The 57,671-nt window shown below is 41.1% G+C and carries 46 protein-coding genes and 1 tRNA gene (1 of these 47 running past the window's edge); 21 read left to right on the plus strand and 26 right to left on the minus strand.

What is annotated here, in order from left to right; translation table 11 throughout:
* Nucleotides 1–28: 28 nt before the first annotated feature.
* The 15 genes from AB5935_RS09295 to prmC form a co-directional block, all read right to left on the minus strand.
* Nucleotides 29–2,419, minus strand: a complete 2,391-nt coding sequence (locus AB5935_RS09295) for a glycoside hydrolase family 3 N-terminal domain-containing protein (RefSeq protein ID WP_368327407.1) — start codon at nucleotides 2,417–2,419, stop codon at nucleotides 29–31.
* A 34-nt stretch (nucleotides 2,420–2,453) separates the two neighbouring features.
* The gene (locus tag AB5935_RS09300) at nucleotides 2,454–4,928 is read right to left on the minus strand and encodes a glycosyl hydrolase family 95 catalytic domain-containing protein (protein ID WP_038611926.1); all 2,475 of its coding nucleotides are present in this window, start codon (nucleotides 4,926–4,928) and stop codon (nucleotides 2,454–2,456) included.
* 32 nt (nucleotides 4,929–4,960) lie between these two features.
* Nucleotides 4,961–5,890 carry an alpha/beta hydrolase gene (locus AB5935_RS09305; RefSeq protein ID WP_007855490.1) on the minus strand — a complete coding sequence of 310 codons (930 nt, stop codon included), beginning with the start codon at nucleotides 5,888–5,890 and terminating at the stop codon, nucleotides 4,961–4,963.
* 4 nt (nucleotides 5,891–5,894) lie between these two features.
* Entirely contained in the window at nucleotides 5,895–7,286 is a 1,392-nt protein-coding gene (locus AB5935_RS09310; protein ID WP_007841279.1) for a glycoside hydrolase family 28 protein, read from the minus strand.
* A gap of 79 nt (nucleotides 7,287–7,365) precedes the next feature.
* Complete coding sequence (locus AB5935_RS09315; protein ID WP_288259450.1) at nucleotides 7,366–11,694, minus strand: two-component regulator propeller domain-containing protein; 4,329 nt, start codon at nucleotides 11,692–11,694, stop codon at nucleotides 7,366–7,368.
* 251 nt (nucleotides 11,695–11,945) lie between these two features.
* Nucleotides 11,946–13,673, minus strand: coding sequence for a RagB/SusD family nutrient uptake outer membrane protein (locus AB5935_RS09320; RefSeq protein ID WP_368327408.1), 1,728 nt, complete (start codon nucleotides 13,671–13,673; stop codon nucleotides 11,946–11,948).
* A 28-nt stretch (nucleotides 13,674–13,701) separates the two neighbouring features.
* The gene (locus AB5935_RS09325) at nucleotides 13,702–16,878 is read right to left on the minus strand and encodes a SusC/RagA family TonB-linked outer membrane protein (protein ID WP_038611936.1); all 3,177 of its coding nucleotides are present in this window, start codon (nucleotides 16,876–16,878) and stop codon (nucleotides 13,702–13,704) included.
* A gap of 181 nt (nucleotides 16,879–17,059) precedes the next feature.
* A tRNA-Gly gene (locus AB5935_RS09330) sits at nucleotides 17,060–17,132 on the minus strand.
* Nucleotides 17,133–17,202: 70 nt separating this feature from the next.
* Complete coding sequence (locus tag AB5935_RS09335) at nucleotides 17,203–18,195, minus strand: aldo/keto reductase (protein WP_007841291.1); 993 nt, start codon at nucleotides 18,193–18,195, stop codon at nucleotides 17,203–17,205.
* Between the two features lie 23 nt (nucleotides 18,196–18,218).
* Nucleotides 18,219–19,559, minus strand: coding sequence for an argininosuccinate lyase (gene argH / locus AB5935_RS09340; RefSeq protein WP_007839091.1), 1,341 nt, complete (start codon nucleotides 19,557–19,559; stop codon nucleotides 18,219–18,221).
* 15 nt (nucleotides 19,560–19,574) lie between these two features.
* A complete protein-coding gene (locus AB5935_RS09345; RefSeq protein ID WP_007839093.1) occupies nucleotides 19,575–19,979 on the minus strand; it encodes a hypothetical protein in 405 nt (134 codons plus the stop codon).
* A 97-nt stretch (nucleotides 19,980–20,076) separates the two neighbouring features.
* Complete coding sequence (gene pyrE, locus AB5935_RS09350; RefSeq protein ID WP_007839094.1) at nucleotides 20,077–20,715, minus strand: orotate phosphoribosyltransferase; 639 nt, start codon at nucleotides 20,713–20,715, stop codon at nucleotides 20,077–20,079.
* A gap of 99 nt (nucleotides 20,716–20,814) precedes the next feature.
* Nucleotides 20,815–21,510, minus strand: a complete 696-nt coding sequence (locus AB5935_RS09355) for a ComF family protein (RefSeq protein ID WP_007841292.1) — start codon at nucleotides 21,508–21,510, stop codon at nucleotides 20,815–20,817.
* The gene (locus tag AB5935_RS09360; protein WP_007839108.1) at nucleotides 21,491–21,976 is read right to left on the minus strand and encodes a regulatory protein RecX; all 486 of its coding nucleotides are present in this window, start codon (nucleotides 21,974–21,976) and stop codon (nucleotides 21,491–21,493) included. The genes AB5935_RS09355 and AB5935_RS09360 overlap by 20 nt, the downstream gene beginning before the upstream one ends.
* 1 nt (nucleotide 21,977) lies before the next feature.
* Nucleotides 21,978–22,814: a peptide chain release factor N(5)-glutamine methyltransferase gene (prmC, locus tag AB5935_RS09365; protein ID WP_007841294.1), complete on the minus strand. Its 837-nt coding sequence runs from the start codon at nucleotides 22,812–22,814 to the stop codon at nucleotides 21,978–21,980.
* A 44-nt stretch (nucleotides 22,815–22,858) separates the two neighbouring features.
* Here prmC and ribD point away from each other — a divergent pair, with 44 nt between their 5' ends.
* The 8 genes from ribD to AB5935_RS09405 all read left to right on the plus strand — a co-directional run bounded on the left by ribD (nucleotide 22,859) and on the right by AB5935_RS09405 (nucleotide 31,826).
* A complete protein-coding gene (ribD, locus tag AB5935_RS09370) occupies nucleotides 22,859–23,926 on the plus strand; it encodes a bifunctional diaminohydroxyphosphoribosylaminopyrimidine deaminase/5-amino-6-(5-phosphoribosylamino)uracil reductase RibD (protein ID WP_368327409.1) in 1,068 nt (355 codons plus the stop codon).
* Between the two features lie 112 nt (nucleotides 23,927–24,038).
* Nucleotides 24,039–25,436 (plus strand): DUF6242 domain-containing protein, encoded by a 1,398-nt coding sequence (locus AB5935_RS09375; RefSeq protein WP_007839114.1) that lies wholly within the window; start codon nucleotides 24,039–24,041, stop codon nucleotides 25,434–25,436.
* Nucleotides 25,437–25,469: 33 nt separating this feature from the next.
* Nucleotides 25,470–26,201, plus strand: a complete 732-nt coding sequence (locus tag AB5935_RS09380; RefSeq protein WP_368327410.1) for an isoprenyl transferase — start codon at nucleotides 25,470–25,472, stop codon at nucleotides 26,199–26,201.
* Nucleotides 26,202–26,212: 11 nt separating this feature from the next.
* Complete coding sequence (bamA, locus tag AB5935_RS09385; protein WP_007839118.1) at nucleotides 26,213–28,852, plus strand: outer membrane protein assembly factor BamA; 2,640 nt, start codon at nucleotides 26,213–26,215, stop codon at nucleotides 28,850–28,852.
* A gap of 20 nt (nucleotides 28,853–28,872) precedes the next feature.
* On the plus strand, nucleotides 28,873–29,388 hold the full coding sequence (locus AB5935_RS09390; RefSeq protein WP_007839119.1) for an OmpH family outer membrane protein: 516 nt from the start codon (nucleotides 28,873–28,875) through the stop codon (nucleotides 29,386–29,388).
* Nucleotides 29,389–29,445: 57 nt separating this feature from the next.
* Nucleotides 29,446–29,949, plus strand: a complete 504-nt coding sequence (locus AB5935_RS09395) for an OmpH family outer membrane protein (RefSeq protein ID WP_007839120.1) — start codon at nucleotides 29,446–29,448, stop codon at nucleotides 29,947–29,949.
* 102 nt (nucleotides 29,950–30,051) lie between these two features.
* Nucleotides 30,052–30,897, plus strand: a complete 846-nt coding sequence (murI, locus tag AB5935_RS09400; protein WP_007839121.1) for a glutamate racemase — start codon at nucleotides 30,052–30,054, stop codon at nucleotides 30,895–30,897.
* A 56-nt stretch (nucleotides 30,898–30,953) separates the two neighbouring features.
* Nucleotides 30,954–31,826, plus strand: a complete 873-nt coding sequence (locus AB5935_RS09405) for a pyridoxamine kinase (protein ID WP_008654376.1) — start codon at nucleotides 30,954–30,956, stop codon at nucleotides 31,824–31,826.
* 384 nt (nucleotides 31,827–32,210) lie between these two features.
* Here AB5935_RS09405 and AB5935_RS09410 read toward each other — a convergent pair whose 3' ends face one another.
* From AB5935_RS09410 to aroQ, 5 genes are all read right to left on the minus strand, one after another.
* The gene (locus AB5935_RS09410) at nucleotides 32,211–33,449 is read right to left on the minus strand and encodes an FtsX-like permease family protein (RefSeq protein ID WP_038611942.1); all 1,239 of its coding nucleotides are present in this window, start codon (nucleotides 33,447–33,449) and stop codon (nucleotides 32,211–32,213) included.
* Nucleotides 33,450–33,458: 9 nt separating this feature from the next.
* Entirely contained in the window at nucleotides 33,459–33,794 is a 336-nt protein-coding gene (rbfA, locus tag AB5935_RS09415; RefSeq protein ID WP_005844486.1) for a 30S ribosome-binding factor RbfA, read from the minus strand.
* A 73-nt stretch (nucleotides 33,795–33,867) separates the two neighbouring features.
* Nucleotides 33,868–34,506 (minus strand): O-methyltransferase, encoded by a 639-nt coding sequence (locus tag AB5935_RS09420; protein WP_038611945.1) that lies wholly within the window; start codon nucleotides 34,504–34,506, stop codon nucleotides 33,868–33,870.
* A gap of 15 nt (nucleotides 34,507–34,521) precedes the next feature.
* Nucleotides 34,522–35,985 carry a pyruvate kinase gene (pyk, locus tag AB5935_RS09425; RefSeq protein ID WP_005850571.1) on the minus strand — a complete coding sequence of 488 codons (1,464 nt, stop codon included), beginning with the start codon at nucleotides 35,983–35,985 and terminating at the stop codon, nucleotides 34,522–34,524.
* Between the two features lie 32 nt (nucleotides 35,986–36,017).
* Nucleotides 36,018–36,440, minus strand: a complete 423-nt coding sequence (gene aroQ / locus AB5935_RS09430) for a type II 3-dehydroquinate dehydratase (protein ID WP_007841313.1) — start codon at nucleotides 36,438–36,440, stop codon at nucleotides 36,018–36,020.
* A gap of 66 nt (nucleotides 36,441–36,506) precedes the next feature.
* Between aroQ and xerD the strand changes: the two genes are divergently transcribed.
* The 4 genes from xerD (at nucleotide 36,507) to AB5935_RS09450 (ending at nucleotide 42,031) form a co-directional block, all read left to right on the plus strand.
* Nucleotides 36,507–37,433: a site-specific tyrosine recombinase XerD gene (gene xerD, locus AB5935_RS09435; RefSeq protein WP_007841315.1), complete on the plus strand. Its 927-nt coding sequence runs from the start codon at nucleotides 36,507–36,509 to the stop codon at nucleotides 37,431–37,433.
* A 158-nt stretch (nucleotides 37,434–37,591) separates the two neighbouring features.
* Entirely contained in the window at nucleotides 37,592–39,268 is a 1,677-nt protein-coding gene (locus tag AB5935_RS09440) for a tetratricopeptide repeat protein (RefSeq protein ID WP_038611948.1), read from the plus strand.
* Between the two features lie 152 nt (nucleotides 39,269–39,420).
* Nucleotides 39,421–40,488, plus strand: a complete 1,068-nt coding sequence (locus AB5935_RS09445; protein ID WP_038611951.1) for a thioredoxin-like domain-containing protein — start codon at nucleotides 39,421–39,423, stop codon at nucleotides 40,486–40,488.
* A gap of 4 nt (nucleotides 40,489–40,492) precedes the next feature.
* Nucleotides 40,493–42,031: a YifB family Mg chelatase-like AAA ATPase gene (locus AB5935_RS09450; RefSeq protein WP_038611954.1), complete on the plus strand. Its 1,539-nt coding sequence runs from the start codon at nucleotides 40,493–40,495 to the stop codon at nucleotides 42,029–42,031.
* 1 nt (nucleotide 42,032) lies between these two features.
* On the opposite strand, the gene AB5935_RS09455 is transcribed toward AB5935_RS09450, so the two are convergent.
* From AB5935_RS09455 to AB5935_RS09470, 4 genes are read right to left on the minus strand one after another with little or no spacing between them, the layout of a single operon-like run.
* Complete coding sequence (locus AB5935_RS09455; protein ID WP_007839139.1) at nucleotides 42,033–42,200, minus strand: hypothetical protein; 168 nt, start codon at nucleotides 42,198–42,200, stop codon at nucleotides 42,033–42,035.
* Between the two features lie 54 nt (nucleotides 42,201–42,254).
* The gene (locus AB5935_RS09460; RefSeq protein WP_008654369.1) at nucleotides 42,255–42,737 is read right to left on the minus strand and encodes a radical SAM-associated putative lipoprotein; all 483 of its coding nucleotides are present in this window, start codon (nucleotides 42,735–42,737) and stop codon (nucleotides 42,255–42,257) included.
* A gap of 37 nt (nucleotides 42,738–42,774) precedes the next feature.
* Complete coding sequence (locus AB5935_RS09465) at nucleotides 42,775–43,254, minus strand: radical SAM-associated putative lipoprotein (RefSeq protein WP_038611957.1); 480 nt, start codon at nucleotides 43,252–43,254, stop codon at nucleotides 42,775–42,777.
* Between the two features lie 11 nt (nucleotides 43,255–43,265).
* Entirely contained in the window at nucleotides 43,266–44,348 is a 1,083-nt protein-coding gene (locus AB5935_RS09470) for a TIGR04133 family radical SAM/SPASM protein (protein WP_007841322.1), read from the minus strand.
* A gap of 232 nt (nucleotides 44,349–44,580) precedes the next feature.
* On the opposite strand from AB5935_RS09470, the gene metG reads away from it, so the two are divergent.
* From metG to AB5935_RS09485, 3 genes are all read left to right on the plus strand, one after another.
* The gene (gene metG, locus AB5935_RS09475) at nucleotides 44,581–46,623 is read left to right on the plus strand and encodes a methionine--tRNA ligase (RefSeq protein WP_008672518.1); all 2,043 of its coding nucleotides are present in this window, start codon (nucleotides 44,581–44,583) and stop codon (nucleotides 46,621–46,623) included.
* A gap of 81 nt (nucleotides 46,624–46,704) precedes the next feature.
* Nucleotides 46,705–48,141, plus strand: a complete 1,437-nt coding sequence (locus AB5935_RS09480; protein ID WP_038611960.1) for a lipopolysaccharide biosynthesis protein — start codon at nucleotides 46,705–46,707, stop codon at nucleotides 48,139–48,141.
* Nucleotides 48,141–49,166 carry an acyltransferase gene (locus AB5935_RS09485; protein ID WP_007839148.1) on the plus strand — a complete coding sequence of 342 codons (1,026 nt, stop codon included), beginning with the start codon at nucleotides 48,141–48,143 and terminating at the stop codon, nucleotides 49,164–49,166. Before AB5935_RS09480 ends, AB5935_RS09485 begins: the two co-directional genes overlap by 1 nt.
* A gap of 22 nt (nucleotides 49,167–49,188) precedes the next feature.
* Here the strand turns inward: AB5935_RS09485 and AB5935_RS09490 are convergent, their stop codons facing one another.
* Nucleotides 49,189–50,019, minus strand: a complete 831-nt coding sequence (locus tag AB5935_RS09490; protein ID WP_022185671.1) for a glycosyltransferase family 23 protein — start codon at nucleotides 50,017–50,019, stop codon at nucleotides 49,189–49,191.
* A 91-nt stretch (nucleotides 50,020–50,110) separates the two neighbouring features.
* Between AB5935_RS09490 and AB5935_RS09495 the strand changes: the two genes are divergently transcribed.
* From AB5935_RS09495 to AB5935_RS09520, 6 genes are read left to right on the plus strand one after another with little or no spacing between them, the layout of a single operon-like run.
* The gene (locus AB5935_RS09495) at nucleotides 50,111–51,478 is read left to right on the plus strand and encodes a bifunctional cytidylyltransferase/SDR family oxidoreductase (protein WP_007839150.1); all 1,368 of its coding nucleotides are present in this window, start codon (nucleotides 50,111–50,113) and stop codon (nucleotides 51,476–51,478) included.
* A complete protein-coding gene (locus tag AB5935_RS09500; protein ID WP_368327411.1) occupies nucleotides 51,475–52,290 on the plus strand; it encodes a phosphorylcholine transferase LicD in 816 nt (271 codons plus the stop codon). Before AB5935_RS09495 ends, AB5935_RS09500 begins: the two co-directional genes overlap by 4 nt.
* The gene (locus AB5935_RS09505; protein WP_007848181.1) at nucleotides 52,287–53,303 is read left to right on the plus strand and encodes a hypothetical protein; all 1,017 of its coding nucleotides are present in this window, start codon (nucleotides 52,287–52,289) and stop codon (nucleotides 53,301–53,303) included. The genes AB5935_RS09500 and AB5935_RS09505 overlap by 4 nt, the downstream gene beginning before the upstream one ends.
* The gene (locus AB5935_RS09510) at nucleotides 53,276–54,391 is read left to right on the plus strand and encodes a glycosyltransferase family 4 protein (protein WP_007839155.1); all 1,116 of its coding nucleotides are present in this window, start codon (nucleotides 53,276–53,278) and stop codon (nucleotides 54,389–54,391) included. Before AB5935_RS09505 ends, AB5935_RS09510 begins: the two co-directional genes overlap by 28 nt.
* A 12-nt stretch (nucleotides 54,392–54,403) precedes the next feature.
* A complete protein-coding gene (locus AB5935_RS09515; protein WP_007841327.1) occupies nucleotides 54,404–55,666 on the plus strand; it encodes a glycosyltransferase family 4 protein in 1,263 nt (420 codons plus the stop codon).
* A complete protein-coding gene (locus AB5935_RS09520; RefSeq protein ID WP_038611968.1) occupies nucleotides 55,659–56,405 on the plus strand; it encodes a glycosyltransferase family 2 protein in 747 nt (248 codons plus the stop codon). The genes AB5935_RS09515 and AB5935_RS09520 overlap by 8 nt, the downstream gene beginning before the upstream one ends.
* 26 nt (nucleotides 56,406–56,431) lie before the next feature.
* Here AB5935_RS09520 and AB5935_RS09525 read toward each other — a convergent pair whose 3' ends face one another.
* Nucleotides 56,432–57,671 carry the 3' end of a YfhO family protein gene (locus AB5935_RS09525; protein ID WP_038611972.1) on the minus strand. It continues 1,253 nt past the right edge of the window, so 1,240 of the gene's 2,493 nt are visible here — the last part of the coding sequence; its start codon lies beyond the right edge, outside the window — the gene reads right to left on this strand; it ends in the stop codon at nucleotides 56,432–56,434.

Genomic DNA, 57,671 nt, shown 5'->3' on the forward strand with positions numbered 1-57,671 from the left:
GGCAAAATCCTGAGCAACTTTTTGTTGCTCAGGTACTTAAAAAGTTTAATTTATAATAGTGTTGCGGAATTAAGGTTATAGAAAAAAGAGTATTTCTACGCTCCATCCGCACATTTTCTCCAGTTAGCTGACATGATGATTCCAAACGGATATCAGAAGATGACGCACCTATTTTAAATGTATATTGACCACCGGCTATAGTCCATCCATTATTTGCATAATAAGCCATTTGCTGAAGAGAAACCTTAAAACTTATTATTTTCGATTCGCCGGGGTTCAAATTCACACGGGCAAACCCTTTTAGCTGTATAGGCTTGAGAAATTCCGAGGAAGTAGGAGACAGATAAAGTTGCACAACTTCAGTACCTGCACATTTTCCTGTATTTTTCACCTTACAGCTAACCTCAATCAAATCATCAGTTGTTTGTGCAGTAGACGGAACTTTTATATCGCTATATTCAAAGGAAGTATATGAAAGCCCAAAACCAAACGGATAAGCTATTCTTTCTTGGAATTCACCATTGTTATAACAATAAAGTTCTTTATCTTCAGTCTTAGGATAGCTAACGCATAATTTTCCGGACGGATTGACATTGCCTAACAAAATATCAACAACAGCATTTCCTCCTTCTTCGCCCGGATACCACGCTTGCAGAATAGCTGAACAACCTGCTTCTACTTCGTCAATCACTTGTGGACGTCCACCAAACATAACCAGAACAACCGGTTTACCTGTAGCAATCAGTTCTTTTAAAAACTGTTCCTGATCTCCCGGCAAACAGATACCTTTACGTTGCCGAGCCTCTCCGCATAAGGTAGGATTCTCTCCTAATGCAGCAATAATCACATCACTTTCCGAAGCTACATTTATGGCAGCCTGCCAGTTAGTAGAATCGGATGATTCCATTAACATCATATTCAAGCGTTCAGTTCTAGGATCTCCTTCACGGATAATGGAAGTCTCATTTTTTGCACTCCAATCACATCCGCGTTCATAGTCCACAGTGAATCTACCATTCGCCTTGTGCTTAAAAGCATCATATACAGAAACAATTTTAGGACTGTCAGGGTCTATTTTTCCTCCCCACCAGAATGCCTGCATAGACTGATATGTATAATCTCCTAACATACACCAATATGTATTTGCATTCGGACCGACCAAAGCTATTTTTCTATATTTGCCAGAAAGGGGCAATACATTGTTGTTTTTTAACAAGACAATGGATTGACATGCCAAGTCATAAGAAGTTTTACGATATTCGGGGCAATCCAAATCCAAATTTCCTGTTGCATAAAGCTTCCGGTCTGTAGATAATAAGCCCAGACGTGCTTTCAACATTAATGCACGTTTTACCGCAATCTCAAAATATTTCTCATTAACCAAACTGTCTCCTATTAATTCGGGCAGATATTTATAACAGTTATTTGATGGTAATTCAATGTCATTACCTGCGGTTAGAGCCTCAACAGCCCGTTGTTTCAAGATATCAGGATTTCCTTTTTGACTAGCATATCCTACTGCCCCATAGTCACTGACCACTACTCCGTCAAATCCAAGATATCCACGTAATATTTTATTCAGAAGAGTATCGCTGGATACGGCTTGTTCACTACGGAACCGGCCATAGGATGTCATCAAAACCTTACATCCCGCCTGTCGTATCATAGCTTCATGTGGCAAAAGCACTTCCTCATAAATTTCTTTCCAACTCAAAGAAGAGCCTCCACCATATCCCAAAAAATGCTTGGTGCACGCAGCAACTCCATTTTTCAATCCTTTCTTCTGCAGACCTTCCACAAAAGCGACTCCCATAGCTGCACTAAGATACCCATCTTCACCATAGGATTCTTCTATACGTGGCCAATGAGCGGTACGTATGAGATCGACCATGGGTGACAAAGCAAGAGTAGCGCCAACAGAGCGCATGACTTCTGCCGTTTGTTCCGTTTTTACTGTAGCCAGTTCCGGATTCCATGTGCAGGCTATACCCAATTGTTGGGGATAAACGGTCGCTCCTTTGGCAGCCAGTCCGGTAATGGCCTCTTCGTGAAATATGGCTGGTATACCTGAGGGAGTCTCATGTATCAGATAATTTTGAAGATCACGCACAAAATCACGCAGTTCATTTGGTTCCATATCTAAAGCGCAAGCATATTGACAAATATGCCCTATACCGTCAGGTATCTTCTCTCTACACTTTTCTAATGACAGTTTTCCATCCTCCATTATTTCTTTCGGACGAATACCATACAATTGTGCAACTCTTTCGGCTTGTGTCATTCTACTATAAAGCGTATCTACTTGCAGGCTCATTTCCCGAATGTCGAAATCCTCAATTGTTTTTTCATGGGTTTTAGAAGTACAACCGATAAATCCTAAAGATATTAGTATAAAACAGTAAATTGATATTTTTTTCATATTTGAATTTATATCAGAAAATATTCTTGTAAAATCAAAGACAACTTGAAATAAAAGTATAAATCTGTCCTGCTTCAGTAGCTACATCATATAAATAAGAATCTTTCAATTCCACTCCTTTCAATGGAGCTTTCTCACTAACCAGCGGACGACTAATTTCTTGCTTTTCAAACAATGGATTAGGATTATCTCCTTCCGCTTTAACCAATGTCATACCATCCATCGCCAAAGTATTGTGCACACGTAAGCGAAGATTACCACCGATAGTAGATTTGATAATTGCCGACTCTACCTTGCCGTCTTTCCATTTCAGAGAAACGATTTCGAAACCACCACGTGCACGAAGCCCCCTAATCTCTCCATTTTTCCAGGTATCAGGTAAAGCAGGAAGTAAATGAACAGCCCCATCATGGCTCTGCATCAACATTTCAGCAATTCCGGCTGCACAACCAAAATTTCCATCAATCTGGAAAGGCGGATGAGCATCGAATAAATTTGGATAAGTACCTCCTCCCTGACCTTTCTGTACTTCAGGAGAAACAAAATTCAACTGATTGGTAATCAACTTAAATGCATGATTCCCATCCAAACATCTTGCCCAAAAACAAACTTTCCATCCCATAGACCAACCAGTAGAAGGATCACCACGCTGTATCAATGTATTACGGGCAGCTTCAAAAAGTATAGGTGATGAATAAGGAGAAATTTGATAACCGGGGAAAAGTCCCCATAAATGAGAGATATGACGATGATGGTCATTAGGGTTATCCCAGTCTTCGAACCACTCTTGCAACTGTCCGTATTGCCCTACTTGCATGGGAGGAAGTTGCCTTTTTAATGACAGAATGGTATCACAGAATTGCTTGTCCAGATTCAAAATCTGTGCTGCTGAACGAGTATTTGAAAATAAATCGGATACCAACTGATTGTCCATCGTGATACCTGCAAACAGATTGGCTTTCCCTTTCCAAATACTAGGCGAATTCTCTGGAGAGTTACTAGGAGTGACTACCAGATAACCGGTATTGGGATCTCTTACTAAAAAATCAACAAAAAATTCTGAAGCACTCTTCAGAATAGGATACACGGAAGCCAGGTATTCCTTATCACCCGAATAGAGGTAACGGTCCCACAAATGTTGACATAACCACGCATTACAGGTAGGCCACGGTCCACAATAAGCCCTATCTACAGCACCATTCATACGCCACAAATCCGTATTGTGATGCAATACCCATCCCCGGCAACCATACATCTCCCGGGCAGCCTCCTGACCGTTCTCATACAATTCTTTCACCATTTGTAGGAAAGGCTCATGCATCTCACGCAAATTGGTAACTTCGGCAGGCCAATAATTCATTTCCGCATTGATATTGGTGGTATAACGGCATTTCCAAGCAGGATTTAGTTTCTGATTCCAAATACCTTGTAAATTAGCAGGTTGTCCTCCCGGCTGAGAACTGGAAATAAGCAAATAACGACCGAACTGAAAATAAAGAGCAACCAGATGGGGATCATCGGAAATAGCGAATTCTTTTATCCGGACATCAGTAGGTTTATCAGCCTGCGAAGTGCGTCCCAAATTCAGAGATACACGGTTATAGTATTTTTGATATGCACTGATATGAGCCTGTAAAGCTCGGGCATAATTCTTTCCGGCATTCTTCATGGATACCTTATTACGCCCGGATGGATTTCCGGATATATCCTTATAATTCACAAAATTAGTGGCCATGGCGATATAAATAGTAGCACTATTAGCATTAGTCACGGATAATAATGTATCTCCTGCCACACTCTTTCCACCCTGTAAATCTAACTTCAAATCTGCACGGAAACAAATAGAACCTTTTGTGAAATCGTCTCCTTTAGTTGTGCCTTCCAAAATCAAGGCATTCTTTCCAGAAACGGTAACATCCACCTTCTGAGGACAAGTCAGGGAAGCGGAAAAAGTAAGTTTTCCCGGTTGAGAAGCAGTAAGGCGGACAATGACCAGCTGGTCGACAAAAGAGGTAAAGACCTCACGCTTATAATCTACTCCATTTACAGTATAAGCAGTCGTGGCTACAGCTTTTTCCAAATCCAATTCACGACGGAAGTTTGTATAATTTTCATGACTAGGAAAGTCCAGACGCAAGCTGCCCACTGTCTGATATGGCATCCCGAAACCGTTCTTGGAGAGGATTTTTTCACCTGCCAACGCTTGAGCTTCAGGATATCTACCAGCAAAAATTAACTGACGGATGGTCGCCAACGCTCCTTTAGCCTCAGGATTATAATTTTTATAAGGAGAACCTGCCGATACTGTTTCCTCATTCAATTGAATCTCTTCGGTTACAGGATTACCATATACCATGGCTCCCAATCGTCCATTTCCCAAAGGTAATGCCTCTTCCCAATATCTGGCAGGCTTATCATACCATAATACAGGTTTTTCCTGAGCATCTATGCTGATGCTGACTACAGATAGCAAAACTACAAGTGCTATTTTTAATAACTTACGTGTCATTTTATAATTAAATTAATAAATATCATCGACTTTTATAATGGAGAAAGAAATCCATTCTCTATCAACCAAGCTTCAGCCAACTCCGGCCACATGACCGTGCTTCCCCTTTGTGCACGCAAAGAGATGGCATGCCCGCCGACAGGAAACAGATGCAACGAAGATTTCTCTATTCCCGCTTTATACAAGGCTGTATAATAAGCGATGCTGTTCAAAGGAGAAACAGCCTTGTCATTAGAAGCATGAAACAAGATAGCCGGTGCCGTGTTACCATCCACTTGTTTTTCCAAAGAAAACAAGTTTCTGAGAGCGATATCCTGTTCCCGCTTTCCCAACAGATTTGTCCGGCTCCCTTTATGAACAATAGCGTCATCCATAGAAATAACCGGAGATATCAATACAGCAAAAGAAGGTTTACAACTATATGCATCCAGTGCATCGCCCACTTTTGACCAGTCTTCATCAATAGCACACAATGAAGCGGCCAGATGACCGCCGGCAGAACAACCCATCACTCCCACTTTATGAATATCTATTCCATATTCCTCCGCATGAGCACGTATATAGCGAAGAGCACGTTGTCCATCCTGCAAAGGAGCTTTGTAAGATTCTATTACATCCGGTGATTGCGGGAAACGATGTATCAGGACAAAAGCCGTTACTCCCAAGGTATTATACCATTTTGCCAATGCGATACCGCTGATTTCATGCGCCAGTTTCACATATCCGCCACCAGGAATGATCAATACCGCCGTACCGGTACGCTCGGCTTTTGACGGTTCATAAACATGAACAGCAGGAATTCCGACTTGTACCACACGTTCCCTGACTACAGAATCTTTAAGAACTATACCTTTGCTATTGGGCATATTATTCTGCCACAAAGGAATTATTTTCTGAGCCTGAAGAGTAACCGTCATCAATGCCATCAAAAGAAAACCTAATAAAAATACGAATCTGTTCATTACTTTATACTCCTTTAAAATCCTGTCCATTTACTGTTACATTCTCAAAGTGAATGTTTTCAACACCAGTCACCTTATTTATTTCCGGTTTCATCACTCCATCAAAAGTGCAATCTTTCACAAAAATATCTCGCGCCTGTATTTTATCCTCAAAACCATCCAGATGCAAAACATACTGACTTTTCTTACTTGTGATATTTTCCAAATGAATATTGTGAAAATAAGGAAGATACGGTCCGTCATCCACATGCCAATATTTCAATTCAAAGCCTAAAATAGACTCCTTACATTCACCTACCCTAATATTCCGGATAAATATATTTTCTACTTCGCCTCCTCGCATGGCATTTGATTTTATACGGATAATACGGTCGAGTTCAGGACTGTCCATGGTACAATTTTCCACCCATACGTTACGGCATCCTCCGGTCACTTCACTGCCAATAGCTACTCCGGCATGACCATCCTTCATTCTACAATGACGGACTATAATATTCTCACTGGGGATATTCCAGTAACGGCCATCTTCATCACGTCCCGATTTGATGGCGATACAATCATCACCTGTATCAAAATCACAATCCTCAATCAATACATTCCTGCATGATTCCGGATCACAACCATCATTATTATAGCCATGACTCTGCATTTTGACTTTCCTGACAGTGATATTCTCGGACAACAACGGATGAATAAGCCAGAACGGAGAACGGTTGAGAGTAAATCCTTCCAATAGAATATTCTTACATTTATAGAGGTTGATAAACTGGGGGCGTATACCATTCTCTCTCATAAAGACACGTTCTTTAAAAGGAATAGAATCCTCTTTCATTTCATACAACAAAGTTTTCTCATTTATTTTCTTACCATCTTCCTGTACAATACCACGAATTCTGTTTTCACTGAACCAATTACTGCTATCAGCCTGGCCATCCATCACCCCGTTACCAGTGATGGCAATATTAGTTTCTCCATAGGCATAAATCAACGGAGAGATATTGTAACAATCTATTCCTTCTATGCGAGTCTGCACAAGGTCGAAGAAGAAGGGATCTGTAGTAAACTTCAGTACCGTACTGTCAGATAAATGAAGGTTTACATTGGATTTCAAACGGATGGGGGCTGTGAGAAACTCTCCATCGGGAATAATAACTTTCCCACCTCCCTGCTCAGAACAAATAGTTATGGCCCTATTAATGGCATTCGTATAAAGCGTGTCTTTTACGTCATGATAATCCGTAATCACGAAACTTCTCTCAGGGAAGACAGGAGGTACAATTTGATTATTAACCTCGGTCATTTGATTCCACGGAGATACTTCTTTTTTATCACATGAAGATATGGCTGTTGTCAGAAACAGCAAAGATACCAAAATTTGAGCGGTTCTTGTCTGCATAGTATTGTATTATGTTTATAATTCTATGCAAAAATAGGACAAGATACCTATACAGCCATTGCAGTATTTGGGGCATTAATTATACATTTTGTTCAACAATCGTTTTATGCTTTAATCTGTACTCTTTTGGTGTACATCCCATTGCTTCTTTGAATACTCTGCTGAAATATTGCGGAGTAGTGAATCCACTCATATATCCTACTTCAGATACAGTAAATTCATCTTGTTCCAAAAGTTGGACAGCCCGTTTAATCCGCATCGTCTTTACAAAATCTACAGGAGAAACTCCCATCAAAGATTTCACCTTCCGGTAGAATACAGTCCGGCTCATGCTCATAGCTTCTGCCAAATCGTCAATTTTAAATTCAGAATTCTGAATGTTTTCCTCCACACTCTGAAGAATATTCCGGATGAAATCATTATCAAAATGAGTAACTTGAGGAGTAGAAGGAGTAAGTTGTTCCATAAGACTAGTATCTTTCTCGCCTTCTCTCATCTTTGAAATGTAATAATCATACAATATTTGCCGTTGTTTGAGTAAGGAATCTACTCTGGCTTTCAAATAAGCAGAACTAAAAGGTTTCGTTACATATTCATCTGCCCCGTATTCCAGTCCTTGGATTTGGTCATTCAAAGAAGACTTGGCAGATAACAAAATAATAGGAATATGACAAATATCATTGTTTCCTTTAACCCGTTTCAGATATTCTATTCCATCCATTTCGGGCATCATAATATCACTGATCACGATATCGGGTAATTCTCTCAACGTCATTTCAAGTCCTTGACAACCATTACCCGCTTCAAGAACCACATACTCCCTAGCAAGCACACCACAGATAAAATGGCGAAGTTCTTCATTATCCTCAATAATGAGAATCCGTGTTTCCTTATCTTCTTCCTCTTCTGTAAGCTTATCGGGTATTGCCACCTCCTGTCCGGAATTCTTGCTGTCCGCTAGAATAAATTCAATATTGGCATCGGCATCGAAAACATCACGGTTACCCGGCAGTCTGATAAAGAAACTGCTACCTTCACCCAGTTTGCTGTCTACTCTGACAGTACCATGAAGCAGATTCAGTAATTCTTTGACCAATGAAAGTCCTATACCGGTAGACATATTGGGATCAATCTCATCCAAAGTATCAAAACGGGTAAACAGACGATTGAGCTTTTGGGCATTAATACCTCTACCCTCATCTTTCACCTGCAAACACAAAATCTGTTTCTCGCAAGTAACAGATAGGGAGATACTTTTCTCATCAGGAGTATATTTAAAGGCATTGGACAATAAATTAAAAAGAATCTTCTCCAATTTGTCCACATCCGTATACATAACAAAGGAATCGAGAGGACAAAACAACCTGAAATCAATACGATGCGTATGAGCCATAGGAACAAAATTACCGTAGATTTTTAGAATTAAAGGGATTATATCTACTTGTTCCACCAATACTTTCATCTTGTCATTCTGTATCTTGCGAAAATCCAATATTTGATTGATGAGCCGCAACATTCTGTCTGTGTTTCTTTTGGCCACTTGCATATTCTCCATGCCTGCATCAGATAATTTCTCATTACTAATGACTTCGTCAATGGGACTGGCTATAAGCGTCAACGGTGTACGAAGCTCATGGGATATATCAGTAAAGAAACGCAGTTTTAAGTTGGAAATCTGTTGTTCAAAATCTATCCTTCTTTGCAGGTTAGTAATGCGTAACACAATGCAGATCACTACCAACATAATCACCACGGCCATGGTGATATAGAGCAATACCGCCCAAACAGTTTCACCGAACACAGGATCAATATGTATGGACAAAGATGCCACATTATCAACCCATACCCCATCGGCATTAGTGGATTTGACTTGAAACAGATAATCGCCGGCAGGTACATTCACCAAACTGGCAGAACGATTATTTCCAAGCTCTATCCATTGGTCATTCAGTCCCTTAATTCGATATACGTATTTTATAGCCGGAGAGTTAACATAGTCCAAGGCAGCAAAAGTTATAGTGAAATTACGTTCATCCGGCTGCAGGTACTGAGCCTCATCGTTACTATATATGTCCTGCCTGCGAGAAGTATTATTCTGATAAATGTCAAGATGGGAAAAAACGATAGGAGGAACGAAATCACTCTTATGCAACTCATCGGGAATTATACATAACGCACCATATAGTGACCCTAAAAGCAATTTACCAGAAGATAGCAAAACAGGCCTAGTCTCTGCCATCTGTATCTGATCTTTATACTCTTCGAGCAGATTCAGGCCAGCATCAAATTTGGAAATCTTGTTTTCTGAAACTATCCATATATTTCCTTCTTGATCCTCTATGCTGGACAGTGACAAATCCGGTAATCGGTCATTAGTGGCATTGTAATGTTTAAAGTTCAATCTTTCAGATAAACTGCTACCATCATCCAAAATATTAATACCACCACTCAAAGTAGTTACCAGCAGTTTACCACCCTTAGTTTGGGTTATATCCAATATATCATTATTGCTCAAACTGGAATAACGCTCATCACAAACATTATGAAAAAAACGAATCTCTTCCGGACGGGAAAAATCTGTAGAACAGGACAGCAATCCGCCAGTAGTACCTATCAAAATCACTCCATCAGCCACCTCATATAAACAACGCACTTTCTCACATACATGAATGGGATAATTATTGAGAATATTACCGTAATGAACAAACTTCAAATCTCCTCCTGCGGAAGCAGACTCAACCAAATTGATACCTCCACCGAAAGTGCCAATCCATATTCTTCCAGACGAATCTTGCAAAATAGAGAATATAGACTTGGAAGAAATGCTGTAAGGATTATCTTTATCAGGCAGGTAACAAGTTACCTGATAGTTGTCCTCCCCTTGAAAACGGAATAAAAACAAACCGTCTTCTCTAGTCCCCATCCAGATGTTATGATCCTTATCTTCGTAAATACAGTACACGTCAGCATTAAATGAGACAGACTGATCCGCCACTATTTTTCCTTTTTGCGAAATATTTCCTATCCACTGTCCTAACGAATCATAAAGACAGATGTTTCCCGGTTGAGTTTTATGATTCCGTTTCCAACCAATCCATACACGTTTGCGATGATCTTCCATCAACGAACGAGCAGACTCTTTATGTCTGTTGATTATATAATCCAACCCACTTTGATGAAAAGAAAGATATCCTAATTCACTTCCTGGAGTGGTATACCACAGATTTTTATGATGATCAATAAAATAGCTGAAAGCCTGAAATGAGATTGGTACTCTCACTCCTTTTTCATAAACATAAGCCTGTTCCAAAGATCTAGTCATCGGATCATAAAAGTATAACTCACCTTCTACAGGATTCACCCAAATACAACCATACTCGTCCTCATGTATAAAAGTACAGGGCTTGGTAAAAGGAACTTCCTTTAACTTAGGATAACTTAACAAGATAATATCCTCAGTAGTACAATCTAAACGAATAACCCCGCCCGTGACCCCCAGCAACCAAAAAATACCTTTTCTATCTTGATATATATCAGGACTGATCTCTACAGGCATTTTATAAAGAGTAAACTTGCCTGTTTTCGGATTATAAAACCGAATCTCTTTTCTCTGTAAAATAGCGATTTTATGATCAGATAAAGATTTCAGTCCGATAATCTCAGACATAGGTTCATTGGGGACACATGGAACAACATTTTGACTCTGATAGTCATATCGGGCAAAAAAGCCTTTTGAAGTAGCAAGATAGATATCATCTGCATTCTCTACCATAAACTTAAAAGGCATAAGATTTGCCATACTCTTCTTTCCTACAATCGTAGCTCCTTTATTTGTCAGAATCCATTCATCTCCATCCTTGTCCTGCATCACAATATAGATACTGTCTCCTATGTTATTTTCTATTTTTCCAGTATATAATTGCACTGACTCCGTAGCAGGAAATCTATTTTCATCCAAACGGAATAACTCATTTTGTACACCTACGGCCCATGTTATCCCTTTACGCAATACATACAGTTTTTCAACTGAGTTTATCACCCCTTTGTTGAAAAGAAAGGGATCTTCATACTGACAAGTACGGGTATTAAACAGATAACAATGTTTATCATACGTCTGACACCAAATATTATTCAGAGAACTTTTTTCAATATTGGTAAAACGATGATTTGTTATACGTACATCACTTTCAGGATAAGTTTTATAATTAGTAAAAGAATATCCATCAAAACGCTCTAGTCCGTTCCACGTAGCCATCCATATATAACCATTATCATCTTGAATGAAATTCTGAATATTTTTCTGTGATAACCCATCCTGAACTGAATAATATTTAATATCAATCAAACTCTGACCAAACAAAGGCAAGGCAGAAAAATACAACCATATAAGAAGAATCTGTTTCAACATAGTATTTACCTTTTTCAACCACACAAATATCGGAAAAAGATGTCACAAACCAATAGCCTGAATAGTTATTACAATGATTAGACCTGTTTTTATAAGAAATTCTACCATAAGTAGCAATATCACACCATAACCTCCCCTTTCAAAAGAACTCTGCCGAAGTATAGCTTCGGCAGAGAAAAGAACAAGATGAACGTCTATCCAGACATTCACAATGCTAAACCATAAACTGATCTTTAAAAATTAACAATTCATTATTCTGTCCAGTCCTCCACTATAGCCGAAGGATCCGGATTCAATATAATAGCTTGGTTATTAATAGATTCAAACTTACTAAAAAATAAATTGAACCATGGACAGCAATATCCTTCTTTAGAGTTCATACGATACCCCACCGGACAATTGGTACCTAGATACCCCCGTGTAACAGGCAATTCTAAACGCTTATAATCCCAATAAATAATACCCTCTCCCCAAAATTCTATCCTTTTTTGCAAAATCAATTCCTTACGAAAATCCTCCATAGTAGATGCCGTACATTGATAGGAACTGTAACGATAAGTTTTCATAAAATTCTCTAAAGCAGAAATTCCAGCACTTACCCCCTGACTAGCGGCTATTGCCTCAGCATCAATAAAATACATTTCTTCAACACGCATTAAAAGATTATCTATCGGTGCACCTACATTGGCGTCAATCATATTGCCTTCTTTCGGCTTGAATTTTAAATGAACATATGCAGGCACCTTTTTAAAATTCTCATCGGTGAACAATGTATGATATTTAGTACCTGGAGCCTTTCCAGCATCTTCAGGAGCAATCCAAGTTTCTTTGCGCCAATCATCATCCGAGATTTGCTCAAATAAAACCTTACTGATCATTCTGTGTGCCCCATAGGAAATTCCTCCTACCCCAAATGGCTGTTCTGTACACAAGTGCCCTGCCAAATTAAGCCATACACTGTGAATATTCTCTTTATTCATGATTCCTCCCCACATCCATGCACTTGTCTGAATAGAGTTAAAGGCCGTAAAATAGTCTTTTCCACCATACCATTCCAATTCTGTCAATGGAGCAGCACCACTTTTAACTATAGCCTGTCTTGCACAATCGGCAGCTTTAATATAACAATCCTTATCCGAATCTATATCTAAATCCACATTCTGGATCAGTGCTGCCAAATCATTAGAATACTTTTCAAATCGCGTACCCAATTCTAGCCAAAAACGAGCTTTTAATGCAAATATAATGGACAAATCAGGCATATTCTTAGTAGGCCTCAAGTAATCAGCTAATAGAACTTCTGCATTCTCCAAATCATCCAAGATATATCTGTAAATAGTATAAAAAGGAACCCGCGGATTATTACGTGCTTCTGCTTCCGTTATATTCTCACCAATGATAGGGACTGTTAATCCATATACCCCATTGGTAGCAGCCTCGTCATCCAGCTTAGAAAATCCAGTCTTCTTAAACTCAAACAGACGAGCCATATCCATGTAAATCATCGCACGAAAGGCTTTGGCTATTCCTACATATTGCCTATTTGTTTCTGTAGTATTATCAAGATCCACAATACGGATTAAATTATTGACATTATTCAAAAATTTATAGTAGTAATAATAAATAGAATTCACCTCTGAATTATCAGCCAAGCTACGGCACAATCCGAAAGAATTATAATAATCATAACCAGATTTATATATATAAAAATCCTCACACATAACTTCTCTTATAATACCGTATGAGGTATAGCCCAAGTCCCAAGTATAACCTTGTCCATAAGTATTATATGCATTAACAAAGCCTACCACGGCATTTAACATAGCATTCATAGCAGCTGGTGATTCTGCAATCTGCTCGGAAATAGCGGTAGAGCTTTTGGGAAAGGTCTGTTCGATACAACTGCTCATATTTATACCTGTACCGAAAAGCAGACAGGCAACTACCGCTGTTTGAAATAATATATTTTTCTTTTTCATCGTCTTAAAATTTTTGATTATAACTAAGTTAGAATTGAAGACTGATACCTCCGGAATAAGTACGGAACGGAGCTATCTTTCCTGATGTACCTACTCCTGAAATGGAACGGCGAGGATCCAAGCCTTTTCTTTTTGACCAATAGTATACATTATCGCAAACAAAATATAAACGTAAATTTTTAATTTTCAAATGAGAAGTCCAACTATCAGGTAATGTATACCCCACTTGAATATTTTGTAGATTCAAATAGCTTCCATCAATCAGAAAGCGGTCTGACGAACCAGTCGTATTCAGATCATTGAAATACCAACGTGGAATGGTTGATGAGGGATTTTCTGGAGACCATGCCTTTAGCACATCTTTATGCCAACGGTTACCTACAGATGTTGCAGTTGGGTTACCCATCATACCTGCATAACCGTAATCATAAGTCAAACCACCAACCAAATAGGAAAATTGAGTAGAGAGATCAAAACCATGGAAAGTAATGGAAGTGCCAAAACCACCATACAAATCCGGATTAGGATCTCCACACAAATAAAAGTCGCCTGTAGAATAAGTGGTCGTTGTTTTTTCCTCATTGGTTTCTTTATCCGTATAATACCACAGTGAAAGTCCGTCCTCAGACAAACCGGCAAAACGTTTCATATACCATGTATTGATAGGCAGATCCTCACCATAATATCTGCTTCCATTCATATATCCTCCATGACCATCCATAACAGTAGTCTTTTTCTCATCTGGCAAATAAGTAATCTTATTCTTATAGTGTGTCAGATTCAGATTTATTTTCCATGTAAAATTCTTTTTATTAACAGGAATATAGTTCAGTTCCAGTTCAACACCCTTATTCGCCATATCGCCGATATTATCATAGTACCCAGGATAACCCAAAGAAAGAGGAACATTGAACCAATTTAACATATCAGTAGTCTTACGATAAAACAATTCAACACCACCATTCAGTTTTCCTTTAAGCAGTTCAAACTCAACTCCCAAATTCATGTTAGTATTCGTTTCCCAAGTTATATCTTTTTTCCCCTTACTATTAAAAGACAATGAAAGTTCATCATTACTATTCACTATATTATATCTGTCTGTATAATTATATGAACCTATATTATCATTACCTTGCTGTCCTATGGAGAACTTTATTTTGAGCATATCAATCCATTTCACATCAAACCAGTCCTCTTTAGACATTAGATAAGCACCGCCTACAGAATAAAAATTACCCCACCAATGATCAGGATGAAAACGCGAAGAAGCATCACGACGATAAGAAGCCGAAAAATAATATTTTGCATCGTAATCATATAAAGCACGGAAAAAATATCCCTCCGTATTATAATCATTCGAATAAGAAGCAGCACTTGAACCATCTATAACAGCCCCATTCAATTCATGGTTTCCCCAATATGAAAACATATTTTTCTTGGATGCGGATAATTCTGCATAATTATATTTATAACTCTCATGTCCCAACATTACCGAAATATTATGTTTACCAAAATTATGGCTATAATTCAATATCTGCTGTAAGTTTAATGTAGTAGTACGATAATGATACATTGTCACTGTGCCATTCTGTTCTGCACCAAAACCATAATATGGATTTGTTGTAGTATAATATCTGATTTCATTAACTGTGGTTCCCACATTAAATGTAAACTTAAAATCTTTCAAAAAAGTAATATCTACAAATGCATTACCATTAAATGTATTACCATTCCTATTTTCTTGGTTAAGCATAGATGACTGAATAGAAGAATTAGGATGGTTAGGACGTGCCAATCCCAGTTGTGCCGTCGCTGTTCCATAATCATATACTTTCCCATTTAAATCCGTCAGAATATTTCCATCAGCATTCCTCACATATACAGGATAGATTGGTGCCATGCCCTCTGTAAAGCTGGATAAATCCGTATCATACTTTTCTGTCAAGGAAGCACTATTACTATGTGTATAACTGATGTTAGCACCATATTTCATCCATTTTTTTGCTTGGTACAAGCCTTTAAAACGAGCGGAATATCGTTCATAATTTGAACTAGGAACAATTCCATCATCTTTTAAATAACCAAAAGAACCATATGATTGCATCTTATCGGTTCCTCCAGCAATATTCACATTATATTCTTGACGCAAGGCAGAACTATAAGCTTCATCAACCCAATCATCCGGATAAAGCATATATCCATTAACCACCCTGCCCAAAGTTGCATTGGGATTCAGCTTTCCGTTCATACCAATAAGATTTTCGTTTTCAGGATAACTATACACATTATAAGTCAAACCACCATTTTCCTTCGTATTACCCACCATATTTTTATTAGCTTGAGCATAAGCCTCTCCTTCTGAAAGCCCCTTTACATACCTCAATTGATTATATAATGCCTTATAATGTGCTTCATAATATTCACCCGGATCTTTGATATAGTCATAATCAATTGTACCACGAGTATTCACTCCCCATTTTGCACTAGCCGTAACAACAGCTTCACCAGCTTTTGCCTGCTTGGTAGTAATAATAATAACACCATTGGCACCACGTGCACCATATAACGCATTTGATGCTGCATCTTTTAAAACGGACACTGATTCAACATCAGATGGGTTGATATTGTTCCATCCTCCCTCATAGGGCATACCATCTACAATAATAAGTGGATCATTATCCGCATTGATAGAACCAATACCACGAATTATCAATGTTGGAGCATCTCCTCCCGGCTGCCCAGATCCACTTGTCATTTGTAAGCCTGCCACTTGTCCAGCAAGTGCCTGAACGACGTTCGTTGTCTGTCTTTTAGAAAGTTTCTCAGCATTTACAACTGAAGCCGATCCAGTAAATGCCGACCTTTTGGCTGTACCATAAGCAACAACCATCACTTCATCCATCATTTCAGACTCTGTAACCAATACTACCTTGACAAAAGATTTAACATCAACCACTTGGGTCTTCATACCAATAAATGAAACCATTACTTTCTTATCAGTTGGTTTAATATTATCCAACACAAATTTACCATCCACATCTGTTATCGTACCATGTGTAGTTCCCTGTATCAACACAGAAGCTCCTACTACCGGCAATCCATCATCCTTGGAAAGAACAATTCCCGACATTTTGGTTACTTGAGCCGATAAATGGCCTATTACAACTAATAAGCACATTAAAAACAGAACAATGCGTTTTCCCATACCATTTAGATTTTTTTTAATAGGTTTAATATGATGGAAACAAATATATTAAATATAATCGATGAATAAAAACTTTATTCACTTTTTTTCTTTATATTTTTTAAAACGATAAGTGTTTTGTGCAAAAATTAAGTCCCTCGTGTCTACCGATTCCACCATTCGAGCATCCTCGACGAGAGAGAGCGGAAAACGAGACTCGAACTCGCGACCCTAACCTTGGCAAGGTTATGCTCTACCAACTGAGCTATTTCCGCCTTTTGTTTTAACGGATGCAAAGATAAGTCATTTTATAATACCAACCAAACTTTGCACCCATTTTTTTATTTACAATCGTAAAATTCCCTCTATTTCGGCCAATTCTTCATTAGTAAAGTTCAAATTATCCAATGCATGAAGATTATCTGCCAACTGTTTCACAGAACTTGTCCCCACAATAACAGAAGTCATTCGTTCGTCTTTCAAGACCCATGCCAATGCCATCTCAGCCAAAGTCTGGCCACGACGAGCGGCTATTTCATCCAACCGACGTGCTTTTCCTACTTTATCTTCTGTCACTTGATCTACTTTCAAAAATCCGGTAGAACGGGCCGCACGAGAATGTTCCGGAATACCATGCAGATATTTTTTAGTCAGCAAGCCTTGCGCCAAAGGCGAAAATGCAATAAAACCGGAGCCTTGTTCTGCAGCCAATGGCAATGATTTCTCCTCTACAGTACGGTCAAACATACTATAACGATATTGGCTAATGAGACACGGCACACCGGCAGCCCTCAACATTTCATAAGCTATTTTAGCTTGTGCTGGAGGGTATTTTGAAATACCCACATACAATGCCTTTCCTTGTTTCACTATATCAATCAATGCCTGCATTGTTTCCTCAACAGGAGTCACCCCATCATAACGGTGACTATAGAATATATCAAAGTAATCCAAACCGGTACGACGCAAACTTTGATCAATGCTGGCCATTAAATTCTTACGCGAACTGTTTCCTCCATAAGGTCCATCCCACATTTCATGCCCTGCTTTTGAGGAAATAATCAATTCATCACGATAACCTTGAAAATTTTCCTTTAAGATTTTACCAAAATTAATCTCAGCACTTCCCGGAATGGGGCCATAATTATTAGCCAAGTCAAAATGCGTAACCCCATTATCGAAAGCGTATTTAATCATATCGGTTGCCACACCGAAATCGTCCACACTGCCAAAATTATGCCACAAGCCTAAAGAGATACGAGGCAAAAGTAATCCGCTATTCCCACAGTATTTATACTGCATCTTGTCATAGCGCTCTGCTGAAGGTTGATATTTCATGATCATGCGATTTATAATTGTTTCTATCTACCCAAAAGGGATTGTTCTGCCTGCTCCATGACTGAGAAGTTAAAACCATCTACTACCTGTTGCATCAGATTTTCAATTCTGTCATTACACAAATTACCTATACTACCCTCATGAGTATGATGTACCTTCTTGTTGTGAGTAAATTTTCCGGCTTCTATATCCAAGCCCACCTTCTTATAAGCATCACGGAATGGCATGCCCTCAGAAGCCAGACGGTTAACCTCTTCCACACTAAATATATAAAGGTAACGATCATCATCCAGAATATGCTCGTTGATTTTAATCTTGTCCATAATATAGGCAGCCATTTGCAAACACTCCTTCAGCTCCTGAAAAGCAGGCAGGAATACTTCTTTTATAATCTGCAAATCACGGAAGTAACCCGAAGGCAGATTGTTCATTATCATCATAATTTGTTGGGGGAGAACCTGTATCTTGTTACACTTAGCCCGTGTCAGTTCGAACACATCGGGATTCTTCTTATGGGGCATAATACTGGAACCAGTTGTACACTCGTCCGGAAGTTTCACGAAGCCAAAATTCTGACTACTAAACATACAAGCATCAAAAGCCATCTTAGAAACGGTTCCGGCAATAGAAGCCAAGGCAAAAGCTACATTACGTTCCATTTTGCCACGTCCCATCTGCGCATATACCACATTATAGTTCATCGAATCAAAACCCAGCAGACTAGTAGTCATCTCACGGTTTAGCGGGAAAGAAGAACCATAACCGGCAGCAGACCCCAACGGATTACGGTTGCACATTTTGAATGCGGCCTGCAGAAACATCATATCGTCCACCAAACTCTCTGCATATGCACCAAACCACAAGCCAAATGAAGAAGGCATCGCTATCTGCAAATGGGTATATCCCGGCATCAGCACATCTTTATATTGATTGCTTTGAGAAATCAGCACATGGAAAAGCCGCTCTACTGCTTCGGCCACTTCTTTTAATTCCGCACGAGTAAACAGCTTCAAATCCACCAGCACCTGGTCATTGCGTGAACGTCCACTATGAATTTTCTTCCCGACATCTCCCAACTTACGCGTCAACATCAATTCTACTTGCGAGTGTACATCCTCTATACCATCCTCTATTACAAACTCTCCCTTTTCGGCAGAAGCATAGATATTCTTTAATTCCGCTAACAGCATTTCCAATTCTCCGGCCGTAAGCAAACCAATACTTTCCAACATGGTGATATGTGCCATTGAGCCCAATACATCGTGTTTAGCCAGATAAAGGTCCATTTCACGGTCACGTCCTACTGTAAAACGATCTATCTCCTCATTTACTCGGACATTTTTTTCCCAAAGTTTCTGTGCCATATTTTTCTTTATTTTTTAATAAGGAATCATCGATAACATCTCAGCCAGTTTATCCACCCCATCCTGTAAAGGTTTAGTAACCATCGCCTTCATAAACATATTCACTTCTGCACGAATAGTTACTTTCAGTTTTGCCTGCCCAGCCTCTACAGGCAAAATCTGAATCCACAAATTCATAGGGACCGGAGATTTTTCACTTTCGAATTTAACACATTTACAAGGTTCACGTTCTATAATACGCAAAGTAATGCTTATGCCTTGTACCGTAAAACTTAAAGAATCACAGTCGAACTCCATACCTTGTACCTTGTCAGCCAATTTATCACGTACAGATTCCAAGTTACTTAAATCCGACAACTTATTAAACACCTGCTCCTGACTATAAGGAACATATTTCACACTACTCTCAAATTGTGCCATAATACCTGCTCTCTAAAAACACGAAAAGAACAATCCGGAAATCCATAAAAATTTCCGAACGGTTCTCTTCATATTATATTTGTTTTAAAACTATAACTTATTTGCCTGCCTCCCAATGAGCCGGATCCTTTCTCCAGTTATCTAAAACAGAAACATCCTCTTCATTAATATATCCGGTTTTCAAGGCCGAATCCAATACAGCTTCATAATTAGTCAGAGTAACCAAGTTCACTTTTGCTTCCTTGAACGCTTCAATTGCCACCGGGAAACCATAAGTAAATGCAGCGACCATACCAATCACTTCACATCCGTCACGACGGATAGCTTCAACAGCTTTCAAGCTACTGCCGCCAGTTGAAATCAAGTCCTCAATAACTACGACTTTCATACCAGGACGAAGTTCACCTTCAATCAGGTTTTCCAAGCCATGGTCTTTCGGAGTAGAACGAACATACACAAACGGCAGATTCAATTCTTCAGCCACCAAAGCTCCTTGAGGGATAGCCCCTGTCGCCACACCGGCAATAGCATCTACCTGACCGAACTTCTCCAGGACAATACGGCTAATCTCAAGTTTCACAAAATTACGAAGAGAAGGATACGAAAGAGTTTTGCGGTTATCACAATAAAAAGGCGACTTCCAACCGGATGCCCAAGTAAAAGGATTAGCCGGCTGCAACTTGATAGCCTTAATCTTCAGTAATTTCTCTGCGAATAATTTTTCTAAAGTCTTCATAACTCAACTATATCTGATAAATATTGTGCAAAAATATAGAAATACATCGAGATAATGAAAAATCGGACAAGGTATTTTTCTAAAAAATAGTTGTTGTTATCAAGATTCCCCTGCCAATGCCAAAGTAAGTACACTGATACGTAATCCGGGTATGCCACGAAAGGCATCAGCGCAAGAAACAACCGTAGCCCCTGTTGTCAGCACATCATCCACCAACAATAGATGCTTTCCTTCCAAGCCATCGGGGAAAATACAGGCAAACAAATTTCGCACGTTTTCCCATCTTGCATATTGTCCTTTATGCGTCTGCGTATCAGTATATCTGCTTCTTATCACAACTTTAGTGTTCATAGGAATACCTGTCACCACCGAAACTCCCCGTGCCAAACATTCACTCTGATTATACCCCCTTAAACGTTTTTTACGTTGATGTAACGGGACAGGAACAATCAAATCTATCCCATCAAAAAAATGAGAACACATAAGTTCAGATGCCATCATCCGCCCCATCACTTCACCCACTTCTTGATTACCATGATATTTCAGTTCATACAACAACTGTCGGACATTCCCTCCCTTTGCATAATAAAGAAAAGAGGTGGCATGCTCCACCGGTATTTTTCCCCAGAAGTTACATTCTACAATATTATCTTTCCGTAAATGAAATTGAGTACGCGGAAGCCTTGACAAGCATTTCAAGCAAAGCACTCTCTCCCCTGATATAAGCTGCCGCCCACAAAGCAGACAACTATGTGGGAAAAATAAATTCCAAAGATCAGTCCAAATAGACATCATCTTCTCCGGTTTGTTTCACACAACGGCAAACAGCCTCTATTTCAAATCCTCTACCAACAGCAAAACGAATCAATTTCCCATTCCGTTCGTATTCCGTACATGCTTTCACTCTACTTCTTTTCTGCTCGATCAAGCCAGACAGAATCTCCACATACTCCCGTTCATCTATCTCCTCCAACCCTTCGGCTATAACATCCGCAGGGATCTTCTTCATGCGCAAAGCCTGACTGATTTTCACTCTGCCCCATTGGTTAAAGCGATATTTATCACGAACAAAAGCCGAGCAAAAACGCTTCTGGTCAATGTATCTCTCATCCTGCAAATGCCGAACGATTTTCTCCATCACTTCCGGAGTTGCCCCCCATTGTGATAATTTAGCCTCTACATCCGTTACACAACGTTCCATTGAAGAACAATAAGCTTCTGCCTTATACCTCAACTCATTCTCACTTAATTCTCCTTTCATCTCATTTTTCCGCTTTTATCATTCTATCATTTTGAAAGAGATCTTTCCTCAATTCTATATTTTTGTATCCCAAACCAGCTAGCATATCCACCGTCTCCCGGCCATATTCCTGATTAATTTCAAAATAAAGCCTTCCACCAGACACTAACATATCCCTACCCAATTCTGCTATTTTCCGATAAAACAGCAATGGACTATCATCCGGCACAAACAAAGCCAATTCCGGCTCCCACTCCAAGACATTAGCACTCATATTCGCTTTCTCCTTTTCTGTAATATAAGGTGGATTGCTGACAATGACATCAAACTGCTCACCGGCAGGAGAAGCAAGCAGCACATCCCTTTGCTCAAGAGTTACACGAACGCCGTTCCGCCTGCAATTACGTTCTGCAACTTGCAACGCCTTTTCTGAGACATCCCATGAAACGACCTCCGCCTCTTCCAGATTCTTGGTCAAAGAGACAGCGATACAACCACTCCCCGTACCAATATCCAATATTTTAACCCGACCATACTTATGTTCCCGTATAATCCAATCTACCAACTCCCCCGTTTCCGGACGTGGAATCAATACATGTTTATTCACTTCAAAAGTAAGACCATAAAACTCTTCAGTGCCTATTATATATTGAATAGGTTCTAGTTTTTGCAGACGGACCAGAATATCATCCAACCGTTTCTGCTCATTCACTGAAAAAGTAGTATCTTTGCCTGCATACAATTCAACAACAGACATACCGAAGACTTGTGTAAGCAGCAATTTAGCCATAGGTACAAGTTCTGTATCGGGGTAATACCCCTGCAAGGTTTGTTTTATGTAAGATACAACAGGATTCATAGTGTCATTTTATATGCAAAAGTAAGAATTTAAACAAGACTGTTATGACAAAAGATGAAAAATATATTTCCCGTTGTCTGCAACTGGCACACAACGGACTCTGTAACACAGCTCCTAATCCGATGGTAGGTGCTGTCATCGTATATCACGATACCATTATTGGAGAGGGCTACCACATCCGTTGCGGAGAGGCACATGCCGAAGTAAACGCCATACGTTCCGTTAAAGACGAAAATCTGTTGAAGGAATCAACCATTTACGTAAGTCTGGAACCATGCTCCCATTATGGGAAGACCCCTCCCTGCGCCGATCTGATTATAGAGAAGAAAATCCCTAAAGTCGTGATAGGCTGCATGGACCCGTTTTCTCTGGTAGCCGGCAGAGGTATCGAAAAACTGCGCAAAGCCGGTATTGAAGTAACTGTAGGTGTATTAGAGGAGGAATGCCGGCACCTGATAAGACGCTTCATTACATTCAACACACTCAAACGCCCATACATAACCTTAAAGTGGGCAGAATCTACCGATGGTTTCATCGATATAAACCGCACAGGAGGAAAACCGATCAAACTATCCAATCCACTGACCAGCATGCTGGTACACAAAAAACGCGCCGAACATGACGCTATATTAGTAGGACGACGCACGGCATTACTTGACAATCCCTCCTTATCCACCCGGAATTGGTACGGCAAGCATCCCGTACGCCTGGTAATAGACAAAGAATTGACATTACCGCGAGACCTGGAACTTTTCAGTGGCAGGATAAAGACATTCGTGTTCACCCGAAAATCCCCCCATCAGCCAAACACATTAACAGAATACATATCTTTGGATTTTAGCAAAGACATCCTGCCGCAAATAATGGAAGTATTATATCAGAAAAAAATACAATCACTTCTAGTAGAAGGAGGAAGTATTTTATTACAGTCTTTCATAGATCCCAGTCTATGGGATGAAGCCTTCATAGAAAAGGTTCCACTGTGTTTGAAGAATGGGATAGAGGCACCTTCTATTCAAAAAAAATACTTTAAATTGAATAAAATATACTTTGGAAGAGAAATAATGCATGCCGTCCATCCACAAAACCAAAGACAAAATGTGGCTGATTGACAGAGAAAAAGGGCTAGTTTATCTATAAATTAATATAAAACTTGCCCTAAAACTTCTGTATAGAAAAAAATCTTCCTACTTTTGCGACTTGTAACAATAGACTCATTTGCAAATGAAAATAAAGTTTTTGACTGTCATCACAAGTCTGCTTACTGCAGCTTTTATGATTACATCTTGCTTGGACGACAACGAAGTAGAAACAGAATATAGTTCAGAATCAAGCATTACCGCTTTTGCTATAAAAGATAAAATTGAAACTCAATATACCGAAAAGGTTAATGGCAAAGATACAACGCTGACATTCACCGTTGATGGTACCAAATACCCTTTTGCCATCGACCAAGGCACAAGACATATCTACAATGTAGACTCCCTGCCAGTCGGTACAGACATCAGCAAAGTTGTAGTCAGCATAACATCAGATGGTATCGGAGTTTTTATTGTTGCAGAGGACAAAGATTCGTTGTGGAATGAAACCGACTCCTTGAATTTCGAAAAGCCTATCCAATTTAAAGTTATGGCAATGAGCGGAGTCTATGGGCCTATTTATAAAGCTGAGATTAATGTACATAAACAAGTTCCCGACTCATTGCAGTGGAGCCATAGAGGAAGTAGTTTCGACAACACCATCCAGGCACAAAAAGCAGTCACATTAGGAGATTATATTTATGTTTTCGCACAGCAAGACAATGGTGCCGCTGTTACAAGCACCCACATCAATGATGGAGGAACCTGGACACCCTTACAGGCTTTACCTGAAAATATGCTAAATGCGGACTATTCTTCTGCCATGGCATGGGGAGACAAATTATACATACTTGCCGACAATGACCTGTACTGTTCCTCTGATGGAAAAAGCTGGAGCAAGATTGGCACTAACACCAAATTCGAGAAGCTGATTGCCGGCGTTCATTCAGAATATAACCGCAAATTGTACGCCATAGACACCAACAATCATTTTATGGAAAGTACGGATGCTATGGCGTGGGATACTAATGGAGAGGTTCCGGCCAATTTCCCGAAAAATCAGATATCATACACAGCTTACCCGTTGGTAACCAATAAATCCATAGACCGTATGGTACTAATGGGGGAAAATCCCATTGCGACCGACACGACCTCTACTGTATGGACCAGACTGACCACAGAAGACAGTTGGGCAGATTATCCTACAGCCGCATACGATAGTTTTTATTGTCCCAAGCTGGCTAATATAGCCATGATTCATTACAACGACCAATTATACGCTTTCGGTGGTCCGGGCAAAAGTTTCGGTAAGGACATTCCCGCCTTCAGCCAATTCTATGAATCAACAGATCAAGGCGTTACATGGAAACCTGTTTCTAGATATGTATTTTTCCCAACAGAATTCCCCGATCTATACCATCAGGCAGACGGCAACTATTCTTATGTTATAGACAAAAATAACTTTTTGTGGATTATATGGAGCCGAAGTGGAGAAGTATGGAGGGGAAGAATCAATAAGTTGGGATTCGATTCCAAGGAATAAAGTCAAAGAGAGTCATATAAAATAGATTGCGACATGCCATATAGAGAGCAAATAGACAAAAGCCGTATACCTGCCCATGTAGCCATTATAATGGATGGAAATGGAAGATGGGCTAAACAACGTGGACAGGCACGTAGCTCCGGACATCAAGCCGGTGCAGAAACTGTACACACCATAGCAGAAGAAGCGGCTAGACTGGGAGTCAAATACTTGACACTATATACTTTCTCTACCGAAAACTGGAATCGCCCGGTAGATGAAGTCGCTGCTCTGATGAGTCTTCTGATGGACTCCATTGAAGAAGAAACTTTCATGAAAAACAACATCAGTTTTCGCATTATCGGTGATACGGCAAAGTTACCGGTAGAAGTTCTGGAACGATTGAACCAATGTATTGAACACACCTCAATCAATACCGGCATGTGTCTGACACTTGCTTTAAGCTACTCTTCCAAATGGGAAATAACAGAAGCGGTAAGACAAATAACGATCAAGATTCAAAACAACAAACTAGCCATTGACGACATCGATGACAATTTGATAAGTGCGCATTTAAGTACAAACTATATGCCCGATCCAGATTTGCTTATACGTACCGGAGGAGAAATCCGCCTTAGCAACTATCTGCTTTGGCAATGTGCTTATTCCGAACTATATTTTTGTGAAACGTTCTGGCCGGATTTCCGCGAAGAAGAATTTTGCAAAGCCATTTATGATTATCAGAAAAGAGAACGCCGTTTCGGCAAAACCAGTGAACAAATATAAAGTTAGATAAAATGCTATATCGTATTTCACTTATACTATTAACGCTTACATGCCTATTTTGCTTTTCAACAGGCAGTTACGCCCAAGAAGCAAACGTAGAAGAAAACGACAATCCAGTCATACTTTATTCCGGAACGCCCAAGAAGTATGAAATCGGCGGAATCAAAGTAGAAGGCGTAAAAAACTATGAAGATTATGTATTGATCGGACTTTCAGGACTATCGGTAGGACAGACCATTGTTGTTCCGGGAGATGACATTACCACAGCTGTAAAACGTTATTGGCGACACGGACTGTTCTCTGATGTACAAATCATAGCTGAAAAAATTGTTGGAGACAAGATCTATTTAAAAATCATCCTGGCTCAACGTCCACGTATTGCCGACATTCGTTACCACGGCGTAAAGAAAAGCGAGCGTGAAGATTTGGAAGCCAAACTAGGTTTGGTAAAAGGAAGCCAGATTACTCCCAACTTGATAGACCGTGCTAAAATATTAATCAAGAAACATTTCGATGAAAAAGGTTTTAAAAACGCCGAAGTGACTATTGTAGAGCGTGATTTGGCTGACAATAAAGACCAAGTGGATGTTGATGTAATGATTGACAAGAAAGAAAAGGTGAAAGTCCACAAGATCACCATTGACGGCAACACTGTGTTGAGTGACAAGAAGTTAAAGCGTGTCATGAAGAAGACGAATGAGAAAAACAAACTTGTCAACCTCTTCCGTACCAAAAAGTTCATTGAAGAGAAATACGAAGAAGACAAACAGCATATCATCGACAAATACAACGAATTAGGTTACCGCGACGCACAAATTGTTGTGGACAGCATTTCTCCATACGATGACCGTACCGTCGATGTGTATATGAAAATAGAAGAAGGTGACAAATACTATCTGCGCAACGTGACATGGGTAGGTAACACCATTTATGCTTCGGACTGGCTGAACGAGCAACTCCGTATGAAAAAAGGAGATGTTTATAACCAGAAATTAATGACCGAGCGTCTAACCGGTGATGAAGACGCTATCGGTAACTACTACTATAATAAAGGATACGTATTCTACAACCTTGACCCGGTAGAAGTAAACATAGACGGTGACTCCATTGACTTGGAAATGCGTATTCAGGAAGGTCCTCAGGCCTCTATCAGCAAAGTGCGCATCAACGGTAACGACCGTTTGTATGAAAACGTGGTACGCCGTGAGTTAAGAACCAAACCGGGAGATCTGTTCAGCAAAGAAGCATTGGAACGTTCCTATCGTGAGATAGCCCAAATGGGACATTTCAACCCTGAAAATATCCAGCCGGATGTTCAACCGGATCCTACCAATGGTACAGTAGACATCAACTGGAATCTGGAGTCTAAAGCAAATGACCAGGTAGAGTTCTCGGCAGGTTGGGGACAGACCGGTGTTATCGGTAAATTAAGTTTGAAGTTCACGAACTTCTCTATGGCAAACTTGTTCCATAAGAGTGATAACTACCGAGGATTCCTGCCACAAGGTGATGGGCAGACATTGACCATCAGCGGACAGACCAACGGTAGTTACTACCAGTCATATAGTGTATCGTTCTTTGACCCGTGGTTTGGCGGGAAACGTCCGAATTCATTCTCTGTTTCGGCTTTCTACTCCATACAGACAGATATCAGCAGTAACTACTATAACTCAGCTTATATGAATAATTACTATAATTATTACAGCGGTTATGGTAATTATTATGGTGGATATAACAACTACGAGTCTTATTATGACCCCGACAAATCTATCCAGATGTATGGAGCATCCATCGGTTGGGGTAAGCGTTTGAGGTGGCCGGATGACTACTTTACCCTGTCAGCCGAACTCTCTTACCAACGATTTATATTGAAAGACTGGAGCTACCTGTATATCAAGTTGAACAACGGAGAGTATATGTCAACTGGTAATTGCAACAACTTGAGTTTGAATCTAACTCTGGCACGTAACTCTACGGACAACCCGATTTTCCCGCGTCGCGGTTCTGAATTCTCGGCTTCCGTACAGTTGACTCCTCCATACTCATTGTTCAGTAACAAGGACTACTCGGTATACGGTAAAGATGATTATGATGAAGCGGCAAGCATGTTCAACTGGATTGAATACCATAAATGGAAATTCAAATCAAAGACCTATACCGCCCTTACAGGAGGTCAGAAATGTCCGGTTATTATGACACGCGCAGAATTCGGCTTGCTGGGTCACTATAACAAATACAAAAAATCACCTTTTGAAACATTCTACATGGGTGGTGACGGTATGACAGGCTATAGCACCAGCTACGCTTCCGAAACCATTGCACTGCGTGGTTACGAAAACGGTTCATTGACCCCTTATGGTAGTGAAGGCTACGCTTACGTACGTTTAGGTGCAGAATTAAGATACCCGTTGATGCTGGAGAATTCGACCAGTATCTATGCGCTAGGCTTCATCGAAGGAGGTAACGCATGGACAGATGTAAGCAAGTTCAATCCGTTCCAGTTGAAACGCTCGGCAGGTGTCGGTGTCCGTATCTTCCTGCCGATGATTGGTATGATGGGTATTGACTGGGCATATGGTTTCGACAAGATTAACGGCTCCAGCCGTTATAGTGGAAGCCAGTTCCACTTTATCCTAGGACAAGAGTTTTAATAACTAAAAACAAAGTGATTATGAAAAAGGCTATCCTATTATCTCTATTGTTTGTGGCTTGTGTATTCACAGCCAGCGCTCAAAAGTTTGCCTTGATTGATATGGAATATATCCTGAAGAATATTCCTGCATACGAACAGGCGAATACCCAACTGAATCAAGCTTCACAACAATATCAAAGTGAGGTGGAGGCGAAAGCAAAAGAAGCGGAAACACTTTATAAAGAATACCAGAAAGCCTCGGCTTCCCTGTCGGCCGCACAGAAAACGCAAAGAGAAGAAGCAATTGTGGCAAAAGAAAAGGAAGCAGCCGAACTGAGAAAGAAATATTTCGGTCCTGAAGGAGAAATGGCCAAAAAACAAGAAGCATTAATCGCACCTATTCAAGATAAAATCTATGAAGCGGTAAAACAGATTTCAGAGCAAAAAGGATATGCGGCAGTAGTAGACAGAGGCTCTGCCCAAAGTATTATTTTCGCGTCTCCAAGCATTGATATCAGCAATGAAGTGCTCTCAAGATTAGGATATTCAAATTAATTTCCTACATTTGCAACCGATAATCCAAATTTGCAATAACTAATAAAAAATAGAACTATGTTGAAAAAAATTGCTTTACTACTTTTACTCATCGTTCCGATGAGTGTATTTGCTCAGAAATTCGGGCATCTTAAATCTGCAGATGTACTTACTGTCATGCCGGAATTTACAAAGGCTCAGACTGACATCCAAGCTATGCAGAAACAATATGAGGATGAAATGAAACGTGCGACTGATGAACTGACCAAAAAATATACTGAATACCAACAGGAACAAGCCAACCTTCCTAAGAACATTCAGGAAAGACGCCAGAAAGAATTGCAGGAATTACAGGAAAAAGGAATGCAGTTCCAACAAGATGCACAACAGCAATTGCAGAAATCATACGCTGATATGATGGAACCTATCTACAAAAAAATTGAGGATGCCATCAAAGCAGTAGGCCAGGAAGGTGGATATACTTATATCTTTGATTTGAACAGAACAGAAATTCCCTACGTAAATGAAGCGCAGTCCACAGATGTAACTGCTGCTGTCAAAGCTAAAGTAGGAATCAAATAATTAAGTTAAAGACCTTTACAGGCACGGATTACACAGATTTCATAGGTTTCGAAACCGTGAACATCCGTGTAATCCGTGCCTGTATTATATAGCTATACTGCCATGATCCCATCTCTCCCCCCTTCAACCGGCCCTATCGGTGTATTCGACTCCGGCTACGGTGGTCTAACCATTCTGGACAAAATACGCGGACTGATGCCTGAATATGATTATATCTATTTGGGAGACAGCGCACGCTGTCCATACGGACCGCGCTCCTTTGAAGTTGTTTACGAATTTACCTTGCAAGCCGTAAGCAAACTGTTCGAACTAGGATGCCCTTTGGTGATATTAGCATGCAACACAGCATCGGCAAAAGCCTTACGCACCATCCAGCAGATCAATCTTCCGGTAATAGACGCTACCCGCAGAGTACTCGGGGTCATCCGGCCTACAGCAGAATGTATAGGAGAAATCACCCGAAGCCGGCACGTAGGCATACTGGCCACAGCCGGTACCATCAAATCCGAATCCTATCTTTTGGAAATACATAAATTATCTCCCGACATTGTGGTAACAGGAGAAGCCTGTCCCATGTGGGTTTCCTTAGTAGAGAATAATGAATATCAATCGGAAGGAGCCGACTATTTCGTCAAACAACATATCAACCGGCTGCTGGATAAAGACCCGGTGATTGACACCATCATACTGGGATGTACCCATTATCCGTTACTGCTTGATAAAATAAGACAGTTTACTCCCGGACATATCCGCATCATCGCACAAGGAGAATATGTAGCCCGAAGTCTGCAGGACTATTTGAACCGCCATCCTGAAATGGACGCACGTTGCGAAAAAGGAGGAAAGTGCCGCTTCCTTACCACCGAAAGTGAAAACAAGTTCGAGGAATCCGCTTCCATCTTCTTAGGTCGGCAGGACATAAAAGTAGAAAGCATAGCATTGGAATAACTTTCTTCCGGTTTACCTGTTATATATACCATCCATAACGCTTAATTCATGAAGATATGTATACAAATAAAGTAAAGAAGATAGCTGCGGTACACGATTTATCCGGTGCAGGACGAGTATCTCTCACCGTCGTTATCCCTATCCTCTCATCCATGGGCTTTCAAGTCTGCCCTCTGCCCACAGCCGTATTATCCAGCCACACCCAATACCCGCACTTCTCCTTCTTGGACCTCACGGACGAGATGCCCAAGATTATCAACGAATGGAAGCAACTGAAGATACAGTTTGACGCTATCTATACAGGCTATCTGGGCTCTCCCCAGCAAATACAAATCGTATCCCGGTTTATTGATGATTTCCGACAACCTGACAGTCTGGTTATGATAGATCCTGTTTTGGGAGATAACGGGAAATTATATGCCAACTTCGATGAACAAATGATTATGGAGATGCGCCATCTCATCCGGAAAGCCGATGTTATCACACCTAATATGACCGAACTCTTTTATCTGCTTGACAAACCTTATAAAGCAGAGAATACGGACGCGGAACTGAAAAACTATCTGCACGAAATATCAGAACACGGTCCCGGTATCGTCATTATCACCAGCGTACCCGTACAAGGTGACCCGCACAAGACTTCCGTATATGCATACGACAGGCAAGGAGACCGTTATTGGAAAGTTACTTGCCCCTACCTGCCTGCTCATTACCCCGGCACAGGTGATACATTTACCAGTGTGATAACCGGCTCACTGATGCAGGGAGACAGCCTGCCTATCGCCTTGGACCGCGCCACACAGTTCATCCTGCAAGGCATCCGCGCCACTTTCGGATATGAATATGATAACCGAGAAGGAATTCTGCTAGAGAAGGTATTGCACAATCTGGATATGCCAATCCAGATCAGCAGTTATGAACTGATTTGAGGATCCCGAAAGTAGAAGATTTGTCCCCCGGGAAAGAAGCTTGTACCAAGCCCTATTACTCCGACGATTAAGGTCGTTTTTCCTTATAGCTAACCCTTATCATACAGTTAACTACTACAGACTCCGGCAGTGGACTGTACAGTCTACTGCAAGAGTTTATACAGTCCACTATATCAGACTGTACAAACCACCGGAAGAGACTATAGTACACAACCATAAAAAAGAACTTAACCATAAAACAAAATAGGGTTAACCACAAAGAAGAAAAGACTTAACCAGATAAAGCCATAAGGCCAAAAGACGAAAAGAGTAAAACCAAAGAAAGCAGCCAAATCGTACCGTGCAAACCAACAAACATCAGCCGTATCAACAATAATAAATAAATTACCTGCCCAGCAGCCTGCGGCTGAGATAACGCACGGGATACCACACAGAAAGAAAGCCCACCACCAGCACAGTGACAAAAACTATAACAATATCCCATGCATGGACACTGACCGGATAGGCATCCACCACAAAATTGCCACCGGAGTTACCACCTCCCAGCGAAAGCAATCCGAATTCCTGCTGGATAAAACAAAGGATCAAGCCCAGTGCCACTCCGATAACCGCACCCATCAATGAAATCATACGCCCCTCGAACAAAAAGATACGCGTAATCAACTTGTCGCTGGCCCCTAAATTGCGCAATGTCACTACATCTGCCTTCTTATCTATAATCAGCATGGACAATGAGCCTATCACATTAAAGCAGGCTATCATCAGGATAAAGGTAAGGAAAATATAAGAGATCAGCTTCTCTATCTCCATAATGCGGAAAGTATCCGCTTGCTGCTCATACCGGTCCTGCACCCGGAAATCATCTCCCAATATTTTCTGTATCTTCGATTTTACACTCCCTGCATCTACATCCGGCTTCAATTTCAATTCTACCGAACTCACTTCTGTGTCATACTGAAACAACCTACGGGCAAATTGGAGGGAAGTCAAAATGTAAGAAGAGTCATACTTCTGTTGGTTCACCGCAAAAACAAGGCCGCTGGAATATAAATCGGCAGAGTTAAAGCTGGAAGCAGGATTGGCCATATTGACTTTAACTCCCCGTTTGGGAGCATAAATCTCTAGCGGATTGAGGAATTTGATACCCGTTCCCAAGATAGAAACCAATTCTATGCCGGGAATGGCATAATCTACCACTTCATCATGCAACACGAATTGCCCCCGGCCGAAAAGGATACTGTCAATAGCGGTCAGATCCTCGAAATTATCTTCAATTCCTTTAATCACCGCCATGGTCTGACGATCTTTATACTGAACCATCGCATTCTCTTCCAAAGACTCAGAAAAAACAGCGATCTCCGGCATCCGGCGCAAAGCTTCTATACGCGCTTCTTGTCCGTCAAAAACCTTTCCGGTGACAGCCGTAATTTTCAGCTCCGGGTCAAAAGCCGTAAAGAAAGTAGCTACCAGATCCTGGAAGCCGTTAAAAACAGACAAAGTGCATACCAATGCCAATGTAGCCAAAGCCACTCCGCAGACGGAAATGGCTGAAATAACATTAATGGCATTATGCGACTTCTTGGAAAAAAGATAACGCTTCGCTATATAAAAGGGAAAATTCACCGTCCGGTTCTACTTTTTCAACAGTTCGTCTATACGTTCGGCATAATCCAATGAATCATCCACAAAGAATTTCAACTCGGGAATGATGCGCAACTGATGGCGTACCCGTGTTCCTAATTCATAACGGATGGATTTCATATTATCATTGATATTCTTTACTATTTCCTGGCTCCTCTCAGAAGGGAACACGCTGAGATAGACGCGTGCAATACTCATATCGGGACTGATGCGGACAGCACTTACCGACACCAAAACACCATTCATGGACTTAGTCTGAAGCAGGAAAATCTCACTCAACTCCTTTTGGATCAAACGAGAAATCTTATTTTGTCTGGTCGTTTCCATAATTAATAATTATTCAGTTTGCTAATTTGCTAATATGCCATACGGTTCATAGCGCAAGCTATGAGCACATTATTCAACATTTTTTTATGATTGTCAGCCCGTCGCGCAAGGGAAGAATCACCTTTTCAACCCGTTTGTCGGCAGCTACCAAATCATTAAATTTCTTTATTCCAATAGTCTGAAGATCTGTATGATGCGGTTCCCCCAATACATGTCCGTCCCACAATGTGTTGTCGGCAATGATATATCCGCCGGGTGATAATTTCTCCAGTACCATTTCGTAATATTCAATATACTTCCGCTTATCACCGTCTACAAACGCTAAATCAAAGGTAATGTTCATGCCAGGCAGCAACTTCAGCGCATCACCTATATAAAATTTAATCTTGCCGGCGTAAGGCGAACCTTCCAGCCAGGGACGTGTAAAGTCCTCCTGCTCATCGTTTATCTCAAATGTGTGCAACATGGCCCCCTCTTCCAACCCTTCGGCCAGGCAAAGTGCGGAGTAGCCACTGTAAGTCCCGATTTCCAACACCTGACGGGGGCGTATCATTTGCACAAACATTTTCAGCATACGTCCCTGCAAGTGGCCGGAAGCCATACGGGGACGTAAAAGCTTGACGTGCGTATCGCGATAAAGTGCCTTCAGGTAATCACTTTCTTCGTCAATGTGCTGAAGGATATATTCGTCAATAGCGTCCGTTTCTTTCATTCCTATCTTCTATTTTTATAGGTAACGGTTGCGGTTGGGCAGCACATAGTCCATAGCATACTTCAACACATCTCCCACTACATTGATTTCAAGGAAAGAAGTCTGAGTACCTTGCTTACCGCTGCTCAGATAGGCCACCATGTCGCTTTCACTCAAAACGCCATCATCCAGCAATTTACGCAAAGCAGCGAAATAATATGCCTGTCCGTTAGCCTTTTCGGGCATATAGATAGCCTCCACCCCATATGACAAAGCCAGATGACGCATCGTTTTTTCTTTATAACAGATGGCCAATACAGGATATTTGCCACGGAAAGCAGCAATATTACGTGCGGTACGCCCGCTGAAACTGTCGGTAATAATGGCGCGGATATTCAGTTTGCTGGTAGCCTTTACTGCCTGTTTTGCCAGGAAAGCAGTTACGTCATTGGAGTTTTCATCCAAAGGAATACGGATGTCATTCTCGGCCAGTTTATCTTTCTCAGCCTGCGCTGCAATCTTGGCCATCGTCTTCACGGCTTCCACCGGATACTTGCCGTATGCCGTTTCTCCACTCAGCATCAATGCATCCGTGCGGTAGTAAATAGCATTGGCAATATCGGTCACTTCAGCACGGGTAGGACGCGGATTATTAATCATGGTATGCAACATCTGGGTAGCAACAATCACCGGTTTCTTTGCCAGAATACATTTCTTTATCAACAAACGCTGAATGCCGGGGATTCGTTCCTGAGGAACTTCAATGCCCAAGTCACCACGAGCCACCATGACTCCGTCGGCCACTTCCAATATTTCATCAATATTGTCCACTCCTTCCTGATTCTCGATCTTGGCGATAATCTTAATGTCGCTGCCGTATGCATCCAGTATCTGGCGGATATCCAGCACATCTTGCTTATTACGAACAAACGAATGTGCTATGAAATCAATGTCCTTTTCAATAGCATACAGTATATTGTTACGGTCCTTTTCTGTCAAAGAAGGGAGATTGATGCGCACGCCCGGTACATTCACACTCTTACGGTTACCCAAAGTAGCTTCATTCTGCACCTCGCACAACAAATACTCGTCTGTCTTCTCAATCACGCGCAGCTCCAGATCACCATCATCAATCAGAATATCGCCATCCACCTGAAGATCATGCACAAAACCGGGATAAGATACAGCAATACATTCACGGGTCGTTTCTTGTGCTGGATTGCCTACAATCTTTACTTTGTCACCAATCTGATAAGGAATAGGCTCGCCGCCTGCAATAGCAGTAGTACGCACTTCGGGACCTTTTGTGTCCATCAATATGGCAATACGGTTGGAAACCTCACGTACATTGGTTATCAATTTTTCAAAACCTTCACGTGAAGCGTGAGCCGTATTCATACGGACCACATTCATACCAGCCTTGAAAAGATCTCTTATAAACTCTACCTCGCAACGCTGATCTGAGATGGACGCTACGATTTTTGTTTGTTTCAACATCATAATCTTATCACCTTATATTATACCTAAACTTTTTATTTTCTCATCAACAAAGCCTCAATCGCCAAACGATATGAATGAAGCCCGAACCCACAAATTACTCCCACACAAGCGCAAGAAATCATCGACTTATGGCGAAACTCCTCACGGGTATGTACATTTGAGATGTGCACCTCAATCACAGGAGCTGTCACGGCGCGGATAGCATCCTGTAAAGCAATGGAAGTATGCGTATAAGCCCCTGCATTCAAGACGATGCCGTCATAATCAAAACCCACTTCGTGTATTTTATTGATCATCTCACCTTCCACATTCGACTGATAATACGCTATTTCAATGTCCGGATAAGTACGGCGCAATTCCACCAGATAGTCTTCAAATGAAACAGCACCATAAATGGAAGGTTCCCGTTTGCCTAATAAATTGATATTAGGTCCATTAATAATTTGTATTTTCATATTTATACTATATCTGAACTTTTTCTACCTTTGCAGGGAATTTGGGTACAAAGGTAGAAAAAAGAAATGAAAAGAACCGAGAAAACAGACAAGATATTGGTGAAATACAGGCAATATTTAAAGTTGGAGAAATCGTTATCTGACAATACGGTAGATGCTTATCTTACTGACCTGGACAAGTTACTGGCTTATCTTACATTAGAAAATATCAACATTCTGGATGTCCGGCTTGAAAATCTGGAAGATTTCTCAGCCGGATTACATGATATCGGCATCCACCCCCGTTCGCAGGCACGCATCTTGTCAGGCATCCGCTCTTTCTACCGTTTCCTCATTATGGAAGATTATCTGGAATCCGACCCAACAGAATTACTGGAATCCCCCCAGACAGGTTTCAAACTGCCCGAAGTAATGACGGTGGAAGAAATAGACTTATTGATAGGCAGCATAGACCGCGGAACCAAAGAAGGTCAACGCAACAGAGCCATATTGGAAACACTTTACAGTTGCGGACTACGTGTTTCCGAACTCTGTAATCTGAAATTATCCGAACTTTATTTTGAAGAAGGCTTCATCAAGGTGGAAGGGAAAGGAAGCAAACAGCGGCTGGTCCCTATTTCACCGCGTGCCATCAAGGAAATCAGGCTCTACTTCACCGACCGTAACCTGATGAAAATAAAGCCGGGATTTGAAGATTTTGTCTTCATCAGCAATTTCGGGAAGAACATCTCCCGCATCATGGTTTTCCATATCATCAAGGAACTGGCAGAGCGCATCGGTTTGAAAAAAAAAATCAGTCCTCATACCTTCCGCCATTCTTTTGCGACACACTTGCTGGAAGGAGGCGCCAACTTGCGTGCCATACAGTGTATGCTTGGACACGAAAGTATCGGGACCACAGAAATTTATACACACATAGACCGCAATATGTTACGCAGTGAAATCATAGAACACCACCCCCGTAACATCAAATTCAGAGAAAAAGGTAAATAAAGGTTCTATATTCTAAAATATTTTAAGATAAATTGAAAAAAAAGCAGGCTAAGAAGCTAGCACATAATAGAGTTTTTCCTATCTTTGTCCCCAAAGAGACGCACAAAAACGTACTATAGCGAATTTTACATTACAAACGTTAAATTAATAAAGTAACTATGATTAAAAAGTTGTATTTGCCCTTAGTGGCTTTATTGGTCCTTGCCCTGTCATCATGCGGCAAGATGGGAGAATTGTCTTCTGACTATTTCACAACTAACCCTGAAGTGCTTGAAGCAATCGGTGGTAAAGTGCCTGTGACAATTAATGGTAAATTCCCCGAGAAGTATTTCAAGAAGAACGCAACTGTTGAAGTTACCCCTGTTCTGAGATGGAAAGGTGGCGAAGCTAAAGGCCAGCCTGCTGTATTCCAAGGAGAAAAAGTAGAAGGAAACAATCAGACTATCGCTTACAAAGCAGGTGGTAGCTATACGATGAAAGCTTCTTTCGACTATGTTCCCGAAATGGCAAACTCTGAACTTTATCTTGATTTCAAGATTACAAAAGGAAAGAAATCATACACTATTCCTTCTGTGAAAATCGCTGATGGCGTTATCGCGACTTCTGAACTGCCTACTGCTGCCAGCTCTAACGCATCATACGCTAACGATGCTTTCCAACGCATTATTAAAGATGCTCAAACTGCTAACATCATGTTCTTGATCCAGCAAGCTAACTTGCGCAACAGCGAATTGAATTCTGACGATATCAAAGAATTCCATAAGAAAGTGGCTGAAGTTAATGCTGACACCAAGAACTACAAACTGAATAACATTGAAATTTCTGCATACGCTTCACCTGATGGTGGTGTGAAACTGAACACCGGTTTGGCTGAAAACCGTGAAGCAAACACAGAAAAATATATGGAACGCCAGTTGAAGAAAGGCAAGATTGATACTAACCTGGATGCAAAATACACTGCACAAGATTGGGAAGGTTTCCAAGAACTGGTATCCAAATCAAACTTGCAGGATAAAGATTTGATCTTGCGTGTTCTTTCTATGTACAATGATCCTGAACAAAGAGAAGCTGAAATCAAGAATATTTCTTCTGTATACAAAACTTTGGCTGACGAAATCCTGCCTCAGTTACGTCGTGCCCGTTTAACTGCCAACTATGACATCATCGGTCGTAGCGATGATGAAATCAACGAAGCATTCAACTCTGATCCTAAAGTATTGAGTGTAGAAGAATTATTGTACGCTGCTACACTGACTAACGACAACGCCCGCAAAGAAGCTATCTTCAACAAGACAACTCAACTTTATCCGAACGATTTCCGTGCTTATAACAACCTGGGTGAATTGGCATTCGCTGCCGGTGATGCTGCTAAAGCAGAAAACTACTTCAAACAAGCTGCTTCTAAGAACGCTAGCGCTCCTGAAGTAAACGCTAACCTTGGTCTTTGCGAATTGGTTAAGGGCAATGTTGCAGCTGCTGAAACTTACTTAGGCAAAGCTACAGGTGCTAATGCTGCCGGTGAAGCTTTGGGTAACTTGTATATCAAACAAGGCCAGTATGACAGAGCTGTCAACTCATTCGGTGACGCTAAGACTAACAGTGCCGCTCAAGCTCAGATTTTGGCTAAAGACTATAACAAAGCAAAAGCGACCTTGTCTGCAATCAAGAATCCGGATGCAATGACTGACTACTTGATGGCTATCGTTGGTGCTCGCACAAACAATGCTTCATTGGTAAGCAGCAGCATCAAGAGCGCAATCGCAAAAGATCCTTCAATGGCTGAAAAAGCTGCTAACGATCGCGAGTTCGCTAAATACACCGACGCTATCAAATAATATAACTAGATATCATCTTGTCTAGTTTTTAGATGATTATTACTGTAACCGGAGGCTTCGTGATGAAGCTTCCGGCTTTTTTATGTAAAATAACCTTCATTTATACCTGCCTTTAGCCACAAAATGCGTATTTTCGCAAAAAATATCTTGAAATGAAAAAATTACTATTCTTTCTTTTCACTCTTGTTGTGCTGGCAAGCGGCTGCGGCAAGAAAAATACATTCACCTTAGAAGGAAGCATTAAAGGACTCCCTTCAGACACTATATTAGTATTTTATCAAGAGCCCGATTACAAGCTAGATACCATACTCCTCTCAAAAGGCAAATTCACTTACACTATTACCCCTGACACATTTACTATCTTTTCATTACTATTAGGAGAAAAACAAATCTTGCCGATATATGCTGATAAAGGAGAAAGTGTCACCCTAAACGGAATGGTCGGAGAGATAGAGGTTAAAGGAAAGGGAGAAAACGCACAACTGGCAAAACATATCCAGTACCTTAACACATTAGGAAATAACAAGACTGCCGTTATGGCTGCTGTGGATTCATTAATTAAAACCAATCCACACTCGTATAGCAATATCTATCTGATAGACAAATATTATGTACAGGACTCGCTTCCTGACTATAACCACATAGATCAACTGATAAAAGGATTAAGCGGTATCATAAAAGACACACCTTATATTATAGATCTCCAGAATAAATTAAGTGAGAAAAAAGAACTGACAGATCATCGCTACGTTTCCAACATCTCGTGCACGGACAGAGAAGGAAAGACCATCAACTGGAACAGCGTAAAAGGGAAATATGTCCTTTTGGATTTTTGGGCAAGCTGGAACAAAGAAAGCATTGCCACACAAGATTCTTTAGTACCCGTACAAAAGGCATTGAAAAAAAATAAGTTTGTTATTATCAGCCTCTCCCTTGACTTGGACAAAAAGGAATGGATGGAGAAAATCATTCAAAGAGACACCACACAATGGAAACAAGTTTGCGATTTCAAAGGCTGGGACAATTCCATTGTCAAACAGCAAGGCATAACCCGGATTCCTGCCAATATACTTATAGGTCCTGACAAGCGGGTCATCACGCAAGATATACGCGGCAAAGAACTGATAGACAAAGTGAAACAGCTGATAGAACAAGATAAAGAGAAAGAAAAAGCCGCCAAAGAGGCAGAACGTACTCGAAAGAGACAAAATAAAAAATAAAAGAATGCTGGTAAAAGTCTATGGAGCAGCCGTTCAAGGTATCGACGCTACCATTGTAACTATTGAAGTAAATAGTTCACGAGGTATAAAATTCTTCCTTGTCGGTCTGCCGGACTCGGCCGTGAAAGAAAGTCATGAACGTATTATTTCCGCTTTACAGGTAAACGGATATAAATTCCCTACTTGTCAGATTGTAGTGAATATGGCCCCTGCTGACATACGTAAAGAGGGGTCTGCATACGATCTTCCGCTAGCAATCGGAATATTGGCCGCTACCCAAATCGTATCGGAAGAAAAACTTTCACGCTATCTTATTATCGGAGAACTTAGCCTAGATGGAAGCCTGCAACCCGTCAAAGGAGCTCTCTCCATAGCTATCAGTGCCCGAGAACAAGGTTTTGAAGGATTCATACTTCCCAAACAAAATGCGCGAGAAGCTGCTGTAGTAAACAATCTGAAAGTATATGGCGTAGAAAATATCAAAGAGGTCATCGAATTTTTCAATAATGAAGGCAATCTGGAGCCTAGCATCGTCAATACACGGGAAGAATTCTATGAAAACCAAAGTAGCTTTCCATACGATTTTGCTGATGTAAAAGGACAAGAAAGTGTAAAACGCGCATTGGAAGTAGCCGCGTCTGGAGGACACAACTTGATTATGATCGGTTCACCCGGAAGTGGAAAGTCCATGATGGCAAAGTGTATGCCAAGCATTCTCCCTCCCCTGTCATTGGGTGAAAGTCTGGAAACGACTAAAATACATTCAATAGCAGGAAAATTAGGAAAAGACAGCTCACTGATTGCTATTCGGCCTTTCCGTAGTCCCCATCATACAATCTCGCAAGTAGCAATGGTAGGTGGCGGCACCAATCCCCAACCGGGAGAAATCAGTCTGGCCCACAACGGTTTGCTCTTTCTAGACGAGTTGCCGGAATTTAATAGAAGTGTACTTGAAGTACTTCGCCAACCCCTAGAGGACAGGTATATATCCATCTCACGAGCTAAATACAGTCTAGATTATCCGGCCAGTTTCATGCTGGTAGCCAGCATGAATCCCTGTCCATGCGGATATTATAATCATCCCACACGAGCTTGCGTCTGTAATCCTGGACAAGTGCAACGGTACCTGAACCGTATCTCCGGTCCTTTACTGGACCGCATAGATATCCAAATAGAAATAGTTCCGGTTCCATTCGAGAAAATGGCAGAACAACATCATGCAGAAAGTAGTGCAAGCATACGCAAACGGGTTATCAAGGCCCGGAAAATACAAGCTCAACGTTTTGCTAACCATCCGGGTATTTACTGCAACGCACAAATGGAAGCCGGATTACTCCATCTGTATGCTCAACCCAATGAAGCAGGGCTAAAATTATTACAAACTGCCATGACACGCCTCAACCTGTCGGCACGCGCATATGGTCGTATTCTAAAAGTAGCACGTACCATTGCCGATCTGGACAACAGCGAACACATTACTTCCATCCACCTGGCAGAAGCGATAAGCTATAGAAATCTTGATAGAGAAGACTGGGCCGGCTAGTTTAGCTGCCGGGCTCAGTTTCCTTTGCATGATAAATGACCTGCATCAATGAATCCAGTTCAATGTAATTTGCAAGTATATCCTCTTCTTCATCGGTCATTTCCCAATCTTTATTCTCACTCTTTTTAGAGAAAAGTACATTCAAAATGAATTTATACCACGCATTCATGATTCTTTCAATCTAAGGTTTTCATCAAAAACAGAATAAGAAAAGTTTAGTTCATTAATCTTCCCTATTTTTCTCTTTTTTCGATAGCTTTATCGAACCTTTAGGAGAGAACTCAAATTTTCCTACATACCAATGTCCACCCTCTTCCAACTTCTTTTGATTCATATCTTTGATTAAAACAGAATCTGATTTAAATGCACCACCATTTTCTTCGCCGTCTATATCATTAAAATAGACTTTCTGTTCATTAATTCCACCTATACTCAAGTCTTCGGTCTTGAATTCTCCTTTTTCATCTGTATAAATTGTATCGGCAGGGAAAACGCCATTATTCCAATCTTGCCTTACGATTACCTGAATGTTTTTCAAAGGCTCATCCTTATCCGAAGTCACTGTACCTTTCACTAAGAATTTGCTATAAGGAGTACCATATTCACATCGTATCTCCAAATTCTCATCTTCATTACTGCAAGAAGCGAATCCAAGTAAAACCAACGCTCCGGACAATAACCGATGTACTGTCATTTTCTTTTTCATGTTCATAATCCCTAATAGTTTAAAGTCAGTTTTTATGTTATTTATCTTCTTTAGAAAGTTTTATTTCCATGTTGTATTCATAAGTACCTAAATACCAGTTTCCGTCTCCTTTCTTTATTTGTTTACTTTCCATATCCTTCATACAGACAGAATCCGATTTAAAAGTTCCTCCATTTGCCTCACCATCTATATCATTAAATATCAATTTCTTCGTATCGACCCATCCGTCTCTCATCATCTGTGAAACAAACTCACCTCCAGAATCTGTATAAATAGTATCATTCATCCGGACCAACTCCCCTTCTTCATCATTATAATATGCATTCTCATTTTTTACAATTACCTGAATGTCTTTCAAAGCCTTTCCGTCATCAGATATCACCTTACCTCTTACCCAGAAATCCATAGTAGGAGTTCCATATTCCACTGAGGTTTCAGCACAAGCAGCAAAACCCAATAAAGCCAGCACACCGCATAAGTTCTGCTCCAATACTTTCTTCTGTTTCATCTTCTTCATTCCTTTCTTTTTTATGGTGTTTGCAATCTTTTTAAATGACAGAACAATAAATCTCCATTTTCATCGCGCAGGTGCATGCCATTCCCTTTACAGAAACGAAAATATTTACAATCAGCACATTCATCTTTTTTCATCCATTCTCGGTCACGGTAAGGTTTGAATCTATGATTCCATACTTCCATAAAATCATTCTCATAAATATTTCCCTGGTGATAATCGGCACGAATACTGGGACAAGCAGAAATCGCTCCATCAATAAGAACTGAGCCGACCGATATTCCCGCCCGGCAAGCGAAGAAAGTATCGCGCACTTCAGCCTCATAATTACCTAGAAATCCCTCACAACCGTAACTTACATGGATCCGTCCTTCCTTACGGCTCTTCCTAATAAATTCCATTACTCCTCTGAACTCCTCATTAGACAATTGAAGTTCAGGATCTTTGGCTGCACGCCCTACCGGGAATATAGTAAAAAGCCGCCAACCTTTTACCCCCAAACTTATCAAGAAGTCTTTCAACTCCTCCAAACGCATATAACTATGCTTATTTACACAAGTAACCACATCAAAAACAAAATCAGGAACCTGTACCATCAACTTGATCGCTTCAACAGCCCGTTCAAAACTTTGCGGGTTGCCCCGCATCCAGTTATGATCCGTCGCAAAACCGTCAAGACTGACCGTAGCCGTATGCAATCCGGCATCCAACAGCCCATTCAATCGTTCACGAGTCATATATAGTCCATTAGTTACCATTCCCCAAGGAAACCCTCTTTCATAAATAGCACGCCCACACTCTTCCAGATCCTTCCTCATCAAGGGTTCCCCACCAGTAATAATCACAAAGATTTTATGCGGATCATTTTGAGCTGAGACACTATCCAACACCCGAAGAAAATCTTCCTTCGGCATATCAGGATGACCAGCGATCTTTTTACAATCACTGCCACAATGTCGACAATGCAAATTACAACGAAGAGTACATTCCCAAAATAGTTGCTTCAACTGATGCTCTTCCGTACGCTCATTTTCCAACCGCCGGAATATTTCAAGACCCATCCGACGACGAATAGACAAAGGGGCATTTATATTCATGTGTTTTTCCTTTTTTATATTAAATGCAAAGAAGTGCAAATCACTGCATCACAATATAACATTTTTTGCAATTTCCCAGCTTCCGGCAAAGCCCCCGAATAACAATATCTTATAATAAGTATGGTCTGTCAGAAATTTTAAAGGAGAAATATTTCTGATTATTCCATATACTTACTAAAAATCACTAACTTTGCACGTTACTGGTAGAAATAACAAAAAAAGACATCATACAATGGAAAATAAATTCAAAAGAACCACCGTCACATCCGCTTTGCCTTACGCAAACGGTCCGGTACATATTGGTCATCTGGCAGGTGTATATGTTCCTGCTGATATCTACGTGCGCTATCTCCGCCTGAAGAAAGAAGATGTTCTTTTCATCGGAGGCTCTGACGAACACGGAGTACCTATCACCATTCGTGCAAAGAAAGAAGGTATTACTCCGCAAGATGTGGTGGACCGCTATCATACCTTGATAAAAGAATCATTCAAAGAATTTGGAATTTCATTCGATATATACTCTCGTACTACATCAAAAACACACCACGAACTAGCTTCCGAATTCTTCAAAACCCTGTATGATAAAAGTGAGTTCATTGAAAAGACCTCCATGCAATATTATGACGAAGAAGCCCATCAGTTCCTGGCCGACCGTTATATTATCGGTGAATGTCCTCACTGCCATGCAGAAGGAGCCTACGGTGACCAATGCGAGAAGTGCGGAACATCTCTTTCTCCAACCGACCTGATCAATCCGAAAAGTGCTATCAGTGGCAGCCAACCTGTGATGCGTGAAACTAAACACTGGTATCTGCCATTGGACAAACACGAAGGATGGCTGCGTGAATGGATTCTTGAGAATCATAAAGAATGGCGCCCTAATGTATACGGACAATGTAAAAGCTGGTTGGATATGGGCTTGCAACCTCGTGCGGTAAGCCGTGACTTGGATTGGGGAATCCCTGTTCCTGTAGAAGGTGCTGAAGGAAAAGTACTTTACGTATGGTTTGATGCCCCCATCGGCTATATTTCAAATACAAAAGAATTACTTCCCGACAGTTGGGAAACTTGGTGGAAAGATCCAGAAACCCGTTTGATTCACTTCATCGGAAAAGACAATATTGTATTCCACTGCATTGTTTTCCCTGCTATGCTGAAAGCAGAAGGAAGCTATATCTTACCGGATAACGTACCTAGCAATGAATTCCTGAACCTGGAAGGTGACAAGATTTCCACTTCACGCAACTGGGCAGTATGGTTGCATGAATATTTGCAGGACTTCCCCGGCAAACAGGATGTATTGCGCTATGTATTGACAGCCAATGCCCCCGAGACAAAAGACAACGATTTTACCTGGAAAGATTTTCAAGCACGTAACAACAATGAGTTGGTAGCTGTTTATGGTAACTTTGTAAACCGTGCTTTAGTGCTGACTCATAAATATTTCGATGGGAAAGTTCCAGTTTGCGGTGAATTGACCGATTACGATAAAGAAACATTAAAAGAATTTGCAGACGTAAAGGCAGAAGTAGAAAAACTATTGGATGTATTCAAATTCCGCGATGCACAAAAAGAGGCAATGAACCTGGCACGTATCGGTAATAAATACTTAGCTGATACAGAACCCTGGAAACTGGCAAAGACTGATATGGACCGTGTAGCCACCATTCTTAACATAGCATTGCAACTAGTTGCCAATCTGGCAATTGCTTTCGAACCCTTCCTGCCTTTCAGCAGCGAAAAGCTCCGCCAAATGCTGAATATGGAAACATTTGAATGGGACCAACTGGGACGTACCGATCTGCTGGCAGAAGGGCATCAATTGAATAAAGCAGAACTGTTGTTCGAAAAGATCGAAGATGAAACCATTCAAGCACAAGTAGACAAACTGTTGGCTACCAAAAAAGCAAACGAGGCTGCCAGCTATAAAGCTAACCCGATAAAACCGATAATTGCTTTCGAAGAATTTGAAAAGTTAGATATCCGTGTAGGTACCGTATTAGAATGTGAAGTAGTGCCTAAAATGAAAAAACTGCTGAAATTCAAGATTGCTGACGGACTGGAGAACCGTACCATCGTCAGCGGTATCGCGCAACATTATAAACCGGAAGAACTGATAGGCAAACAAGTTTTATTCATTGCCAACCTTGCTCCGCGCCAATTCAAGAATGGACTGGTGAGCGAAGGCATGATTCTAAGTGCTGAAAACTTTGACGGCACCTTAGCAGTGACCTCATTATTAAGGGAGGTAAAGCCGGGCAGTGAAGTGAAATAATATACACCCAAATACAGAAAAGGCTGAAAGCAACTGAAACGTCCGCTTTCAGCCTGACTATTTTATAATCTATCTATAAAAATGGCAGAACAATCCTTGAAAGAAAAAACAGCAAAAGGCCTCTTCTGGGGTGGACTAAGCAACGGAGTACAGCAGCTGCTGAATCTTTTTTTCGGGATATTCCTATCACGCATTCTGAATGCCGAAGATTATGGCATGGTGGGAATGCTATCCATCTTCTCTCTTATTGCAGGTTCCTTACAGGAAAGTGGGTTCACGGCAGCCCTAGCTAACAAACGGGAGATCTCCCACAAAGACTATAATGCCGTATTCTGGTTCAGTACCGGACTAAGTGCCTGTCTCTACCTCATTTTGTTCCTTTGCGCCCCACTCATTGCCGAATTCTATCATACTCCCGAACTGACAGCTTTGGCACGATACACTTTCCTCGGTTTCTTTGTAGCCAGTTTGGGTATTGCCCACAGTGCTTACCTGTTCCGCAACTTAATGGTCAAGCAAAAGGCAATGGCGGTCACTATCGGATTAACTGCCTCAGGAACTATCGGTATAACTATGGCCTGCTTGGGATTTGCCTATTGGGGCATAGCCACACAAAGCATTGTTTATGTAGGAACTATTAATATCTGTTATTGGTGCTTCTCACCCTGGCGACCTACATTTACTTTCGATTTCAAGCCTTTAAAAGGGATGCTTTCTTTCAGCAGCAAATTAGTAGTAACCAATATATTCAACCACATCAATAATAATATCTTTACCGTTATTCTTGGTAAATTCTATTCGGGACAAGAAGTAGGCTATTTTACTCAAGCTAATAAATGGAATTATATGGGACATTCATTAATTTCAGGAACAGTCAACAGTGTGGCCCAACCTGTACTTTCCAGTTTATCGGATGAAAGGGAACGCCAACAACGCGCTTTCCGGAAGATGCTCCGCTTCACTGCCTTTATTTCTTTCCCGGCTATGTTAGGATTATCATTAATCGCACCCGAACTGATTATGCTGACTATTACGGACAAATGGTTGCCCAGTGCCTCCATCCTACAGTTGCTCTGCATCGGTGGCGCATTCATCCCCATAACCAATTTGTATTCCAACCTAGTTATCAGCAAAGGAAAATCGGATATCTACATGTGGAATACCATCAGTTTAGGCATTATCCAGTTAACAACCATGCTCCTGCTTTATCCATACGGTGTACATACCATGATTATAGTGTATGTATCCATCAATATCTGCTGGCTGTTTGTATGGCACTATTTTGTATGGCAACAAATACGGCTCAACTTGTTCGCAGCACTGAAAGACATCCTTCCGTTTGCCTTCATAGCTACTGCTGTAATGGCAGCTACCTATTATGTCACTATCGGCTTTGCCAATCTGTATTTATTAATGGCAAGCAAGATTATCATAGCCGGCACACTCTACACAGCCATCCTGTGGTTGAACGGCTCTGTCACTTTTAAAGAGAGTTTACACTATATAATCAAGAAATAATGGCTGCTACACGTCACTCCGGATTAGAATGTTTACGAATTATCAGTATCATACTGATTGTATCCATGCATATTCTAGGGAATACCTTCCACACCAGTAATTTGCTGAACAAAGAATTCATACTATTTGTCAATACATTGGGAAACACAGGAGTAACTTTATTCATTCTGATCTCAGGCTATTTCGGAATCCGTTTCAATACACATAAATTTTTCAAGATGCTGGTTGTCGTATGGTTTTATTCCATCGTTTCTTATCTGATCGAAACAATATGGCTTCACACTCCGCATACCTGGACAGGACTAGCCTCCTCATTGATACCGATACTTAGCAAAAAATACTGGTTTATGACCTGCTATGTAGTGCTTTATTGTTTCTCACCCTATTTAAACCGACTGGTTCAAAACCTCTCACAAAAAAGTTATGAACAACTACTGTTACTATGGGGATTCTTTTTTATATTTGCCCCGACAATCCTGTTTTTTGAAATTCAAAATGACACAGGTAAGGGAATTATCAATGTCACACTAGCTTATCTCATAGGACAATATCTGAAGGTCTATGGTCTTCCGGAAAACATGAAACGACATAGCTGGGATATTTTATCAGGGAGCCTTGCCGGTATTTTTATACTGAATTCCCTGCTTACAGCAATGAGTGGAAATATCATACTGAGATTCGCCCGAGATAATAATCTACTGATTATCATCGCCTCTATCATGGTTTTCTACCAGTTCACCCGATGGCATTTTTCATCCCGCATCATCAATTACCTAGCAGGATACGTTTTTGCCTTATATATGCTTCAAGGACTTCTTATCCACTGTTTACAACCCTGGTATACCCCTTATGCAGACAGCAATCTACTTGTTCTGTATTTTATGGGAACACTTGTTTCTATCTGTCTGACAACACTTGTTATAGAATGGAGCAGACGGCTGCTATTAGGAAAAATAGAAAACAAATTAGCAGATGCAATGGAAAGAAGAGGAGCAAAAATTAAAATGTTTACAGATAATCATTAAAACAATTATTTATTTCCGCAACTCATAATTTCAAAATCTCCAATGGAGTCCCTCCTATCTGAGCTGCCATATCCGAAAATGAACTCTGAAAAGAACCATATATTTTTTGTGTACGGGCCAATGTGTACATATCCGTGATACCCTCCCTTATTCCCTCCAAAGATCCACGGTCTGCCTTTTTTCCGGAACAGAATATCCGGTCACCATAACGCTCTTTCATCTCCCGCTTCACCTCTTCCGAATCTGTAGCCAAATAGATAGCCACCTTATCGTCCTCTTTTATCTCCTCATCCAGTTTCTGATAGAATAACTCGATAGGGCTTTGCCGGATAGAAGCCAGATTATCTGTACGACGGATATGCATACCAATCATGGTATCCGAAAAATTCCGACAACGGTTTTCCACCTCTTCCATAACCTCTTCTACCGGAACAAATAACCGACTGATCCATACATAATCATAAGGTTGAAAAGCGGTATATGATGCCATATAAACACAGCTACCTTCTTTAACCCACCGTTCAAAATCAAAATGCCGATTACATAAAGGAGTAATAGAACGCTCGTACAGGCAAGACTTGAAAAACAGTTTCTGAAACAAAAGCGGGAAATGAAAATTCCTGGAACGAGGTCTGTCCAACAATGCATAATCCAACTGCGAAGCATCCCGCAAACAGGCAATCTTCCTGTCCACAGGTTTGAACAATTGGCTAAACGGTGCATTTAGCGCCCAATCCTGAAACCAAACGATACTTAAATCACTATCACTCTTCGCTGCCAGTGTCACGGCCGAAGCCACCGCACGCATACGGTTAGCCAGTCCTCCTACCGGTACAAATGTAATTTTACCCATTCTCATTAAATTTTAAGGCAAATATAAACAACATCGCTTATAAATGCTAATTAATTACTACTTTTGCATAGTCCCCCGATAAACAAAAGAAATGAGAAAAAATATCGCAATCGTATTAGCAGGAGGTATAGGCAGCCGCTTAGGTCTGTCCACTCCCAAGCAATTTTTTAAAGTAGCGGGCAAAATGGTAGTCGAGCATACAATAGATGCTTTCGAAAGCAATCCGCACATCGATGAAATTGCCATTGTTTCCAATCCTTTTTATATTGCTGACTTTGAGTCCATCATTATCAAGAATGGATGGAAAAAAGTGAAGAAGATTCTGAAAGGCGGTCAGGAAAGATTTCATTCCAGCCTTTCGGCTATCAAAGCTTACGAAGGCAGCGATGTCAACCTGATTTTCCATGATGCTGTACGTCCATTGGTCAGCCAACGTATTCTAAATGATGTCATCAAAGCATTGGAAACATATGCAGCTATTGATGTCGCCATGCCTGCCACTGACACCATTATCGAAGTAGATGGAGATTTCATTCATCAGATTCCCGACCGGTCCAAACTAAAACGGGGGCAGACTCCACAAGCTTTTCATTTGGAAACCATCAGCCACGCTTATGAAATCGCCTTGAAAGACGAACATTTCAAAGTTACCGATGACTGTGGGGTTGTTGTAAAATATTTACCCGATGTACCTGTATATGTAGTTACAGGCGAGGAAAGCAACATGAAGCTGACCTATAAAGAAGATACCTACCTATTGGACAAATTCTTCCAGTTACGTAAAAGTGAGCTGAATGAAATTCCATTGAATGAAAGCCAACTGAAAGGCAAAGTAGCCGTCATCTTCGGTGGAAGCTATGGAATAGGAGAACATACAGCCCGTATGCTACAGGAGAAACAAGCAAAAGTATTCTGTTTTTCCCGAAGCATGAACGGTGTGGATGTAGGCAAAAAGGAACAAGTGGCCGATGCTCTAAAAAAAGTATTCTTACAAACCCACAGAATAGACTATATCATCAACACGGCTGGCGTCCTCAACAAAGAGCCTTTGATGAGTTCGGACTATCAAACGATATACAATGCGGTGAGCACCAACTATATGGGAACTATCAACGTAGCGATGGAGGCGTACGCCTATTTAAAAGAAAGCAAAGGGAAATTAGTTTTCTTCACCTCCAGTTCCTATACTCGCGGCAGAGCTTTCTACAGCATCTATTCCTCTACGAAAGCGGCCATTGTAAACTTTGTACAAGCTATCGCACAAGAATGGGAACCGTTTGGCATTGCTGTTAATTGCATCAACCCCGAACGTACCAAAACTCCCATGCGCGTAAAAAACTTCGGAACAGAACCTGAGAACACCCTATTATCAGCAGAAAAGGTCGCAATTGCCACCATACAGTCATTGGTTTCCGAATTTACAGGACAAGTAATTGATGTAAAAAGAAATGAAGTATGAAAAATGAATTTCTATCTACCTATGTAGCCAATAACCTGCGAGCCTGCCAACTGAAGCAACTCTTCATATTAGAAGAAATGGACCGTATTTGCCAAAAGCACCACCTGACCTACTGGCTGGACGGAGGTACATTATTGGGAGCCGTGCGCCACGGAGGATTCATCCCTTGGGATGATGATATAGATATAGGAATGCCATTGGCCGATATGCAAAAATTCATAGAAGTAGCTCCTGACGAACTATCCGAAGGGTTATTCCTCCAAACCCCACAAAGTGATCCTTCAAGCAAGGAACCGATTATAAAAGTGAGGGACTTGAACTCTCTGTATGTAGAATTCGGCGATAATTTTAATGCGGATTATCAAAAGGGGCTTTTTGTAGATATATTCCCATTTATTGATTACCCCAGCATACCCAAATCATGGGTAAAGAAGCTAACCAAAGGAATCTCCAAAAGCTATTCCATTCTGCATACGCAACATTATTATTCTCTACGTGCCTTCGCAGAATTCTTTTACTTCGGCACAAAATACTGGCTGTTCAAAGGAATATGGAATCTGCTTGGTCTGCTCTACAAAAAAGATACTTATCTTTCCAATGTTCTGATAAACAATGGATACGGTATCATGCACCGCAAAGACTCTGTATTTCCCATATCAGAAATAATTTTTGAAGGGAAACCATTCAAGGCACCTGCCAACCCAGATGCTTACCTGAAAGATTTATATAAGAATTACATGGACATTCCTCCCAAAGACAAACAGAAAATCCATGCCATTTATATTCACCCCGAATTGATAAAGAAACCATGAAACCGTTCCTTGTAGATGTACCCGTACTCATTTTGTTCTTCAACCGCCCGCAACAACTGTCACAAGTGTTTGAACAAGTCAGGAATGCCCGTCCCTCCAAGCTTTTCCTCTATCAGGACGGACCACGTGGCGAACACGACCTGCCCGGTATAAAAGCATGTCGTGAAGTGACAGATCAGATAGACTGGGATTGCAAAGTCCATCGCATGTATCAGGAGAAGAACTATGGTTGCGACCCATCGGAATACATCTCACAAAAATGGGCTTTTTCTATGGTTGACAAATGTATCGTATTGGAAGATGACGATGTGCCTTCCGTTTCTTTTTTCACATTCTGTAAAGAAATGTTAGACAAATACGAGCAAGACACCCGTATCACCATGATTGCAGGTTTCAATAACGAAGAGATTACTCCGGATGTACCATACGATTATTTCTTTGCCTCCACCTTCTCGATTTGGGGATGGGCCAGTTGGAAAAGGGTCATCGACCAATGGGACGAGCATTATACTTTTCTAGAGGATAAGTTCAATATGCAACAACTGGAGCAGCTCATTAAAGAACGGAAATTCCGCAAAGACTTTATCTACATGTGCCATCGCCATAAAGAAAACAACAAAGCCTATTATGAAACCATCTTCCACGCTTCCATGCTTTTCAACTCGGGACTGGCTATCGTACCTACCCGCAACATGATTAACAATTTGGGAGTCACAGCAGATTCCACCCATTTTGCCGGTTCTGTTCATACACTGCCCAAAGGATACCGCCGCATCTTCACCATGAAACGGTATGAAGTAGAATTTCCTCTCAAGCATCCCCGTTATGTCATTGAGAATGTAGCTTATAAAAAAGCCGTCTACCGCATCATGGGGTGGGGACATCCCTGGATTAAGATAGGACGTTCTTTCGAAGAATTATTTCTGAACCTGCGATACGGCAATTTTTCCATCATTACTAAAGCAATAAAAAACAGAATTAACAAATGGCTGAAAAGAGACCAACACCGGTAAAACCACTCACTATTTATTTTTATCACACCCGGTTAACCCGTGAAAGTTACGAGGAATGGAAAGATTATAAGTTTCCGGGACACATTCTCTACGGACTTCCTTTGCTGGAAAAATATGGCATCCGGTCGGTAATGCATAAATACAAAGCTTTCCCCGGCCGTCTAAGACTGATGCTCTATGCCACTAAAGAGATTCTGTGCTGCAAAGAGCCATACGAAGTACTCTACGGTACATCTTTCCGTGGACTGGAGCTAATTATCCTGCTCAGAGCATTAGGATTCTACCGCAAACCCATCGTCATTTGGCATCACACTGCCTTAAAAACTTCATCCGGAAAAATAAGAGAACATATCTCACGTTTCTTTTATAAAGGCATTGACCATATGTTCCTATTCAGTAAAAAATTGATTAAAGACTCATTAGCGACCGGGAAAGCTCCCGAAGAAAAGCTTCAGCTTATCCATTGGGGACCGGATCTCGCTTTCTATGACCATATTCTACAAGTAATGCCAGATCGGAAACCAGAAGGCTTTATCTCCACCGGGAAAGAAAACCGAGATGTAAACACTATGCTGCAAGCTTTCTGCGCCACCGAACAACAACTGGACTTGTACATCGCCCCCACCAATGGAAGTGTAAACTACCAACAGATTATTGAAAGCTTTTGTCTACCCGATTCTGTACAAGTACACTATACGGACGGTGTCATCCCATACTTATTGGCACAGAAAGTGGCACGAAAAAGCTGTGTTGTCATCTGCTGTATGGATTTTCCTTATACCGTAGGCCTTACCACATTGGTAGAAGCCTTTGCATTAGGCATCCCTGTCATTTGCTCACGTAATCCCAATTTTGAAATGGATATAGACAAAGAAGAAATAGGAATTACCGTAGCCTATAATGACGTGGAAGGCTGGATCAACGCCATTCATCGCATAGCCGACCATCCCGAAGAAGCCCAAAAGATGGGCGCCAACGCCCGAAAGTTGGCAGAAAAACGTTTCAATTTGGAAATCTTTTCCCATGAAATAGCAGAAAGCTTACTGGAAATATCTAAGATGTCCTCTAAAAAACGTACATTTGCATAAACTTTTATGCACATGAGAGTACTTATCATCAATACGTCTGAGCGAATAGGTGGAGCCGCCATTGCAGCCAACCGCCTCATGGAGGCTTTAAAAAACAACGGAATAAAGGCAAAAATGCTTGTACGTGACAAGCAGACCGACCAGATAAGTGTCGTTGAACTAAAGAAATCATGGTGGAAAGTATGGCAATTCATCTGGGAACGTGTCGTTATCTGGCAAGCCAACCACTTCAAGAAACATAACTTGTTTGCCGTTGACATAGCCAATACCGGCACCAATATCACAGTATTGCCCGAATTTACCCAGGCCGACGTCATTCATCTGCACTGGATTAACCAAGGTATGTTGTCACTGACAGATATCCGGCGTATCATCCAATCCGGCAAACCCATCGTTTGGACAATGCATGATATGTGGCCTTTTACCGGTATCTGCCATTATGCAGGAGATTGCGATAAATATGCCACACAATGCCACAACTGTCCGCAACTTTACAAAGGAAGCAGAAAAGACATAGCCTACCGTACTTTCCAGAAAAAGAAAAAACTGTTTGAAGGAGCACAAATCACCTTTGTAGCTTGTAGCCGCTGGTTAGAATCATTGGCTAAGAAAAGTGATCTGATTAAAGGTCAGACCATTACCAATATTCCCAATGCAATCAACACCAACCTGTTCAAACCTCGTGATAAAAAACAGGCCAGAGAAAAATGCCATCTTCCGCAAGACAAGAAGTTATTGCTTTTCGGCTCCGTAAAAATTACAGACAAGAGAAAAGGAATAGACTATCTGGTATCAGCTTGCAAACAAATTGCTTCCTCATATCCTGATTTTAGTAAAGAATTAGGTGTAGTGGTTTTTGGTAACCAAGCCGAACAATACACTTCCCTGTTTCCCTTCCCTATCTATCCGATGAATTATGTCAGCAACGAGAAGGAACTGGTAGATATCTACAATGCAGTCGACTTATACGTCACACCTTCTTTACAAGACAATCTACCCAATACCATCGTAGAAGCAATGGCCTGTGGTATTCCGTGTATAGGGTTCAATGTAGGAGGTATTCCACAAATGATTGACCACCTGCACAACGGTTATGTTGCCGAATATCAGTCTTCCAAGGATCTGGCAAACGGCATTCACTGGGCATTGACCGAAGGAGAATATGAAAGTCTGAGTGAGGAAGCCTGCCGTAAGGCAGTATCCAGTTATTCGGAAAGTACCATTGCCAAGAAATATGTTGAAATCTATAACAAGATTACAGGGAATCATGCATAACCATCATCCTCATCCCAAGTTTTCTATTATTACCGTCACCTACAATGCAGCAAAAGTGTTGGAGGATACTATACAAAGTATTGTTACACAAACTTATAAGAATCTGGAGTATATTATTGTGGACGGGGGATCAACAGATGAAACACTGGATATCATTCACAAATACCAGGAACATATCACCACTGTTATCAGTGAGCCCGACCAAGGTTTATACGATGCCATGAACAAAGGAATAAAATTGGCAACCGGAGATTATCTTTGTTTCTTGAATGCCGGTGATGGCCTGCACGAGGATGATACTTTGCTGCAAATGGTACATTCCATCAATGGAACAGCCCTGCCGGGAGTGCTATATGGAGAAACAGAAATAGTGGACAGTCAAGGGCATTTTTTATACATGCGCCACCTGTCTGCACCCGCAACGCTTACCTGGAAAAGCTTCAAGCAAGGAATGTTGGTTTGCCATCAAGCCTTTTTCGCCCGCCGTGATCTGGTAGAGCCATACGACCTGCAATATCGGTTCTCGGCAGATTTTGACTGGTGTATCCGTATCATGAAGAAAGCGGATGTACTCCATAATACCCATCTTACTCTTATTGATTACCTGAATGAAGGAATGACCACCCGTAACCATAAAGCCTCCTTGAAAGAACGCTTCCGTATTATGAGCCGTCACTATGGATGGGCAAGCACAGTGACACACCACTTATGGTTCGTTCTGCGCCTGCTCTACAAATAATCCGGAAGTCTGACTAATAACGGGACTCAATCAATTTTCCTACGGGCCTTTCTGACCTGCAAGAACAAGAACAAGACCAACACACAGGCCAATACACCCAATGCCACAAAAGCCACCGTTTCCGTAACATGCAGCGATTTCGGGTCGAACTTAAATTCCACTACATGCTTTCCGGCCGGCACATTCATTGCCCGAAGAATATAATCCGCTCTTCCGTGCGGCGCTTCCACACCATCAATATATGCCTGCCAACCGGGATAGTAAATTTCCGAGAAAACCACTGTTCCTCCAGTTTTGGAATTAACCTCATATTTCAAGTCATTAGGTTCGTACGCAGTCAGTTTGATTGTACTCAGTGTATCTGTTTCAGCTGCCGATTTTACCTCCGCACTGAATTTTTTATCTACGACAGCCGTTTTTGCCGGGTCTATCCGATGCAAAGCGTCTATCTCTTCATTGGCATTGTCCACATACTGCACCTCGTTTACAAACCAAGCATTGCCCAGCGTATGAGGATTCCGTATTGGGACGGTCTTTCCACCTTGCAGCGGAAAAATAAAGTAACGGGTATTCAGCATATTCAACACAGGAAATCCGGACGGAGCCACCTTCTGCATATCACCTCCCGCCTCCGAAACAGCCTTGAACACGCCATTCATCTCGGTACTGATATGCTCCTCTATCATTTCCTGATAGCGGCGCAGTTTGGCGGCATGATATCCACCGATGCTCTTATGCCAATAAGAAGTCGTATTTTCATTAAACGTATTGCCGGCTAGGTTCAGCACCCGGAAATCCAACGTTTTATCGGCCAATATTGCCTTATCCGTTTCGGTCGGTTTAAAGGAATTATCCTGTTGTACCTTTTCCACAAACTGGTCATCATACAAATAACGTTTGTTCACACTCCACATATCTGCCAGACAGAGGACAGCCAATGCCAGAATCGTCACCTTCGCTTTCAGCTTGCCCATGCCATATAACCAAAGAACTGCCGTACCTATCATAATAATAAAGAAGCTGCGCCATGCATCCGAAGTAAAGACACTCCGACGGATTTCTTCTAGATTAGCAAGTAACGGAGCCAGCTGATCTGCCGGAATACCCTGCAATGCCTGCATTTCCATGCTTGAAACATACGACGGGAAAAAGAAACCGGGAGCCAATGCAAACAATAAAGCGATACCACCTGTCAATCCCAGACTGATATAAAACGACCGGGCCCGTTCCTTAACCAACTGAGGACGTGCCATTACCTCCTTTAAA

Source organism: Phocaeicola sp. RTP21198st1_B8_RTP21198_201120 (assembly GCF_040929485.1).
Lineage (GTDB): Bacteria > Bacteroidota > Bacteroidia > Bacteroidales > Bacteroidaceae > Phocaeicola > Phocaeicola dorei.

Coding starts and splice junctions, on each gene's coding strand:
- AB5935_RS09405 (WP_008654376.1), top strand. CDS start 30,954: ATGTATACAAATAAAGTAAAGAAGATAGCTGCGGTACACGATTTATCC.
- murI (WP_007839121.1), top strand. CDS start 30,052: ATGATCCCATCTCTCCCCCCTTCAACCGGCCCTATCGGTGTATTCGAC.
- AB5935_RS09320 (WP_368327408.1), bottom strand. CDS start 13,673: ATGAAAAAGAAAAATATATTATTTCAAACAGCGGTAGTTGCCTGTCTG.
- AB5935_RS09460 (WP_008654369.1), bottom strand. CDS start 42,737: ATGAAAAAGAAAATGACAGTACATCGGTTATTGTCCGGAGCGTTGGTT.
- AB5935_RS09380 (WP_368327410.1), top strand. CDS start 25,470: ATGCCATATAGAGAGCAAATAGACAAAAGCCGTATACCTGCCCATGTA.
- prmC (WP_007841294.1), bottom strand. CDS start 22,814: ATGAATCCTGTTGTATCTTACATAAAACAAACCTTGCAGGGGTATTAC.
- AB5935_RS09495 (WP_007839150.1), top strand. CDS start 50,111: ATGAGAAAAAATATCGCAATCGTATTAGCAGGAGGTATAGGCAGCCGC.
- AB5935_RS09505 (WP_007848181.1), top strand. CDS start 52,287: ATGAAACCGTTCCTTGTAGATGTACCCGTACTCATTTTGTTCTTCAAC.
- AB5935_RS09345 (WP_007839093.1), bottom strand. CDS start 19,979: ATGGCACAATTTGAGAGTAGTGTGAAATATGTTCCTTATAGTCAGGAG.
- AB5935_RS09450 (WP_038611954.1), top strand. CDS start 40,493: ATGCTGGTAAAAGTCTATGGAGCAGCCGTTCAAGGTATCGACGCTACC.
- AB5935_RS09455 (WP_007839139.1), bottom strand. CDS start 42,200: ATGAATGCGTGGTATAAATTCATTTTGAATGTACTTTTCTCTAAAAAG.
- AB5935_RS09315 (WP_288259450.1), bottom strand. CDS start 11,694: ATGTTGAAACAGATTCTTCTTATATGGTTGTATTTTTCTGCCTTGCCT.
- rbfA (WP_005844486.1), bottom strand. CDS start 33,794: ATGGAAACGACCAGACAAAATAAGATTTCTCGTTTGATCCAAAAGGAG.
- xerD (WP_007841315.1), top strand. CDS start 36,507: ATGAAAAGAACCGAGAAAACAGACAAGATATTGGTGAAATACAGGCAA.
- AB5935_RS09420 (WP_038611945.1), bottom strand. CDS start 34,506: ATGAAAGAAACGGACGCTATTGACGAATATATCCTTCAGCACATTGAC.
- AB5935_RS09515 (WP_007841327.1), top strand. CDS start 54,404: ATGAGAGTACTTATCATCAATACGTCTGAGCGAATAGGTGGAGCCGCC.
- ribD (WP_368327409.1), top strand. CDS start 22,859: ATGACAAAAGATGAAAAATATATTTCCCGTTGTCTGCAACTGGCACAC.
- AB5935_RS09490 (WP_022185671.1), bottom strand. CDS start 50,019: ATGGGTAAAATTACATTTGTACCGGTAGGAGGACTGGCTAACCGTATG.
- AB5935_RS09510 (WP_007839155.1), top strand. CDS start 53,276: ATGGCTGAAAAGAGACCAACACCGGTAAAACCACTCACTATTTATTTT.
- AB5935_RS09360 (WP_007839108.1), bottom strand. CDS start 21,976: ATGAAAGGAGAATTAAGTGAGAATGAGTTGAGGTATAAGGCAGAAGCT.
- AB5935_RS09465 (WP_038611957.1), bottom strand. CDS start 43,254: ATGAAGAAGATGAAACAGAAGAAAGTATTGGAGCAGAACTTATGCGGT.
- AB5935_RS09355 (WP_007841292.1), bottom strand. CDS start 21,510: ATGATGTCTATTTGGACTGATCTTTGGAATTTATTTTTCCCACATAGT.
- AB5935_RS09520 (WP_038611968.1), top strand. CDS start 55,659: ATGCATAACCATCATCCTCATCCCAAGTTTTCTATTATTACCGTCACC.
- AB5935_RS09440 (WP_038611948.1), top strand. CDS start 37,592: ATGATTAAAAAGTTGTATTTGCCCTTAGTGGCTTTATTGGTCCTTGCC.
- pyrE (WP_007839094.1), bottom strand. CDS start 20,715: ATGAAGACTTTAGAAAAATTATTCGCAGAGAAATTACTGAAGATTAAG.
- bamA (WP_007839118.1), top strand. CDS start 26,213: ATGCTATATCGTATTTCACTTATACTATTAACGCTTACATGCCTATTT.
- AB5935_RS09310 (WP_007841279.1), bottom strand. CDS start 7,286: ATGCAGACAAGAACCGCTCAAATTTTGGTATCTTTGCTGTTTCTGACA.
- metG (WP_008672518.1), top strand. CDS start 44,581: ATGGAAAATAAATTCAAAAGAACCACCGTCACATCCGCTTTGCCTTAC.
- AB5935_RS09395 (WP_007839120.1), top strand. CDS start 29,446: ATGTTGAAAAAAATTGCTTTACTACTTTTACTCATCGTTCCGATGAGT.
- AB5935_RS09305 (WP_007855490.1), bottom strand. CDS start 5,890: ATGAACAGATTCGTATTTTTATTAGGTTTTCTTTTGATGGCATTGATG.
- AB5935_RS09445 (WP_038611951.1), top strand. CDS start 39,421: ATGAAAAAATTACTATTCTTTCTTTTCACTCTTGTTGTGCTGGCAAGC.
- argH (WP_007839091.1), bottom strand. CDS start 19,559: ATGGCACAGAAACTTTGGGAAAAAAATGTCCGAGTAAATGAGGAGATA.
- AB5935_RS09295 (WP_368327407.1), bottom strand. CDS start 2,419: ATGAAAAAAATATCAATTTACTGTTTTATACTAATATCTTTAGGATTT.
- AB5935_RS09485 (WP_007839148.1), top strand. CDS start 48,141: ATGGCTGCTACACGTCACTCCGGATTAGAATGTTTACGAATTATCAGT.
- AB5935_RS09470 (WP_007841322.1), bottom strand. CDS start 44,348: ATGAATATAAATGCCCCTTTGTCTATTCGTCGTCGGATGGGTCTTGAA.
- AB5935_RS09390 (WP_007839119.1), top strand. CDS start 28,873: ATGAAAAAGGCTATCCTATTATCTCTATTGTTTGTGGCTTGTGTATTC.
- AB5935_RS09500 (WP_368327411.1), top strand. CDS start 51,475: ATGAAAAATGAATTTCTATCTACCTATGTAGCCAATAACCTGCGAGCC.
- AB5935_RS09300 (WP_038611926.1), bottom strand. CDS start 4,928: ATGACACGTAAGTTATTAAAAATAGCACTTGTAGTTTTGCTATCTGTA.
- AB5935_RS09480 (WP_038611960.1), top strand. CDS start 46,705: ATGGCAGAACAATCCTTGAAAGAAAAAACAGCAAAAGGCCTCTTCTGG.
- AB5935_RS09325 (WP_038611936.1), bottom strand. CDS start 16,878: ATGGGAAAACGCATTGTTCTGTTTTTAATGTGCTTATTAGTTGTAATA.
- pyk (WP_005850571.1), bottom strand. CDS start 35,985: ATGATGTTGAAACAAACAAAAATCGTAGCGTCCATCTCAGATCAGCGT.
- AB5935_RS09375 (WP_007839114.1), top strand. CDS start 24,039: ATGAAAATAAAGTTTTTGACTGTCATCACAAGTCTGCTTACTGCAGCT.
- AB5935_RS09335 (WP_007841291.1), bottom strand. CDS start 18,195: ATGAAATATCAACCTTCAGCAGAGCGCTATGACAAGATGCAGTATAAA.
- aroQ (WP_007841313.1), bottom strand. CDS start 36,440: ATGAAAATACAAATTATTAATGGACCTAATATCAATTTATTAGGCAAA.